The 57671-nt window shown below is 36.8% G+C and carries 53 protein-coding genes; 40 read left to right on the top strand and 13 right to left on the bottom strand.

Annotated elements, in window-relative coordinates; translation table 11 throughout:
- Positions 1-95: 95 nt before the first annotated feature.
- The 10 genes from D569_RS0116730 to D569_RS0116685 all read left to right on the top strand — a co-directional run bounded on the left by D569_RS0116730 (position 96) and on the right by D569_RS0116685 (position 11033).
- On the top strand, positions 96-551 hold the full coding sequence (locus D569_RS0116730; RefSeq protein WP_018933583.1) for an SRPBCC family protein: 456 nt from the start codon (positions 96-98) through the stop codon (positions 549-551).
- A 112-nt stretch (positions 552-663) separates the two neighbouring features.
- The gene (locus tag D569_RS0116725; RefSeq protein ID WP_018933582.1) at positions 664-2088 is read left to right on the top strand and encodes an alanine/glycine:cation symporter family protein; all 1425 of its coding nucleotides are present in this window, start codon (positions 664-666) and stop codon (positions 2086-2088) included.
- 630 nt (positions 2089-2718) lie between these two features.
- Positions 2719-3747, top strand: a complete 1029-nt coding sequence (locus D569_RS0116720; RefSeq protein WP_018933581.1) for a PhnD/SsuA/transferrin family substrate-binding protein — start codon at positions 2719-2721, stop codon at positions 3745-3747.
- Between the two features lie 77 nt (positions 3748-3824).
- Positions 3825-4589, top strand: a complete 765-nt coding sequence (phnC, locus tag D569_RS0116715) for a phosphonate ABC transporter ATP-binding protein (RefSeq protein ID WP_018933580.1) — start codon at positions 3825-3827, stop codon at positions 4587-4589.
- A 13-nt stretch (positions 4590-4602) separates the two neighbouring features.
- Complete coding sequence (phnE, locus tag D569_RS0116710; protein WP_018933579.1) at positions 4603-5388, top strand: phosphonate ABC transporter, permease protein PhnE; 786 nt, start codon at positions 4603-4605, stop codon at positions 5386-5388.
- Positions 5388-6254 (top strand): ABC transporter permease subunit, encoded by an 867-nt coding sequence (locus tag D569_RS0116705; RefSeq protein WP_018933578.1) that lies wholly within the window; start codon positions 5388-5390, stop codon positions 6252-6254. The genes phnE and D569_RS0116705 overlap by 1 nt, the downstream gene beginning before the upstream one ends.
- A gap of 371 nt (positions 6255-6625) precedes the next feature.
- Positions 6626-7759, top strand: a complete 1134-nt coding sequence (locus D569_RS0116700) for an amino acid ABC transporter substrate-binding protein (protein WP_018933577.1) — start codon at positions 6626-6628, stop codon at positions 7757-7759.
- Between the two features lie 98 nt (positions 7760-7857).
- Entirely contained in the window at positions 7858-9036 is a 1179-nt protein-coding gene (locus D569_RS0116695) for an amino acid ABC transporter permease (RefSeq protein WP_342662695.1), read from the top strand.
- Positions 9037-9042: 6 nt separating this feature from the next.
- Positions 9043-10245, top strand: a complete 1203-nt coding sequence (locus D569_RS0116690) for an amino acid ABC transporter permease (RefSeq protein ID WP_018933575.1) — start codon at positions 9043-9045, stop codon at positions 10243-10245.
- 20 nt (positions 10246-10265) lie between these two features.
- Positions 10266-11033: an amino acid ABC transporter ATP-binding protein gene (locus D569_RS0116685; RefSeq protein WP_018933574.1), complete on the top strand. Its 768-nt coding sequence runs from the start codon at positions 10266-10268 to the stop codon at positions 11031-11033.
- 77 nt (positions 11034-11110) lie between these two features.
- Here the strand turns inward: D569_RS0116685 and D569_RS0116680 are convergent, their stop codons facing one another.
- The 3 genes from D569_RS0116680 to D569_RS0116670 form a co-directional block, all read right to left on the bottom strand.
- Positions 11111-11818, bottom strand: coding sequence for a sulfotransferase family 2 domain-containing protein (locus D569_RS0116680; protein ID WP_018933573.1), 708 nt, complete (start codon positions 11816-11818; stop codon positions 11111-11113).
- Between the two features lie 359 nt (positions 11819-12177).
- Positions 12178-12780, bottom strand: a complete 603-nt coding sequence (rpsD, locus tag D569_RS0116675) for a 30S ribosomal protein S4 (protein ID WP_018933572.1) — start codon at positions 12778-12780, stop codon at positions 12178-12180.
- A gap of 400 nt (positions 12781-13180) precedes the next feature.
- Positions 13181-13660: a GAF domain-containing protein gene (locus tag D569_RS0116670; RefSeq protein ID WP_018933571.1), complete on the bottom strand. Its 480-nt coding sequence runs from the start codon at positions 13658-13660 to the stop codon at positions 13181-13183.
- Between the two features lie 242 nt (positions 13661-13902).
- Between D569_RS0116670 and ezrA the strand changes: the two genes are divergently transcribed.
- The 6 genes from ezrA to D569_RS0116640 all read left to right on the top strand — a co-directional run bounded on the left by ezrA (position 13903) and on the right by D569_RS0116640 (position 20481).
- Positions 13903-15609, top strand: coding sequence for a septation ring formation regulator EzrA (gene ezrA / locus D569_RS0116665; RefSeq protein ID WP_018933570.1), 1707 nt, complete (start codon positions 13903-13905; stop codon positions 15607-15609).
- 24 nt (positions 15610-15633) lie between these two features.
- Positions 15634-15981 (top strand): hypothetical protein, encoded by a 348-nt coding sequence (locus D569_RS0116660; RefSeq protein ID WP_018933569.1) that lies wholly within the window; start codon positions 15634-15636, stop codon positions 15979-15981.
- A 145-nt stretch (positions 15982-16126) separates the two neighbouring features.
- A complete protein-coding gene (locus tag D569_RS0116655) occupies positions 16127-17269 on the top strand; it encodes a cysteine desulfurase family protein (protein ID WP_018933568.1) in 1143 nt (380 codons plus the stop codon).
- Positions 17270-17275: 6 nt separating this feature from the next.
- Positions 17276-18478 carry a tRNA uracil 4-sulfurtransferase ThiI gene (thiI, locus tag D569_RS0116650; RefSeq protein ID WP_018933567.1) on the top strand — a complete coding sequence of 401 codons (1203 nt, stop codon included), beginning with the start codon at positions 17276-17278 and terminating at the stop codon, positions 18476-18478.
- 98 nt (positions 18479-18576) lie between these two features.
- Positions 18577-18783, top strand: coding sequence for an alpha/beta-type small acid-soluble spore protein (locus D569_RS0116645; RefSeq protein WP_018933566.1), 207 nt, complete (start codon positions 18577-18579; stop codon positions 18781-18783).
- 102 nt (positions 18784-18885) lie between these two features.
- Positions 18886-20481: an amidohydrolase gene (locus tag D569_RS0116640; RefSeq protein ID WP_026287361.1), complete on the top strand. Its 1596-nt coding sequence runs from the start codon at positions 18886-18888 to the stop codon at positions 20479-20481.
- Between the two features lie 237 nt (positions 20482-20718).
- Here D569_RS0116640 and D569_RS0116635 read toward each other — a convergent pair whose 3' ends face one another.
- On the bottom strand, positions 20719-21519 hold the full coding sequence (locus D569_RS0116635) for an NAD kinase (protein ID WP_018933564.1): 801 nt from the start codon (positions 21517-21519) through the stop codon (positions 20719-20721).
- Between the two features lie 153 nt (positions 21520-21672).
- Between D569_RS0116635 and D569_RS0116630 the strand changes: the two genes are divergently transcribed.
- The 5 genes from D569_RS0116630 (at position 21673) to D569_RS0116610 (ending at position 27112) form a co-directional block, all read left to right on the top strand.
- Complete coding sequence (locus D569_RS0116630) at positions 21673-22200, top strand: hypothetical protein (protein WP_018933563.1); 528 nt, start codon at positions 21673-21675, stop codon at positions 22198-22200.
- Positions 22200-22673, top strand: a complete 474-nt coding sequence (ytfJ, locus tag D569_RS0116625; protein ID WP_018933562.1) for a GerW family sporulation protein — start codon at positions 22200-22202, stop codon at positions 22671-22673. Before D569_RS0116630 ends, ytfJ begins: the two co-directional genes overlap by 1 nt.
- A 159-nt stretch (positions 22674-22832) precedes the next feature.
- Entirely contained in the window at positions 22833-23816 is a 984-nt protein-coding gene (locus D569_RS0116620; RefSeq protein WP_018933561.1) for a class I SAM-dependent methyltransferase, read from the top strand.
- A gap of 163 nt (positions 23817-23979) precedes the next feature.
- Positions 23980-25167, top strand: a complete 1188-nt coding sequence (locus D569_RS0116615; RefSeq protein WP_026287360.1) for an acetate kinase — start codon at positions 23980-23982, stop codon at positions 25165-25167.
- Between the two features lie 325 nt (positions 25168-25492).
- Positions 25493-27112, top strand: a complete 1620-nt coding sequence (locus tag D569_RS0116610; protein ID WP_018933559.1) for a glutathione ABC transporter substrate-binding protein — start codon at positions 25493-25495, stop codon at positions 27110-27112.
- Positions 27113-27620: 508 nt separating this feature from the next.
- Here D569_RS0116610 and D569_RS0116605 read toward each other — a convergent pair.
- From D569_RS0116605 to D569_RS0116585, 5 genes are all read right to left on the bottom strand, one after another.
- The gene (locus D569_RS0116605) at positions 27621-28625 is read right to left on the bottom strand and encodes an ABC transporter ATP-binding protein (RefSeq protein WP_033405122.1); all 1005 of its coding nucleotides are present in this window, start codon (positions 28623-28625) and stop codon (positions 27621-27623) included.
- A complete protein-coding gene (locus tag D569_RS0116600; protein WP_018933557.1) occupies positions 28588-29619 on the bottom strand; it encodes an ABC transporter ATP-binding protein in 1032 nt (343 codons plus the stop codon). Before D569_RS0116600 ends, D569_RS0116605 begins: the two co-directional genes overlap by 38 nt.
- A gap of 25 nt (positions 29620-29644) precedes the next feature.
- Positions 29645-30565: an ABC transporter permease gene (locus D569_RS0116595; protein ID WP_018933556.1), complete on the bottom strand. Its 921-nt coding sequence runs from the start codon at positions 30563-30565 to the stop codon at positions 29645-29647.
- 17 nt (positions 30566-30582) lie between these two features.
- On the bottom strand, positions 30583-31470 hold the full coding sequence (locus D569_RS0116590) for an ABC transporter permease (RefSeq protein WP_051084532.1): 888 nt from the start codon (positions 31468-31470) through the stop codon (positions 30583-30585).
- A 432-nt stretch (positions 31471-31902) separates the two neighbouring features.
- The gene (locus D569_RS0116585; protein ID WP_018933554.1) at positions 31903-32346 is read right to left on the bottom strand and encodes a universal stress protein; all 444 of its coding nucleotides are present in this window, start codon (positions 32344-32346) and stop codon (positions 31903-31905) included.
- 387 nt (positions 32347-32733) lie between these two features.
- On the opposite strand from D569_RS0116585, the gene D569_RS0116580 reads away from it, so the two are divergent.
- The 8 genes from D569_RS0116580 to D569_RS0116545 all read left to right on the top strand — a co-directional run bounded on the left by D569_RS0116580 (position 32734) and on the right by D569_RS0116545 (position 40418).
- A complete protein-coding gene (locus D569_RS0116580) occupies positions 32734-33486 on the top strand; it encodes an SDR family oxidoreductase (protein ID WP_018933553.1) in 753 nt (250 codons plus the stop codon).
- An 84-nt stretch (positions 33487-33570) separates the two neighbouring features.
- Positions 33571-34080, top strand: a complete 510-nt coding sequence (locus tag D569_RS0116575; RefSeq protein WP_018933552.1) for a DUF4178 domain-containing protein — start codon at positions 33571-33573, stop codon at positions 34078-34080.
- A gap of 22 nt (positions 34081-34102) precedes the next feature.
- Positions 34103-34771: a PspA/IM30 family protein gene (locus D569_RS0116570; protein WP_018933551.1), complete on the top strand. Its 669-nt coding sequence runs from the start codon at positions 34103-34105 to the stop codon at positions 34769-34771.
- A 112-nt stretch (positions 34772-34883) separates the two neighbouring features.
- Entirely contained in the window at positions 34884-35546 is a 663-nt protein-coding gene (locus D569_RS0116565; protein WP_245548520.1) for a DUF4247 domain-containing protein, read from the top strand.
- Between the two features lie 19 nt (positions 35547-35565).
- Positions 35566-35961 carry a DUF350 domain-containing protein gene (locus D569_RS0116560; RefSeq protein ID WP_018933549.1) on the top strand — a complete coding sequence of 132 codons (396 nt, stop codon included), beginning with the start codon at positions 35566-35568 and terminating at the stop codon, positions 35959-35961.
- Between the two features lie 76 nt (positions 35962-36037).
- Positions 36038-37588, top strand: a complete 1551-nt coding sequence (locus tag D569_RS0116555) for a polyamine aminopropyltransferase (RefSeq protein ID WP_018933548.1) — start codon at positions 36038-36040, stop codon at positions 37586-37588.
- 72 nt (positions 37589-37660) lie between these two features.
- Positions 37661-38341, top strand: coding sequence for a metal-dependent hydrolase (locus D569_RS0116550; protein WP_018933547.1), 681 nt, complete (start codon positions 37661-37663; stop codon positions 38339-38341).
- Positions 38342-39104: 763 nt separating this feature from the next.
- A complete protein-coding gene (locus D569_RS0116545) occupies positions 39105-40418 on the top strand; it encodes a DRTGG domain-containing protein (RefSeq protein ID WP_018933546.1) in 1314 nt (437 codons plus the stop codon).
- A gap of 371 nt (positions 40419-40789) precedes the next feature.
- Here the strand turns inward: D569_RS0116545 and D569_RS0116540 are convergent, their stop codons facing one another.
- The gene (locus tag D569_RS0116540; protein ID WP_018933545.1) at positions 40790-41089 is read right to left on the bottom strand and encodes a YtpI family protein; all 300 of its coding nucleotides are present in this window, start codon (positions 41087-41089) and stop codon (positions 40790-40792) included.
- Positions 41090-41208: 119 nt separating this feature from the next.
- On the opposite strand from D569_RS0116540, the gene D569_RS0116535 reads away from it, so the two are divergent.
- Positions 41209-42153 carry a DHH family phosphoesterase gene (locus tag D569_RS0116535; RefSeq protein ID WP_018933544.1) on the top strand — a complete coding sequence of 315 codons (945 nt, stop codon included), beginning with the start codon at positions 41209-41211 and terminating at the stop codon, positions 42151-42153.
- Positions 42154-42207: 54 nt separating this feature from the next.
- On the opposite strand, the gene ytrI is transcribed toward D569_RS0116535, so the two are convergent.
- Both ytrI and ytrH read right to left on the bottom strand, forming a co-directional pair.
- Positions 42208-42720, bottom strand: coding sequence for a sporulation membrane protein YtrI (gene ytrI / locus D569_RS0116530; RefSeq protein ID WP_018933543.1), 513 nt, complete (start codon positions 42718-42720; stop codon positions 42208-42210).
- On the bottom strand, positions 42720-43052 hold the full coding sequence (ytrH, locus tag D569_RS0116525) for a sporulation membrane protein YtrH (protein WP_018933542.1): 333 nt from the start codon (positions 43050-43052) through the stop codon (positions 42720-42722). The genes ytrI and ytrH overlap by 1 nt, the downstream gene beginning before the upstream one ends.
- Before the next feature lie 147 nt (positions 43053-43199).
- Between ytrH and dnaE the strand changes: the two genes are divergently transcribed.
- From dnaE to D569_RS0116490, 7 genes are all read left to right on the top strand, one after another.
- A complete protein-coding gene (dnaE, locus tag D569_RS0116520; RefSeq protein ID WP_018933541.1) occupies positions 43200-46487 on the top strand; it encodes a DNA polymerase III subunit alpha in 3288 nt (1095 codons plus the stop codon).
- Positions 46488-46575: 88 nt separating this feature from the next.
- Positions 46576-47142 carry a FadR/GntR family transcriptional regulator gene (locus tag D569_RS0116515; protein ID WP_018933540.1) on the top strand — a complete coding sequence of 189 codons (567 nt, stop codon included), beginning with the start codon at positions 46576-46578 and terminating at the stop codon, positions 47140-47142.
- Positions 47143-47200: 58 nt separating this feature from the next.
- A complete protein-coding gene (gene accD, locus D569_RS0116510; protein WP_245548522.1) occupies positions 47201-48067 on the top strand; it encodes an acetyl-CoA carboxylase, carboxyltransferase subunit beta in 867 nt (288 codons plus the stop codon).
- Positions 48045-49019: an acetyl-CoA carboxylase carboxyl transferase subunit alpha gene (gene accA / locus D569_RS0116505; protein ID WP_018933538.1), complete on the top strand. Its 975-nt coding sequence runs from the start codon at positions 48045-48047 to the stop codon at positions 49017-49019. The genes accD and accA overlap by 23 nt, the downstream gene beginning before the upstream one ends.
- 826 nt (positions 49020-49845) lie before the next feature.
- Entirely contained in the window at positions 49846-50805 is a 960-nt protein-coding gene (gene pfkA / locus D569_RS0116500; protein WP_018933537.1) for a 6-phosphofructokinase, read from the top strand.
- A 60-nt stretch (positions 50806-50865) separates the two neighbouring features.
- Positions 50866-52626, top strand: coding sequence for a pyruvate kinase (gene pyk / locus D569_RS0116495; protein WP_018933536.1), 1761 nt, complete (start codon positions 50866-50868; stop codon positions 52624-52626).
- Between the two features lie 136 nt (positions 52627-52762).
- Positions 52763-53155, top strand: a complete 393-nt coding sequence (locus D569_RS0116490; protein ID WP_018933535.1) for an FxsA family protein — start codon at positions 52763-52765, stop codon at positions 53153-53155.
- Here D569_RS0116490 and ytvI read toward each other — a convergent pair.
- The gene (gene ytvI, locus D569_RS0116485; protein WP_018933534.1) at positions 53136-54260 is read right to left on the bottom strand and encodes a sporulation integral membrane protein YtvI; all 1125 of its coding nucleotides are present in this window, start codon (positions 54258-54260) and stop codon (positions 53136-53138) included. The two genes, D569_RS0116490 and ytvI, sit on opposite strands and share 20 nt — an antisense overlap.
- A gap of 96 nt (positions 54261-54356) precedes the next feature.
- Here ytvI and D569_RS0116480 point away from each other — a divergent pair, with 96 nt between their 5' ends.
- The 3 genes from D569_RS0116480 (at position 54357) to icd (ending at position 57442) form a co-directional block, all read left to right on the top strand.
- Complete coding sequence (locus tag D569_RS0116480; RefSeq protein WP_018933533.1) at positions 54357-54827, top strand: DUF441 domain-containing protein; 471 nt, start codon at positions 54357-54359, stop codon at positions 54825-54827.
- A gap of 179 nt (positions 54828-55006) precedes the next feature.
- Entirely contained in the window at positions 55007-56122 is a 1116-nt protein-coding gene (gene citZ, locus D569_RS0116475) for a citrate synthase (protein ID WP_018933532.1), read from the top strand.
- Between the two features lie 54 nt (positions 56123-56176).
- Positions 56177-57442 (top strand): NADP-dependent isocitrate dehydrogenase, encoded by a 1266-nt coding sequence (gene icd / locus D569_RS0116470; protein ID WP_018933531.1) that lies wholly within the window; start codon positions 56177-56179, stop codon positions 57440-57442.
- Positions 57443-57671 lie beyond the last annotated feature (229 nt).

Genomic DNA, 57671 nt, shown 5'->3' with positions numbered 1-57671 from the left:
TTAGGAAGGAATATACCTTTTTTTACATAAATTAAACGTAAAAATGTGAATGATTGTTCAAAGTCCTACATATGAAATGATAAGGAGGGATTTAAATGCCGAATGGTACACATTTTGTCCAATTGGATTTACCGATTGAGAAGGTCTGGGAATTTGTCAGTGATATAAACAGGTGGGCACCGTTAGCCCCGGGGTATATCGACCACAAGATTATTGATGAGCATCAATCAACATGGCATTTTAAAGGTGACGTTGGCAAGGTCCAAAAGAAGATAGGACTCAAAGTAAATATAATAGAATGGGTGGCACCAACTAGTGTCAGGTTTAAATTGAAGGGAATAAGTGAAAACTTAGAAGGAAGCGGTTATTTTCAAGCAGAGAAAATTACTTCTGAAAGAACGAATGTTACAGGATGTTTATCTATATCTGCAGGAGGCATGATGGCACCGATGATTAATAGTGTATTAAAGTCGGTAGTTCCAAAGACAACGATTGAATTTACAGAGTCTGTTGCAAACAGGTTGATGAAAGAGCAAGCTGTTTCAAAGTAGCTACATATCCCTTGTCCATCTACTGGATAAGGGATTCACTTGTTTTTTTAGAGAAAGTGTATTATATTATGTAATTTGGGGGATAGTTTTCGTAGGAGAGGAGTGGAACATCATGGACAAACTAGAATGGATAGCTTCCAAAATAGTCGAATGGGGTAATCTGATTCTTTGGGATTATGTATTAATTTACTTACTGATAGGTGCAGGTATATTCTTTACCCTTCGATCTAAATTTGTTCAATTCCGTTTATTCGGAGATATGTTTAAAGTTATTTCAGAAGAAGCAGTTGAACAAAGTGGTAAAAAAGGAACCAATGCCTTCCAAGCATTCAGTATTACCATCGCGTCAAGAGTTGGGACAGGTAACCTAGCTGGTGTAGCGTTAGCCGTTGCAATTGGTGGACCTGGTGCTGTGTTCTGGATGTGGGTAATTGCATTAATTGGAATGGCAACTGCATTTATCGAAAGTACACTTGCTCAAGTTTATAAGGTTCCAGATAAAGATGGTTTTAGAGGCGGGCCAGCTTATTATATGGAAAAAGCTTTAGGACAGAAATGGATGGGTATTTTATTCTCGATATTGATAACCATTACATTTGGCTTTATTTTTAATGCTGTACAAGCCAATACGATTTCAGCTGCAGTAGAACAAGCGTTTAATATTGATAAAGTATGGACAGGTATTATACTCGTTGTATTAGCGGGGTTAATTATTTTTGGTGGTATTAAACGTATTGCTTCTGTTGCAGGAGTGATTGTACCTATTATGGCAGTAATATATATAGCTGTTGGCCTTTACGTGGTGTTCACCAATATTACAGCTATTCCAGATGTATTTATGCTGATCATAAAAAATGCATTTGGATTAGAAGAAGTATTTGGTGGTGGTGCCGGTGCAGCGATGATGTATGGAATCCGTCGCGGGCTCTTTTCCAATGAAGGTGGTATGGGTAGTGCGCCTAACGCAGCTGCAACAGCAGGGGTCAATCACCCGGTTAAACAAGGACTAGTACAATCGCTGGCTGTATTTTTTGACACGATTGTTATTTGTAGTTTAACAGCCTTTATTATCATTCTCTATGATAATTTTCATCAAGCATCAGAAGATGGTATTCAGTTGACACAGGTTGCCTTAAGTGCACATGTCGGTGAATGGGCATCAATTTTCTTAGCGATCACGATCTTCTTCTTTGCCTTTAGTTCTGTAATTGGTAACTATTATTATGGTGAGACGAATGTCAGCTTCTTAAATCCAAAGGGAATATGGGTTAACGTTTATCGTGTTGTCGTTTTAGGGATGGTCATGTTCGGTTCACTTGCCTCAATCCAGATTGTTTGGGATATGGCAGACCTGTTTATGGCTATGATGGCTGTAGTCAACTTAATTGCAATTTTATTATTGAGTAAAATTGCAATGGATGTACTGCAAGACTATGTGAAACAGAGAAAACAAGGAACAGATCCTACATTCCACTATAAGAATATTAAAGGTTTAAAAAACATTTCTTGGTGGGGAGCACAGGAGAAGAATAAATAATATTAATAAAACATTATTTTAGCCTGTTAAGCAGTTCGACTTTCGAGTACAACGGATTCAATTGTACTCCTAAATCGACTGCTTTTTTACTTGTAAGGAAAGCATATCATCCGCGTTATCAACGCATTTGTAAGCAGAGTAGCCATTTTGAAATAGCTTGTATAGGAAACCATCACTGCGGCTGTCCACTTCCCTTTCCACGGGATTTTCGCCTAAGCTAACTTTGGTAAGCAAAGAGCACTTACCGAAGTGGATCTTAGTAGAAAATTATCCCGTAGGAGTGGAAGTGGACGGCCTCCGCTATGAAACTGTTCTACAACGTTTGTGACTGCTCACTTCTCGAGCTTTCTTAACCTGTGGCAAGCCGAAGCGGTTGTTACGCCTATTATTCATGTCAAAATAACTACTTTGGACAGGACCGGGTGAGGTTTGCCGGTTTTTCTTATTGTTTGTAGTTGAATATAACTTGTAAATACTTTGTTTAGATAATGTGAACATTCTTAATTATATGTGAAAAGATAGTAAATTTGTCCAAAAATACCATGGTTTATGATTTAATGTGACTAGCTTCAGGTAGAAGACTTCTCAGTTAAATGAAAAAACTACTTATGAATCATGGAGGGAAATGTGATGCAAAAGAAATGGTTACTTGGTGTTGTGTTCCTTGTAGTTACCGTCATGTTAGTAGCTTGTTCAGAAAGTGCAGAAGGGGAAGAAACAGGTTCGGATGATGTCATTGATATTGTCTGGTATCCAAATGAGTCTGGAAATGATTTGAAAACAGCACGTGATGCAATTGGTGATGAAATTGCTGAAGCAACTGGTAAAGAAGTAGAACATCATTTAACGACTGATTATGCAATTGCGATTGAAACAATTGTTAATAATAATGCAGATGTAGCGTTTATGGGGGCGCAAGGGTATATCGAAGCAAGTGATCAAAATGATGCTATCCAGCCAATTGTTGTATCTACTGGTCCGTCCGGTACTTTAGATGACGCCATGTATCACAGCTGGTTGGCAGTCAAAGTCGAAGATCAAGATGACTTCAAAGTGGATGGAGAGTTTTCACTAGATACAATTGAAGATACAAGATTTTCTTTTGTTTCCAACAGTTCAACATCTGGATTTGTGGTACCTTCTTCAACGATAATAGGACATTTCGCTGATAAAGATTTAACAGAAGAAGATTTAATGGAAGGCGGGCCGCTTTTCTCACAAGTATTGTTTGGTGGTTCTCATCAAGGTTCAGCTGTGAACTTATTAAATGATAGTGCGGATGTTGCAGCGTTTTGTGATTCTTGTGTAAATAACTATGTGGAAGTTGCAGAAGGTGAAGAAAACACAGTCGGTAGTGTATATCGAGTAAAAGATGATGCCGAAGAACCATTTAATACGGTGACTGGTAGTGATTTTATGTTAATGAGTGTGACACCAGTATTAAATGCCCCGTTCGTTGCCAATATGGATGTATTGGGACAAGAAGACTATGATCTCATTCAAGAAGTGTTTGCCTCTGATGAAATGGCAAATAATGAAGATATCTTTGTACCAAAAGACTCTGATGCATCTGGCTTATTCTCTAAATCAGATCAAGAAAGATTTGTGCCGGTAGAGGATGAGTGGTTCAATCCAATTCGTGAGCTTTCTCAAAATTAATAAAAAGCCCAAGGGGGGTATGCATGAGTAATGCATACTCCGTATTTTCTAAATAAAACGATAAAGGAGTTTGTTCCATGTCATTACTTAAAGTGGAAGGACTAAGTAAGTTTTATGATGGGGAAACCAAGGTGTTAAAGGATGTTGACTTTGAAGTGGAAGCTGGGGAGTTCTTATCGGTTATTGGTCCTTCAGGTGCTGGAAAGTCTACCTTGCTTCGCTGTATAAATCGCTTGGTGGAAATAAATGAGGGGAAAGTCATTTTTAACGGATTAGATGTGGGCGCAATGAAGAAGAAGGAATTACGACAGTTGCGCACGAATATCGGAATGATTTTTCAGCATTATAATCTCGTGCCACGCTTAACAGTGATCGAAAACGTACTGCACGGTCGGTTTGGCTATAAATCAACGATCCAAGGTGTACTTGGAAGATTTACTGAACAAGAAAAGGAACAGGCTTTTTATCTACTAGAGAAGCTTGGGATTTCAGAGCACGCATACAAACGCTGTGATCAATTAAGTGGTGGTCAGCAACAGCGTGTCGGAATATGTCGTGCACTTATTCAGGAGCCGAAACTGATTCTTTGTGATGAGCCGATTGCCTCTTTAGATCCAAATTCCTCCAAAGTTATTATGGATTATTTGAAATCGATTAGTACGGAAATGGGAATTACTTGTATTGTTAACCTCCATCAAGTGGAAGTAGCAAAGGAATATGCCAGTCGAATTATTGGCTTAAAAAAAGGTGAAATTGTGTTTGATGGTCCTAGCAAACTTCTTTACGGTGAGCAGATTGAGAATATTTATGGAATTGAATCAAGAGAATTAATAACGGTTTAAGGGAGTAGGTAACATGGACGCAAAGCAAATGCGCAAGAATAAATGGCAAACAACGATCTTTTTAATTCTCATCATTTTGATCACCTATTTATCTTCTTTCATAACGAATTTTAATTTAATCGAAAGCATTGCAACTATACCAGCTGCGTTTAGTTGGATATTCTCTAATCTATTGATTACCGAGGAGTCTTTGCAAAAGCTGCCTCAAATTTTGGAAAAACTAGGGGAAACCATTTTTATGTCGATTGCAGCTACAACTTTGGCGGCAGTAGTATCACTCTTTCTAGCAATAATGGGATCAAAAACTACGAAAGTGAATCAAACATTTAGTGTTATCGCTAGGTTTATCGCCTCGTTTTCAAGAAATATTCCGGTTGTAGCATGGTCACTAATCTTGTTGATCTCGTTCGGGCAAAATTCTGTTACCGGATTTTTGGCTTTATTTGTTGCAACAGTGGGTTTCTTGACTAGAGCATTTATTGAATCGGTAGATGAAGCCAATCAAAGTTCTGTTGAAGCACTAACTGCGACAGGGGCCACTTATTTCCATATGATTAGTAAGGCTGTCATCCCACAAAGTCTTCCGCAGATGCTTAGCTGGATTTTATTTATGATTGAGACTAATATTCGTAGTGCTACGTTGGTTGGGATCTTGACAGGTACCGGTATTGGATACATGTTTGACCTTTATTATAAAAATATGAATTATAACCTAGTTGCACTCATTACATTTACCATTATTATCGCCGTTATTGCCATTGAATTAGTATCTAATAAAATACGGAGGGTGATCTTATAATGGAGATGGTGAAAGAACTTGATCCAGCTCTTATTAAGCGTAAGAGAAACGGTCAAATTAATATTAAATCTGGGAATAAAATTGATTCAGTCGTAAAATGGACGATATGGGTGCTAACGGCGTTAACGATATTAGCTTTTTTCTTCTTTGATTATACAGGACTCCAGTTAGAACGTGCGGTTACAGAGACACTCCACAATATTCGAGTGATGTTTTTCGAACCAGGATTAAGCCATTTTAGCTGGGGCGAAGCGTTTTATCAAGTAGGAGTAACTCTTGGCTTAGGTGTATTAGCAACGATTTTTGGTGCGATAATTGCTTTCTTTCTTTCCTTAATGGCAGCAGAGAATCTCTCTAAACCATGGCTATCCAACACTGTTCGGGTTGTAGTAGCGTTTATTCGTGCAGTACCAACAGTACTATGGGTATTAATATTTGCTATTGCTGCTGGTCTTGGAAGTGAAGCAGCAGTACTTGGGATGTTGTTTCACTCCGTAGCTTACCTGGTTAAAGCATTTTCTGAATCATTTGAGGAAGTGAATCCGGGGATAATCGAAGCATTACGAGCAACAGGATCTAGTTGGTGGCATATTGTCATCAATGGTGTCCTACCATCCACTTTCACTTATTTATTGTCTTGGACGTTTTTACGGTTTGAGATAAACTTTTCTGTAGCAGTGGCAATGGGCGCGGCTGCTGGAGCAGGTGGTATCGGATTTGAATTATTCATGGCTTCTGGTTTCTATTTTGATTTGCGAGAAGTTGGTTTTATTACATATGCAATATTAATTATTGCTATTATCTTAGAGGTTATTTCAACTCGGTTGAAAGAGCGTTATTTTCCTTCCTCGGTTAAAACGAGATAATGTTCATGTAATTGACGGTCAATTTATTAGTATAATGAGTAAAAAGGTATATTTTATTATTTTGAGCCAATTTGATTTTTTTCAATTGGCTCTTTTTGTTTGTCTGTCTACTTAGATACAGCTCATGAAGGTAACGTGGTTGTTTGTGAGTAAATATAACAAAATAACCAATATAGTCTTGTTTTATTAAAATAACGTAATATAACCTGACAGGTTAATGTAAGAAGAAGGTGGATATAAGTAAAATGAAATAAATATTAAGTGGTTTTATTGTTAGATTACGAATCATTTAGTTGTGGTCAATAGCTAATTGTTTCATTTCGAGTTCTATTCTTTAACATAGAGCTAAAAATAAATAAGGGGGATTTACCTTGCTAAAGAAGAGAATGTCATTAAAGCTGTTTTTTGCTTGTGTCATTTTAGGTCTAGTACTATTTATTGTCGGCTGCACACCAGAGGATGCTAGTTCAGAAGAAGAGACAGAAACAACAAATGAATCAAATACAGAAGAAACAGATACAAGTTCTGATGATCATGAATCAGAAAATTCATCTCGCTCTACTTTAACTGCTGTAGAAGATAGAGGTCACTTAATCTTAGGTGGAAACAATCAGCTTCCGGGGTTTGGTTATCTCAATGAAACTGGAGAAATCGAAGGGTTTGATATTGATTTTGGAAAAGCAATAGCAGCAGCTATTTTTGATGATCCCGAAGCGATAGAAGTAAGACCTTTATCAGCAGATGAACGCTTTACTGCACTACAAACTGGAGAGGTGGACGTATTAATTCGTAATACAACATGGACTACTACAAGGGATACGGATTTAGGTACCCATTTTGGACCGACCACCTTTTATGATGGTCAAGGAATGATGGTACGAGCGGATAGTGGAATTACTAGTCTAGAAGATTTAGCAGGAGCTCGTATTGGAGTGGAAACTGGTACAACAACTGAATTAAACCTAGCTGACCAATTTCGGAAATTGAACATTGACTATGAGCAAGTAACTTTTGATGATAATGATGCTTTAGTTGCCGCATATGAAGAAGGAAGCGTGGATGCATGGACAACAGATAAGTCTGGTCTTGTGTCACGATTAGAAACACTAAGTGATCCTGAAGCACACACGATTCTTGATGAAGCACTATCTAAGGAACCATTGGGGCCTACGGTTAGACAAGGTGATGATCAATGGTTCAATATCGTCAAGTGGATAACCTTCGCAACAATTGAAGCAGAAGAACTGGGGATTAATTCTGAAAATGTAGATGAATTCATGGATAGTGACGACCCTGTGATTCGTCGATTACTAGGGCTTGAAGGTGACTTAGGATCTATGTTAGGTCTATCAGAAGATTTTGGCTATCGTGTTATTAAGCATGTCGGTAACTATGGAGAAATTTATGACCGTCACCTAGGTCCAGATACAATTTTCAATCTAGAGAGAGGTTTAAATGAGAATTGGACAAATGGTGGTCTTTTGTATTCACCTCCATTCCGCTAATTTCAGAGGTGTTAATTCTATGAAAGACCTGCTATTACCGAGCAGGTCTTTCATCAATATCCCCCGTGAATAAATGTACGATATCAGAGGTGATTGAAATGATGAAAAATTCGGATGCGAATATGTCGACGCCTTTTTGGCGAGATAATCGAGTTATACCTATTCTGATTCAACTATTGTTTGTTGCAGTGTTGATTGGTGTTTTGTATTATCTGATTAATAACGCCATAAATGGTTTGCAAGCACTAGGTATTAACCTTGGCTTTGATTTTTTGCAGAACATGGCTTCATTTAATATTGGTGAATCTATAATAGGGTACCAATCGACAGATACGTATATGAAAGCTATATTAGTAGGGATTTTAAATACAATAAAAGTATCAGTCATTGGCATTGTTTTTGCCACTATCATAGGTGTTATTGTTGGTATAAGTCGTTTATCAAGTCATTGGCTTGTCCAAAAATTAGCAACTGTCTATATTGAAATATTTAGGAATACACCTTTACTCGTCCAAATATTAATTTGGTACTTTGCTGTTTTTTTAGCATTACCAGATGTGAAAGAAAGTGTTAAAATTGGATCAATTTTCTTAAGCAACCGTGGAGCAGCAATTCCGTGGTTTCATACTACAACTGGTAGTACAACATGGTTCATTTTATTTTTATCTGGTGTTTTACTAGCGGTTATTGTATGGAGGTACAGACTTCATATTCAAATGAAATCAGGGAAAAAACAGTATCCGCTGTTATGGGCTTTTCTTGGATTAGTTTTTCCTTTAGTATTGGCATGGCTTCTTACACAACAAGCACCAGTTACTATAGAGTCACCAGTCTTAGGGAATTTCAACTTTGAAGGTGGTTATATAATCTCGGAAAATTTTCTAGCCATTTTTCTAGCCTTAACAATTTATACAGCTACTTATATTGCAGAAATCGTTCGCGGTGGTATTTTGTCTGTCTCGAAAGGTCAAATGGAAGCATCCAGTGCACTGGGGCTTAAATATTCTACTTCGATGAGATTTGTCGTGTTTCCACAAGCTATTCGTATTATTATCCCTCCTGTGACAAGTCAATACTTAAATCTGACGAAAAATTCCAGTTTGGCGATTGCAGCCGGTTATCCTGATTTGGTTTATGTTGCAGAAACCATTAATAATCAAACAGGTAGAGCGATTCAATCGATTGTCATTATGATTACCGTTTATTTAATTTTGAGTATTATTACTTCAATTTTTATGAATGTATTTAATAATAAAGTGCAGATTGTTGAGAGGTGATTGTTAGTGGATTTAAATACAGAGGTAAAAACTGAGCTAGCTCCTACGTCACCTCCTGGAGTAAAACTGGGGCTAGGAACTTGGTTAAGAAAAAAATTATTTAATAACTGGTATAACAGTATTTTGACACTAGTTTCAATACTTGTTATTTACTTTATGACAAAAGGTATAGTCACTTGGCTATTAACGGAAGCTGATTGGGCAGTAGTGACAGATAATTTTAAATTATTCATGGTGGGTCAATACCCTTTAGAATATCTTTGGCGTGTTTGGTTAAGTTTAGTGTTTGTCTCCTTGTTATTTGGATTATCGGCAGGAGTATGGAAAGGTACTATCTTACATTTGTCTAGTGTGTTAGTGATCGTTATGGTTATTCATACTTTGGTACCTTTTACCTCAACTAATACAAAATTATGGTTAGTTGGTTGTATCGTTTGTGTAATAGGAGGATACTTAGCAGGTCCAAAATTGCCAAAACAAAAACCATTCGTTCTGTTGGGGTGGTTCATATCCTTTCCAGTTATTCTATTTATTATAAACGGTTATGGAATTTTACCTAAAGTGTCTACCAATGTCTGGGGAGGGCTATTGTTAACTTTAATCCTATCTATCGTTGCCATTGTTGGATCAATCCCGATTGGAATCCTTTTAGCTTTAGGAAGGACTAGTAAACTACCGATTATCAAGTACTTTTGTGTGATATATATTGAAACAATCAGAGGTGTTCCCTTAATTACGATATTCTTTATGTCCATCTTCATGTTTCCATTATTTTTGCCGCAAGGTTTAACCATTAATAATGTGGTAAGTGCGATGATAGGTGCCACCTTATTCACAGCAGCGTACATGGCTGAAAATGTTCGGGGAGGTTTGCAATCTATCCCCAATGGACAACGAGAAGCAGGGAGAGCATTAGGTTTAAATCCAGTCCAATTAATGTATTTCATTATTATGCCGCAAGCATTACGTGCGGTAATACCTGCTATTGTTGGTCAAAGTATCTCCATGTTTAAAGATACTTCTTTAGTAACAATAGTCGGTTTAATGGATCTATTAGGTATCGCTCAGTCAGTAAAATCAAATCCAGACTACTTGGGAAGTATCATGGAAGTTTATTTATATGTAGCTGTGATTTATTGGATGATTGCTTATTCGATGTCATATGGAAGTCAAAGGTTAGAAAAAAATCTGGGTGTAGGAAAACGGTAAAGAAGAAAGGAGTAGGTTAGATGGAACAGTTATCTGTTCAAACTTCAGAAAAACAAAAGGAATATCTAATTTCATGCGCTAATGTAAATAAATGGTTCGGAAAACTACATGTGTTAAAAGATGTTACTTTAGATGTAAAAAAAGGGGAGGTTTTAGTAATTCTAGGACCTTCAGGTTCAGGAAAATCTACGTTTATAAGAACAATCAATGGTTTAGAAGAAATTCAACAAGGAGAGATAACTATTGATGGGATTAACTTATCACATGATGTAAAAGATATTGAAAAGATTAGAAAAGAAACAGGTATGGTATTTCAACAATTCAATCTATTTCCTCATATGACCGTTATGAAAAATATAACACTTGCTCCGATATGGGTGCGAAAAAAACCTAAGGCAGAAGCAGAAAAACTAGCTTTAGAACTTTTGAAGCGTGTAGGAATCCCAGAACAAGCTGATAAATATCCAGGTCAATTATCAGGTGGCCAACAACAACGGGTAGCAATAGCCAGAGCGCTAGCGATGCAACCAGAAATTATGTTGTTTGATGAGCCAACTTCGGCACTGGATCCTGAAATGATTAAAGAAGTTCTCGATGTAATGAAAGAACTGGCGAAATCAGGGATGACAATGCTTTGTGTTACACACGAAATGGGATTTGCTCGTGAAGTGGCTGATCGAATTGTTTTATTTGATCAAGGAGAGATTGTAGAAACAGGTACACCAGAAGAGTTGTTTGATAATCCCAAAAATGAGCGGACAAAGTTATTTCTTTCACAAATATTGTAATTAAAAATATTATTATATTTCGAATGCAGTATTTCCCATAGAGTGTGGTAAGTCTATGGGAGATTTTTTATCTTCATTCAAGCTTCAAATTGTTTGATCCAGTTGGTTAATTCTTCTTTATCAAGTTGATTTAACTTTTTTATGAAATGCTGCTTTGCCCATTCATATAGTTTTTTATCATGATGATTGACTTGTTCAATGGACTGAATGATGTTTGGAGCAATGGTATCCATCTCCGGTCTGCTGTTTGTTTTATTTTTCCTGTTAATAGATGCAATGTCCCAACCATAAATTTGATGCATGAAAAACAATGATTCAAGATACATGTCAGTAAATCCTACTAATTCAAAGTGTTTGGTGATATGATGTTTTGCTCTTTCTAAATCATTGGAGTCACCGCCGGATAAATATCGTGTCGCGAGGTTAACCGTTCTATAACGAATATTACGAATATCGCTTTTGTTATAAGGTTGGTTTTCTATTTTTTCATTTTGCATATATTCGACAAAATCTTGCAGGGGCATATCATTTACTTGTTGGTATAACGGGTCTCGTTCATAACTTCTTATATAATAATAAGTAGAAATAACACGGTCAGCTGGGTCTCTTAGAAACGTGAAAAAACGAACTGGTTTTGGATAATCCTTAAAATATCGATTGTGCCATACATGGATAGTATCTTGTTGTCTTTCGAATAAGTCCCATAAAGTCTTCCCACCTGTTTTCGGTATATGCAAAAAAACTGGGTTCTCAGGGTTCGTAGCTTCTTTATCAAAAATAATCACGCTCTTCAGCCTTTCTGTATCATTCTTATCTATAATTATTACTGTATTATAAGCAGGTGACAAAATTATGTGTAGGTTATTAATAGGAACTTAAAGGCATATTTTTTAATGAGTGGAGAAAATTTGGAAATGGATATTTGGTGTCATAACAGTGACGTCTTAAATAAGGTGTTTTTTATTTTATCTTGTCCTTTTTACAAGAGGAAATATTTAAGTTTATGAGTTTCTAGTACTTGACGGAGTAAAGTATGTAAATATAAGGTCATCATTTATAATGCTAAAAACAAACAAAAACCCTAGAAAACTTGATGATCAAGTTTTCTAGGGTTTTTAAAATTGCTAAAAAATATACTCTGAAATTAACGAGAGTAGAACTCAACAATAAGCGCTTCGTTAATTTCTGCAGGTAACTCAGAACGCTCTGGGTAGCGAGTGTAACTACCTTCTAATTTGTCTGCGTCGAATGATACATATTCAGGTGTGAAAGTGTTAGCCTCAATAGCATCAGCGATAATATCTAGCTTTTGAGATTTTTCACGAACACCGATTACCTGACCAGGTTTTACTTGGTAAGAAGGAATGTCAACGCGACCTCCATCTACTGTAATGTGACCGTGGTTAACTAATTGACGTGCTTGACGACGAGTTCTAGCAAGTCCTAGACGGTAAACAAGGTTATCAAGACGAGATTCAAGAAGAATCATGAAGTTTTCACCATGGATACCTTGCATTTTACCAGCACGATCAAATAAACTACGGAATTGACGTTCATTGATTCCGTACATGAAACGTAGCTTTTGTTTTTCTTGTAATTGTAAACCATATTCAGATAGTTTACGACGTTGATTAGGTCCGTGTTGACCTGGTGCGTAAGGACGTTTGTCTAACTCCTTACCAGTACCTGTTAATGAGATACCAAGACGACGAGACTTTTTCCATACAGAACCTGTATAGCGAGCCATTGTACATCTTCTCCTTTATATATGAATTTTGCATAAAATAAGACAGTGTGTCCCTATCTCGACAGCCATTTTGTTTTCATGCATCCTCGCCCTAGTAGCAGAGAGTTACTCGATGCACCTCGCTTTAGCTTTTAGCTAGAATCTATTGAGATGTCTAGCTCGGGGTGCCCAGAAACTAGTGTCTTTCCCTCAGCTTCGTACGATAAGTCATCATCAACTTCTTCGTCGTTGTGATTCCTTTATCTCCTACGCTTCAGTCTAAGTCATACGTTTCTGAACGGGCACATTCGCTTTTCCAGTGAGGAACAAAATGGTCAGCCAGCGGTTCACATAGGCTACCTTTTTTACACAAAGTCCATTATATGATGCTAGGGGAGTAATGTCAATAGCAATATGTTTTCTAAATATATTTCTCTAAAGTTTGAACGAATTGTTCTAAATATTTCTGGTCTGTTTCATCAAAGCGATTTTTATTAGGACTATCGATGTCTAATACACCGAAAATTTCACCCTCTTTGATAATGGGTACAACGATTTCTGATTGGCTTGCTGCATCACAAGCAATATGACCAGGGAATTGGTGTACATCTGCTACCAGTTGGGTTTTCTTTTCCGCAACAGCGGTTCCACATACTCCTTTGCCACTTTTAATTCGTACACATGCAGGCAACCCTTGGAATGGCCCCAACACTAACTCGTCGTCTTTCCAAATATAAAATCCTACCCAGTTCACATCTTCTAAAAATTGGTTTAATAATGCAGATGCATTAGATAAATTTGCAATTACATCTGGTTCATCATGTAAAAGGGCATCTAATTGCTTAATAACGATTGGATAATCTTTCTGTTTAGCACCGTTATAACTTTGTGTTTCAAACATATGTCCCCACTCCTCAATATGAATTTTATTTATCATACAACACATTAACTTACGTGACAAATCATCAAACTTACTTATAGGAAAAAACAGATTTCGATAAAAATATTCAAAAATAGTAAAATTTTTAGCAAAAAGGTGTAGAAACATGGTATCATAACAAGTAACAATAAAGTCGTCTAAAAATATAAGGAAATTTAACTATACATATACAAGCTATCGGTTGTTTTGAAGGAGGATTACTTATGTTGGAATTCGTGATCGGTGGAATTCTTATTATTATTGTATTACTTATTATTGGACTAATCTTTAGGAAAAAGGTCTATGATAATGTCGATCGCCTGGAAGCATGGAAGATGGATATTATGAATCGAAATGTTACGGCAGAATTGGCCAAAGTAAAACAGTTAAATTTATCAGGTGAAACACAAGAAAAATTTGAGAGCTGGAAAGAAAACTGGGACTTCATTCTGACAAGAGAACTGCCAGATATGGAGGAATATTTGTTAGATGCAGAAGAGGCTGCCGACAGATTTCGAATTAATGCATCGAAGAAAAATCTGCAACATGTTGAAAAAGCCTTGCAAAATATTGAAAAGAATATTGAAGACATGTATACGGAACTTGATCATTTGCTTAATTCAGAGAAATATGTTCGACAAGAAATTAAAGATTTAGATCCGAGAATTAAAGAACTGAAGAAATACCTCTTACATAATCGTACGCAATTTGGTAGAGCAGAAATTGTTTTTGAATCAGAATTAACGAAGTTGGAGAAACGCTTAACAGAGTATTCCATGTTAACAGATGAAGGAAATTATATGGAAGCACAAGATTTAATTGAAGCATTAAAAGATGAAATAGAAAATATAGAAGAAAGAATCAGTGCTTTTCCAGGTATCTATCGCCAATGCAAACAGCAAATTCCAGAGCAGATGAAAGACTTACTTAGAGGTATGGCTGAAATGGAAGAAGAAGGTTATCGGGTACAGCAATTTGGTTTTGAAAAAGAATTAAAGCAATATGAAAACATGTTAAAAAGTGCGATAAAAGAATTAGATAACGGTGAGACAAATAAAATTGAAGAATCATTAGAACAAATGGAAGAACGTCTGAACGAAATGTTTCAGTTATTGGAAAAAGAAGCAAAGTCAAAATCAATTGTAGAAAGTCAATTTCCGAATGCGAAACAACATTTAATCGATATTCAAGAGCAGGTGGAAAGCACTTCTAATGAAATTAAAGAATTACAACAAACATACTATCTAGAAGAGGCCGATCTTGAGTTGTTCCTCAGCATTGAAAAATGGCTTGCTAAAACAGAAAATCAGTTTGAACAAATTGAAAAAGAATATGAAGATCGTCGAGCAAATCATTTAGAAATTAAAGATAAACTGGATACTTTCTCAGAGGAGCTAGATAAGTTAGATAAAGCACAAGCAGATTTTCAATTGCAAATTAAAGATTTAAGAAAAGATGAAATGGAAGCAAAAGAACAAATTGCTAATTTAAAGCAACAATTAATTCATACCGATAAGAAGTTACAGAAAAGTAATATGCCAGGAATTCCTTCATTTATTATCAATGCATTAGAAGAATCAACGGAAAAATGTGAAGTGGTTTTAAAACAGTTACAAAAACATCCGTTAGATATGGGGAAAGTACAACATAGCATTGCGGAAGCAACCAAATCCGTTAATAATTTTGTCGAGCAAACTAATTTATTACTGGATCAGGCGCGTTTAGTGGAATTAGCTATTCAATATGGAAATCGATATCGAAGTAGTCATCCATTATTAGCTTCCCATTTATCGGAAGCAGAACAATTATTTAGAGATTATAAATACGAAAATGCATTAGAAACAGCGGTAAAGGCATTGGAGGAAGTCGATCCCAATGCCATGGCAAAAATTGAAGAGATGGACAAAGCATTTCAACGAAAGGCTAATTAGGTATAGCAAAGGTGGGAAGACATCATGAAATGGTTAGTAATGGCACTATCTACCGTGACAGTTACCATCTGGGGAATTGTTCTATTCTTTTATTTAGATCTAGGGCAGACAGCTTATGTATACGCTGATCAACATGAAGTAGTGCAACACAAACATGATTACAAACAGACCAATTTTATATTTAGATCAAAGAAAATGCCCGACAATACTGACATTGGAGCACAAGATCAAGAGTCAAGCAAGTCAGATACTGAATCTGAACAATCACAACAAGCTCCAAAATCTTTAGCAAACATGAATTTGGAATTGAATGATGACAATACAGTTTCCATTGATGAGATAATGTCGAAGTTAGATATTAAGGTTGAATAGTAAAGTCGAGAAGATATTCCTGTATTGATATAGGGATATCTTTTCTATTGTCAGTAGCAAACTTTTGTCAGGGATAACTTATTTGCACGATCGGTAAAATATGATAAGATATCTCAATGTTAATCGAAAAAAGAGGGGTTCAAGGATGATTTATTTAGATAATAGTGCTACAACAAAACCAAATCCACAAGTATTAGACAGTTTTACGAAAGCATCTACCGGGTTCTTTGGGAATGCATCATCCATTCATGGGATTGGGATGGATGCGGAACGTTTATTACGTAAGTCTCGAGAACAAGCAGCATCATTATTAGAAGTTAATCCTAATGAAATTATCTTTACATCGGGAGGTACAGAAGGTAATAACTTAGCAATTAAAGGAATTGCGCTGGAACATCAAAATAGAGGAAAGCATATTATTACCTCTGCTATTGAACACCCGTCTGTTATCGAAACTTGCCAAGGTTTAGAAGCTTTAGGTTTTGAAGTGACCTATTTAGATGTGGATGAGTCAGGTTTAGTGGATATAGACAACTTAAAGAAAGAAATGCGCGAAGACACAATATTAGTCTCTATCATGCATGTAAATAATGAAATAGGAACGATTCAGCCAATTAAAGAAATCGGAGAAGTCGTACAAAGCTATCCGAAAGCATTTTTTCATGTTGATCATGTGCAAGGGTATGGAAAAGTCCCATTAAACATTCAAGCAAGTCATGTGGATTTATGTACGATATCTGGTCATAAAATTCATGGGTTGAAAGGAACTGGAGTTCTTTATGTAAAACAAACGGTTAAGTTGTTTTCATTAGCTCATGGTGGAGGTCAGGAAAGAAGAATACGCTCAGGTACAGAGAATGTTGCTGGGATTGTTTCATTAGTAAAGGCGATGCGTCTAGCTAAAGAAAAGCAGTCAGAACTTCATAAGAAATTAACTAATTTAAAGCATACATTAATGGAACAACTGCAAACGTTAAATAGAGTTGTCATCAATACACCAAAATTCGCAAGTGCACCTCATATAGTAAATTTCTCTGTTCGTGGATTAAAACCGGAAGTAGTTATACATGCATTAGAGGATTTTGAAATCTTTATTTCGACTAAGTCTGCTTGCTCATCGAAGAGTGCGGATGAAAGTGCTGTACTTATTGCCTGTGGTAAAGACCGTGATATTGCAATTTCCGGTTTGCGTGTTAGTATGTCTTATGAGACAACCAAAGAAGAGGTTGATTATTTCTTTCAAAAATTAACCGAAGTTATAAAAAAATTAAGTGAAGTAATGGGGTAGATATCAATGCAATATGATCATATAGTAATTAGATATGGGGAACTCACATTAAAAGGTCGAAATCGAAAACTGTTTACAACGCAATTAGCTAAAAATGTCCGACAGGCATTGCGCAATTTCCCAGCTATTAAAGTAGACAAAAAGCGTGATCGCATGTATATCGTGTTAAATGGTGAGGACCCGGAAGCAATCATGGACAGATGCCAAAAAATATTCGGTATTCAAAATATGAGTGTGGCACTTAAGGTAGAAAATGAGGAAACAGCTATTAAAGAGCAAGCACTTAAACTTTTAACGGAAACCGAGAATGTAAGAACCTTTAAAGTATCAACCAAGCGTTCCAATAAAGAGTTTCCAATTGGATCACAAGAATTTAATCAAGTGCTTGGTGGATATTTATTGTCCAATATAGATGGCATTACAGTCGATGTTCATCAGCCGGACTTGGAAATTACTGTTGATATTCGTTCCGAAGCAACTTATTTAACATCGCAAAAGGTTCCAGGTGCTGCTGGACTTCCAGTAGGCTCTTCCGGAAAATCATTACTGCTTTTATCTGGAGGTATTGATAGCCCTGTTGCTGGTTATTTAACGATGAAACGTGGAGTTCAGTTGGAAGCTATCCATTTCCATTCACCACCATACACAAGTGAAAGAGCGAAAGAAAAAGTGTTAGATTTAGCGGAAAAACTGTCTTTTTATGGTCATTCGATCAAAGTGCATATTGTACCTTTTACAGCATTACAGCAAAAAATACATCGCGAGATTCCGCATGGTTATTCCATGACGGTGATGCGGAGAATGATGATGCGTATCAGTGAAGCTGTTGCCGAACAAGAAGGTATCTTATCACTTGTAACTGGTGAAAGTCTTGGACAGGTTGCCAGTCAAACTATGGAAAGCATGCACGCGATTAATGCTGTAACCAATTATCCTGTTATTCGACCTTTAGTCGCAATGGACAAAGACGAGATCATCAGAATTTCAGAAGAGATAGATATGTATGATATCTCTATTCGTCCTTTTGAGGATTGTTGTACAGTATTTGTACCTAAACAGCCAAAAACGAAGCCAAAATTGGAAAAAGTAGAGCAGTTTGAAGCTAATATAGAGTTTGAGCCAGATATTCAAGAAATCTTGTCAGCGATTGAAACCGTTGAGATTGAAGCAAAAGATAATCAAGAAGAAGAACTGGGAGACTTACTCTAACGGTTGGATGAATTAACAACAACTACCAGTCAATATTTTGCATGATTTCACCTCTAAAAGTTCATGATAGTAATGTAGTCAAGAGGAGGTGAAAGCAAATGGCGAACAACAACAGTTCAAACAATCTAGTAGTTCCTGGAGTAAGCCAAGCTCTAGATCAAATGAAAGTTGAAATTGCACAAGAGTTTGGTGTAAACTTAGGTGCTGACACTACTTCACGTGCCAATGGTTCAGTTGGTGGAGAGATCACAAAACGTCTTGTACAAATGGCTGAACAACAAATGGGTGGTCAAGCAAATCAATAATAAAATGGAGGATAGTGCAAAGTGCACTATCCTTTTCTTATGGATGACTTTTTGCTATCGTTATATCATAATCAACAGAAGAATATTAGGCTAGGTGATAGAATGGGTACACTCTTTTATGGCGGTACAATTTACACAATGGAAGATGAAACATCGATAGTAGAAGCTGTTTATGTAGAAGATGGAGCAATCATGGGCGTCGGAAAAGAATCAGAGGTAAGAAATACATGGAGGAACAGTATAGACGACGAATACAATCTGAGTGGAGCAACCATGTACCCTGGTTTTGTCGACAGTCATTTACATATAATTGGTCATGGTGAAAAATTGTTACATTTAGACTTATCATCTATGAAATCTGCAAATGAAGTATTGCAAGCTTTAGAAAGAAAAGCACAAGAATTAGAACCAGAGGAATGGTTAATTGCAGATGGATGGAACGAAAATCAATGGGAAGAAGTCAGAATTATTGATAAAACAGAATTAGATGATATTTCAAGTGAACATCCTATCATTTTATCCCGAGTATGCCGTCATGCTCTTATTGTTAATTCTAAAGTGTTGGACTTAGCTGGGATAACGAGGGAAATGGAAGACCCACAAGGCGGGAAAATTGTCCGAGATCAATCTGGAGAGCCAACCGGATATTTATTAGATCAAGCCCAGGAATTAGTGAAGGAAATAATGCCACTAATATCAGAATCTAAGTTACAGGAAAACGTTAAAGTTGCAATTGAAGATCTTCTTCGACTAGGTTTAGTTGGCGGGCATAGTGAAGACCTTTCTTATTATGGTGGGTTTGAACGTACATTGAATGCGTATTACAAGGTTTTACCTGAAAAGTATAAATTTAGAGCACACCTATTAGTTCATCATCTTGTTTTTGATGAAATGTTAGCGCAAGGTTTACAGTATGGTGATGGAGGAGAATTTACTACTCTTGGCGCAATGAAGATATTTTCGGATGGCGCACTAGGGGGAAGAACGGCTTGGTTGAGTGAACCATACCACGATGACCCAGGTAATGTGGGAATCCCAATTCATAAGCGACATAATTTAGAGATTTTGTTTCAAAAAGCGCGAAAAACAGAGCATCCTGTGGCTGTTCATGCAATAGGTGATCAGGCGGTTGAGGAGATAGTAGCTTGTATCGAAAAGTATCCATTACATAATGGTTTAAAAGATCGGATCATCCATGCTCAAATTATGAATGACAAGTTATTGGACAGATTAAAGAAAATTCCGGTTGTGTTGGATATTCAGCCTTCCTTTGTTGCATCGGATTTCCCGTGGGTCAAGGAGAGGCTAGGTGATAGAAGAACGAATGATGCCTATCCATGGAAAACCTATTTAAATAATGGAATTGCTTGTGCTGGAGGATCAGACGCACCAATTGAAGAGGTAAACCCGTTATTAGGGATTCAAGCGGCTGTAACAAGAAGATCTAACATTGATGGACAAGTGTATGGTAGTCACCAAAAGCTTTCTGTTTTTGAAGCTATTTCTTTATATACCAAAGGCAGTGCCTATGTCATTAATCATGCCCATGACCGAGGTATGATCAAGCCAGGCTTTGTAGCGGATTTTACCATATTGGAAAAAGACTTGTTCAAACACGATCCTGATCGATTCCACGAAATAGAAGTAAAAGCAACCATCGTAGACGGAGAAATGATGTACGAAAAACCAGAGGCGTAACACCTCTGGTTTTTGTGTAAAAAGTAGTGTGGACATTTGTTCCGTTATTTGTAATAAAAGTGGCGATTTTAGGCTGCAAGTGGACATCTATTCCGCTATTCATCGAAAATAACGCTATTCTATACGAAAAAAGAACAAATAACGGATTAAATGTCCGCCAACACCGAAAAAAGGGTGATATTACGCCAAATAACGCACTAAATGTCCGCTCAACATGACAGTAGGATAACGTTCAACTTACAGGAAGGTTCGTTGAACGCGGTCCCAGAATGAGTTGTTTTTCAGCTTGACTGTTTTAATCCGTTTATCACTTAGCTGAATCGTTAATGTTTGAATGTTCCTTATCGAGTAAGCCTCATTATCAAGCCCTACAATCGGGTAATCATTACCATCCTGAATGACCTCTAGACTTAAAATTCGATCTTGATTTAAAACAAATGAAGAACCTAATGTACGGTAGCGGTTATTGTTTAAAGAAGCAAGCTCCGTTACTTGCAGGCAAGGAATTTTTGGATCAATTACAGCACCTGAAGTTGACTTGTTATAACCCGTACTTCCGGTAGGTGTGGCCACGATTAATCCATCTCCACGAAAGCGTTCAAAATGGTTATCATCAATAAATACATCCATTGCAATCGTTTTAATAATCGCAGAACGAATAGCGGCTTCATTTAAACAATGGAATGTTGACTGCCCATTGATCGTAACATCAATTATTGGAAAGCGACGAACCTCAATACTGTCATTTTTCATCGATTCCACCATCTCATCGTATTGGTCAATATTAAAATCACAGTACAAGCCAGATTCATCTGCTTGGGTAATGCCTACATATAAGCAATCTTGACGAAAGTTTGTATGACGAACAGCTTGCAGAAATTCACCATCCCCACCAACACTGATGATAATATTAGCTTCTTTAGACTCTTCTACGATTTGAAATCCTTGATTTTCGACATATTCAAATAACGGCTCCAATTTTTGGATAAGTTCCTCATTTTTCTTGTAGTAAAAATATAATTTACTTCTGTTGTCCATTTTCCTTCCTCCTAACAAGCATATGTATCTATTCTCATCTTATCATGGTTTCCAAAGCTATCCTATTGATAACTTGGATTATTTTGTGTTGATTGTTACGACTTTATGATTAATCTACTATTTACTCGTAAATAATAATGAAGAGGTGAGAATATGCTGATTGTCTTATTATTGATTATAATTGTACTTTTCATTATTATTCTGTTCATTTTTCTTAGGTCACGAGTATATATATCATTGGATTGGCAATGGGATGAAGAGGATAAAAATGCCCAATTTAAAATTAGTATATTACGTTTCACATTTTATCAAGAGACAATCGATTTCACCCAGTTCGATTTAACATCTTTAGAAACAGATAAAAGCGTGGATATGAAGGAGATGTATCATCTTGTAAAAAGTTTGTTGAAAAAATCAGAAATGGAAGCTTTACATACCGAAACGATTGTTGCTACATATGATCCCTCGATAACAGCATACCTTTACGTGTCTATCACTACGTTAGCTGAATGGATTAAAGCTCATTATAGTAGTAAACGAGACGTTGAAATTAATATAGCAGCAGATTTTGAACAAGAAACTTTTCAATCAGCAGGTGAGTGCATGATATCGGTAAAATTGAGTAAGACTATCAAAGAAATGAAGAAAATGAAAAAAATACGAAAAGGAGCCAGACAATAATGGAAGATAATAATCAAAATGTTCACCCGTTAGAAGGATTTATGAATTTAACGATGGCCAATTTAAAACAATTAATCGAAGTGGATACAGCAATTGGTAAACCAATAGAAGTTCCAGATGGCAGCTTGATCATTCCTTTATCAAAAGTCAAATTTGGTTTTGCAGCTGGTGGTAGTGAGTTTGTACCTGGGGGAGGACAAGATCAGCAAGGTCAAGAAAAAGGTCAAGAAAGCGGGCAAGATGATACCCAATCAGAATCGATCATCCCGTTTGGTGGTGGAAGTGGTGGAGGTGTATCCATTATCCCTTCAGCATTTGTCATTGCTAATAAGGAAGGTGTCCGGCTGTTGCCACTAAATGAATCGACAACAGCGTATGAGAAAGTGTTAGAGAAAAGCCCGCAAGTAATTGACCAGGTTTTAGATATGTTAAAACAAAGAAGAGATGAAAAGCAGCAAGGTAATGATATATAATGCTTCTCAGTAGACAATTTGATTTCACTGCCTTCATAATATAGTGAGACTTCCAACAGTGGGATTTGAACCCACTGTTGGTTAGCGAATCTTATCAACAATTAGCACCGTGATAAGGTAGGCAGTGAATCATTTTGTATATTGTGGAGGGAGTAAAAGATGTCATTTGATATAGAAAAAGTTTTTTCAGATTTGGATCAACTAACATCTACTATAGAAGAAACAGAAAATGAACCTTATTTAGAAAGTTTAATTTTTGCGTTACGTGCTATTCAAACAGAAGAAGCCTTAGATTTACCAGATAAAAAGACAGCAGATAGTTTAGCATCACTGAAAGAATCTTTTTACAGTGAAGACACAACTAGTGAATCGATTCGTAAAGTCATTCAATTGGCCTTAATTAAAGGAATGAAGGGATCAACTCAACATCAACATGTTGTCACACCTGACAGTGTAGCTATGTTTATGGGTTACTTTATCCAAAAATTAATGCCTGAAACAAAACAATTACGACTATTTGATCCAGCAAGTGGTGCGGCGAATTTATTAACTGCTGTGATTAATCAGGTAGAAGCAGATGTAACAGGGTATGGAAGTGAAATTGATCCGACATTGATTCAATTAGCAGTAGAAAGTGCGAATCTGCAGGAAGTTGAGATTGAATACTTTCACCAAGATAGCTTAACACCTTTATTGCTAGAGCCAGTTGATGCAATTGTAGCTGACTTACCTGTCGGATATTATCCAAACGATGAACAAGCCGCTAAATTTGAATTGAATGCTGATGAAGGACATGCTTATGCACATCACCTATTCATTGAACAGAGTATGATGTACACAAAAGAAGCAGGGTACTTATTATTCGTCATTCCTAATTTTCTTTTTACTAGTGATCAAAGTGATAAATTACAAAAGTATTTGCACAATCATGCCCATATATTAGCACTGCTGCAATTACCATTATCAATGTTTTCTTCCGAGCAACATGCTAAGAGTATCTTAGTACTACAGAAGCACGGTAAGGATACAAAACCACCAAAGCAAACTTTAATGGCTCAATTGCCGTCCTTTAGAGATGTCAATAAGACACATAACATCCTTCAAAAAATCGATGATTGGTTCAAATCAGAAAAGCGAGAATAGTCAGAAAATAAAAATTTCATGAAGCAAACGTTACCATTTGATATTCCGGTTGCAAACTTATTCTGACGGTGTTTAAATGGATATGGGAATGTTTGAACATATGTCAAAACATTGATTTTATTAGTCAGGATAAGTAAATGAAAGAATGAAAGGATTGAAAATGTTGCGTAAAATTTTAGCTGTAAACGCCGGAAGTTCTTCACTAAAGTTTCAACTAATTGAAATGCCGGAAGAAAAAGTGTTGTCAAAAGGACTAGTAGAACGAATTGGTATTGCTGATTCCGTTTTTTCTATTGAATTTGATGATAAAGAAGATGAAGAAACAAGAGATATTCCTGATCATGCTGTAGCTGTCAAGCTATTACTTGATAAATTAACATCATTTGGTGTAATTAAAAGTTTGGATGAAATCGATGGTATCGGTCATCGTGTCGTACACGGTGGCGAGAAATTTAATGATTCGGTAGTGATTACTGATGAAGTAATTAAGGAAATTGAAGAGGTATCTGAGTTAGCACCATTGCATAACCCAGCGAACTTAACTGGTATTCGTGCTTTCCGTGAAGTGTTGCCTAATGTGCCTTCTGTAGCAGTATTTGATACAGCATTTCACCAGACAATGCCTGAGCAATCTTATTTATATAGTTTACCATATGAATATTATCAAAAATATGGCATCCGTAAATACGGATTTCATGGTACGTCACATAAATACGTTTCTGAACGTGCTTCAGAGTTAATGGGTGTACCTTTGGAACAATTACGTCTGTTATCTTGTCACTTAGGAAATGGTGCAAGTATCGCAGCAATTGAAAAAGGTAAGTCAATTGATACTTCTATGGGCTTTACACCTTTAGCTGGTGTTACAATGGGGACAAGATCTGGAAATATTGATCCAGCCTTAATTCCGTATATCATGGAGAAAACTGGACAATCTGCTTCAGAAGTAATGAATGTTTTAAATAAGAAAAGTGGTATGCTAGCTTTATCCGGATTTTCTAGTGATTTACGAGATATTCAGGAGAAGGCAGAAAATGGTGATAATCGTGCCGAATTAGCTCTTCAAGTATTTGCAGAGAGAATTCATAAATACATTGGTTCCTATGCTGCAAGAATGCATGGTGTGGATGCGATCATCTTTACCGCTGGTGTAGGTGAAAACAGTATAACCATTCGTGAACGTGTATTAAAAGGATTAGAGTTTATGGGTGTATATTGGGATCCAAGCCTAAACAACATTCGTGGTAAAGAAACATTTGTAAACTATCCACATTCCCCTGTAAAAGTAATTGTTATTCCTACAAACGAGGAAGTAATGATTGCTAGAGATGCAGTGAGATTAACACAATAAATTTATTCTGGAATAGATCTTTTTCCTACTAAAATAGGGAGAAGATCTTTTTTATTTGTATATAAAAATATCGAAAGTCTATGCAAACGATCAGATGGCCCTCCATTCAGGAGTAAGCTAGCTTCCTTGTTAATGATGATTAAACTTACTATTATAAGTTAATGTTAAATATATTAATATCTGAAAGTCATATATCTCGAATTTAAAAAGTCGGAGAAGATATTTGACAAAATTGCTTGAAAGTTTGGGAAATTTCAGTTATATTATAACTTGATTATATATTACATAATCTTTACAAAAACTTAAAAGAGGGGGGTTTAGATTAATGAAATCTAAACATTTAGTTTTAATGTTATCTCTTCTGTTTGTACTATCGATTGCACTAGTTGCTTGTGCAGGTGACGGTGAACCGGAGGAAACAACAGATGAAAACGATTCAGCAGAAGAAGGCAGCGAGAACGAAGAAGCAGCAGGTTCCGGGGAATTAGTAATAACGGTACCATCTGATGTAGTTTCACTATCAGCTCAAGGACAAAATGACGTACCTTCAAGTAATGTACGTGAAAATATTTATGAAACACTAACTACGCTGAACGATGATCAAGAAATTGAACCAGGTTTAGCGACTGATTGGGAACAAGTTGATGATTTAACATGGGAATTCCATCTTCAAGAAGGTGTCACTTTTCATGATGGTGCAGAATTCAACGCTGAAGCAGTTAAAAAGAGTTTTGATCGTTTAGCTGATGAGGAAATTGCTTCTCCATATGTATTCTTAATAGAGCAAGTGGAAAGTGTTGAAGTAGTAGATGATTATACAGTTAGATTTAATTTAGAGTATCCTTATGCTCCGTTATTAGCTAATCTAGCGCATAGTGGTACTGCGATTATGAGTCCTACTATTATTGACGAAGATTATGCACAACTAGAAGATGGTGGCGATGTTGACGAGTATATCAACCAAAACCCTAGTGGTACAGGACCATTTAAATTAGAAGATTGGTCTGCAGGTGAGAGCGTAACGTTAACTCCATATGAGGATTATTGGGGAGACAATGCTAAATTAGATTCTGTTCAATTTAAAGTAGTAGCAGAACAAAGCTCAAGAGTAGCAGAGTTAGAAACAGGTGTGACTCATGTAGCAGATCAAATTGGACCGAATAATATGTCACGAGTTGATGGTCTACCAGATGCGAGTGTTTTACAATCTCCAAGCGTTTCTGTATCTTATATCGGATTTAATACAGAAAAAGAACCATTCGATGATGTCCGAGTACGTCAAGCACTTTCTATGGCAATTAATAAAGACGAAATCATTAATGGTGTAATGAATGGTGTCGGTATCCCTGCAATTGGTGCATTAGCACCACCTGTATTTGGTTTCGATGATTCGATTGAAGGTTTACCATATGACGTAGACCAAGCGAAAGAATTATTAGCTGAAGCAGGGTACGAAGATGGGTTTGAAACAACGATTTGGACAAATGATAATGAGCAGCGTGTTGATACAGCTGTAGCACTTCAAGCACAATTAGGCGAGATTGGTGTCGATATTGAGATTCGAGAGTTAGAATGGGGGGCATACTTAGAAGGTACTGCTAATGGAGAGCATGATATGTTTATTCTAGGTTGGTCTACGGTAACAGCTGACGCTGATTATGGCCTATATCCATTATTCCATAGCTCTCAACATGGTGAGCCAGGAAACCGTTCTTTCATATCAGATGATGAAGTAGATGAATTATTAGATGCAGGACGCCGTGAAACAGATCCTGAAGCACGACAAGAAATTTATAGCGAAGTACAAGAAAAGCTTGTTGATCTTGCTCCAATGATGTATACACATCACCAAGAATACTTATTAGGGGTAAGTGATTCAGTTAAAGACTTTAGCATCAATGCACAAGGTATTTACCAAATTAAAGATGCATATATCGAAGAATAAATATAAAAAAGGAAGCCGACAATGGCTTCCTTTTTTTAATGTTTTTCATCAATTATCTTACGTTGTGGTAAATAAACAGTAACAAAAGCACAATACGCAACAATAATGAGTTTTAATCATCTCAATAGAGAGGTAAAGCAGCTTAAAAAACAAATAAAAACTACAAACTTGTAGAAAGCAGTATAAGGTCTAGTATTTCTCATATAGTCTGTTATAACATCACCGAAGCTATAAGAATTGCTGCACCCTCCTCATAGCGGAGACTAATTACGTAGACACCTGCGGGAATAGCGCTAGCCGAAAATCCACTTTGCAAAGTGTTTTTCTTTGCAAAGTTAGTTAAGTCCGTGCCCGCAGAAAGTAATTAGTCGGAGCGTTGGCAATCACACATAAAATATGTCCAAATAACTACTTCGTTAAACACGGTCATTGCACTGATTATATACTTTCTTACCTTTTAAAAAAGATCTCTGACAACTTTTATAGTTATCAAAGATCTTTTTTCGGATTATTGTTCTGCTGCAATTTTTTCTATATGATGACATGCAGCGCGATGGCCTTCCTTCATATTATCCAAATTACGTAATGCAGGAGCTTCCTGTCTACAAATATCTGTAGCGAAAGGACATCTTGTATGGAACCTGCATCCTTGTGGTGGATTAATAGGAGAAGGAACATCTCCTTTTAGGATAATTCTTTCTTTCTTTACTTCTGGATCTGGTGTTGGGATCGAAGAAAGTAATGCTTTTGTATAAGGATGCTGTGGATTTTCGAATAATGATTTTTTATCAGCGATTTCCACGATTTTTCCTAGATACATCACAATGATTCGGTCGGAAATATGACGAACAACACCTAAATCGTGTGCAATAAATAAGAATGTCAAATTGAATTCTTTTTGAAGCTTCTTAAGCAAGTTAAGAACTTGCGCCTGTACGGATACGTCAAGAGCAGAAACAGCTTCATCACAAATGATTAACTTTGGATCAACGGATAGTGCACGTGCGATACCAATTCGTTGTCTCTGTCCACCTGAGAACTCATGTGGATAACGATCGATCTGGTCCGCATTTAGCCCAACTGTTTCAAGTAATTCGATCGCTCGCTCTCTACGCTTTGCTTTTGGCACTGCCTTCTGTATTGCCATAGCTTCCATCAAGATTTGTGCTACAGTTTGTCTCGGGTTAAGGGAAGCATAAGGGTCCTGAAAGATTACTTGTAAATCTTTTCGTTTCTTTCTCATTTCCCGCTTGTTTAGTGCTAGCAAGTCAACGCCATCAAATTCAATAGAACCGTCAGTAGGTTCGTCTAAGCGTAAAATAGCGCGTCCTGTTGTCGATTTGCCACATCCAGATTCTCCTACAACACTTAATGTTTCACCTTCATAAATATCAAAAGTAACATCGTCAACAGCTTTTACATGGTTTACGGTTCTTCCTAAAAATCCCCCTTTAATAGGGAAATGTTGTTTTAAATTATTCACTTTCAGCAGTTCTTTTTGACTCACGTACATTCACCTCCGGATCTCCGTCCCAACGGTCTGTGTAAATCCAACAACGTACTTCGCCACCGTCTGCCTGAGTATCTAATGTTGGAAGTTCCTGTGTACACAACTCTGTTGCGAACGGGCAACGAGGTGCAAACCGACATCCCTCAGGCATATCTTTAGGACTTGGTACATTCCCTTTAATAGGCTCTAGTTCATCTACGTCTGTATCATGGCGAGGAATAGAATTGAGTAAGCCTACCGTATATGGGTGTTTAGGAGATTTAAATATTGATTTCACATCTTGGTATTCTACTACTTTTCCACCATACATAACGGCAACATAATCACATGTTTCTGCTACTACACCCATATCATGAGTGATCATGATAACAGACATACCTAATTCTGATTGAAGATCCTTGATTAATTCAAGAATCTGAGCTTGAATAGTTACATCTAACGCGGTAGTAGGCTCATCCGCTATAAGCAATTCTGGATTACAAGCGAGTGCCATGGCAATCATAACACGTTGCCTCATCCCACCTGACAATTCATGTGGATATTGTTTCACACGTTGTTCTGGCGACGGAATACCAACTAAAGTAAGCAATTCAATAGCTTTTTTTGTACCACGCTGTTTGTCAAGACCTTGATGGACTTTTAGTGTTTCACGAATTTGCTGTCCGATCGTATAAACAGGGTTTAAGGACGTCATTGGTTCCTGAAATATCATGGAGATTTCATTTCCGCGAATGTCACGAATTTCTTTTTCACTTAATTTGGTAAGGTCTCTTCCTTTAAAATTAATCTCTCCGCCCATAATTTTACCTGGCTTATCTAGTAATTGCAGAATAGACATCGCTGTAATACTTTTACCAGATCCTGACTCACCAACAATCCCGATTGTTTTTCCTTTCGGTAATTTGAATGAAACGCCGTCGACAGCTTTCACTTCAAATCCATCCACTAGAAAGGAAGTTCTTAAATCATTTATGTCTAAAATAGTTTCTTGATTCACATCGCTCACCTCTTTCTGTAAGGATTTAATCCATATTAATTCGTTTGTTTAAGAATTTATAAGAAATATCAACGATTAAGTTAACAAAAACAAAGACAACAGCAATAATGAGCACGGAAGCCTGAACAACAGGGAAATCTCTTGCCAGGATTCGGTCGACCATTAATTTACCCATGCCATTAATAGCAAAAACGGTCTCTGTTAAAACAGCACCTGCTAGTAAACTACCAAACTGTAAACCAATTACGGTTACAACAGGAATAAGCGCATTTTTTAAAGCATGTCTGTAAATGACTACTCTTTCTTTTAAACCTTTCGCTCTTGCTGTTCGGATATAGTCCTGTGAGATCACATCGAGCATACTGGACCTTGTCATCCTAGCGATAACGGCAGCTCCCATTGTCCCTAAAGTAATAACTGGTAAGATTATTTGTTGTGGTGATCCCCAACCTGTTGGCGGTAACCATCCTAGTTGAAGGGAGAACCATTGCATAAGCATTAAACCGAACCAGAAATTTGGCATAGATAGCCCGAATAAAGCGACGAGCATTATCCCTACATCCGCAATGGAATATTGTCTCACAGCTGAGATAATACCAGCTATTAAACCTAAGAATATACTAAATATCGTACTATATACGGCTAGTTCAAGCGTAACCCAAAACTTGGGCGCAAGTTCTTGACTTACTGGTAAACTTGTTCTCCAAGAAGTTCCGAAATCTAACATAACGGCATCTTTTAGAAAATGAAAATATTGAACAGGAATAGGATCATTAAGGCCTAACCGGTTTTCTATTTGCTCAATGGTCTCTTTTGGCGCACTTTCTCCAGCAATAATTTGTGCTGGATTCCCCGGAGTAAGGTGCATAAGTGAGAAAACAATGATGGTTACACCTAATAGAACAGGGATTAACTGAATGAGACGTCTTACAATAAATTGAAACATTGGCGCACCTTCTTCCTTTATTTTTTATTCATTTTAGGGTCTAAAGCATCTCGTAAACCATCACCAAACACATTAAATGCCAATACTATTAACATGATTACCAAGCCTGGGAATAAAGCGATGTGTCCTGCATCCCACATGAAATCTCGGCCATCACTTAGTAATGCACCTAATTCAGGAGATGGCGGTTGTTCTCCCATTCCTAGGAAGGAAAGACCACTTGCGGTAATAACAGCATTAGCGATAAACAAGCTTGCTTGAACAATAATAGGTGAAAGGATATTTGGAAAAATGTGTTTTGAAATAATTCTTAAATCTGAAGCTCCAAGAGCTTTCATTGCATCAATATATTCTAAGTTTTTAGTTGCAAGTGTTGAACCTCTTACAATCCGTGCAAATGTCGGAATGGCGAAAATAGCAATAGCGTAAATAACATTAGAACGACTTGGTTCTAGAATACTGATTAAAGCTAATGCTAATAAGATACCAGGGAATGCAAGTAAGATGTCCATAAAACGCATGATTACTGCATCAATTTTGCCACCATAGTATCCAGAAACTATACCAATAATAACTCCTGCAATACTACCTAAAATCGTAGCGGTAAAGCCGATAAACATCGTTATCCAAAGACCATGAATTACACGAGTGAAAATATCTCTTCCGTGATGATCGGTACCAAACCAATGATCAGCAGAAGGCTCTTCTAGTTTAATAGCATAGTCTGGTTTCGCTGGATCCAGTGTAGTGAGAAATGGACCTACAATAGCGATTATGATTAGGATAATAATTAAATATCCACCAATTAAGGCACTCTTATTCTTTACTAGTTTTTTATAGAAATCTTTTAAAGATCTTTTCCACGGCCGATCTTTTTTGGTAGCTTTTATATTAGTTTGCTTCATTTGTTCGGTGTTCAACTAATTTACCTCCTTTTGTCACAGTCTATCCCTACTATTATAATGTAAAGCTTGTTTATTTTAAGTGGTTTGTCAATGAAACTAACAAGATCCCCCTTACATTTCGCAATCGATTACAATGACCTGTGTTTTCTTATAAAAAAAGGAAGTTAGAATTTGTCAAAAAAGGTCGTTTTATATCAATTGCAAAATAATACGATAATAACTATACCACATAACTAGTAATATATTAATGAATTTATAAAAATAAAAATATTCAAATAATTCTAATTATTACAAAACATTCATATTTATTGCTTATACCATTATGGATTCAGTTCAAGTGATATGTAAGCTACCAAAAATCATTCTTTACATGAGAAAATAGAGAGCTTGATTTGCTCTCTATCAGTAGTCAGTCTATCGAGGTTATAATAATTAACTTCTCACCACTAACACATCACATGATGCATATCTGGTAATACTTTCTGAAACACTTCCTATTAAAAATCTTTCTACTGCATTCATTCCAGTTGCACCACAAATAATCAAATCAGCTTCAAACTTCTTAGCTAGATCTTTCGGGATTTTAATTTTCGGTGAACCAATTTCTACATGTGTTGTAATATTGGTTATCCCTTTCTTATTTGCCTTATCTTTATATTCATCAAGTAGCGTTTGTGCATAATTTTCTGAACGTGCCGCAAGTGTTTGATCATACACTTCAGGTGCGACAGTGGTAATAGTTCTTGTATCTATCACATGAGCTAAAAACATCTTCGCATCATTTCTTAAAACGATATCCACGGCTTTCTTAAATGCTAATTCTGAAGCATCTGAACCATCCACTGCTACTAAAATACGATCATATTCAAAAGACATCCCTATCTCTCCCTTCACGTCTATAGTCTTATTATATCATGTATCCGTTTTCATGTGAAAGATCGAATAAATTTTTCTTAGACCAGAAAGTATATATTTGCGCAGATGTTTAGCTCCGAACGCCCAGAAACTAGGCGACTTCACGAATCATCCTACGATAAGTCATCATTCGGCTCGCTTTTCTCAGTGATTCCTTTATCTCAGCTGATTCTGATGTCACTACGTTTCTATCGGGCGCTCTGCACTTTTCTTATTATTCATATACCACGATTAACCATTGATAAAACTTTATCCCTTAAATAGAAATTGTCTACACTTTAATAGAAAAAAATAAAACAATCATGTAACATATAAGTAAGAGAGAAGTAAGTTTAAGGAGGAAATAACATGGGACACGCCTTTATTACGGCTGGAACAAAAGGCCTAGGGTTAAAAGTAACAGAGGCATTTATCAATAAAGGACATGCTGTTTCTATTACATACTTCAGGGATCATCAGCGTGCAAAAGAAATGTTAGAAAAATTCCCAGATGCATCGATTGAAATTATTCAAGCTGATGTCTGTAAGAAAGATGATCTAACACAGGCTGTAAAAAAAGCCGTGGAAAGGTTTGGAACCATTGATTATTTAATAAATAATGCAGGACCATTTATATTTGAAAGAAAAAAATTAATCGACCATACAGAAGAGGAATGGAATCAAATGATTCGCGGCAATTTAGATGCTGTCTTTCATCTGTTACAATTAACAATACCAGCAATGCGAAAGCAGCATTTTGGCAGAGTGGTCAATTATGGCTTTCAGAGTGCTAATACTGCAGCAGGCTGGGTAAATCGATCTGCTTTTTCGGCTGCGAAGGTGGGGTTAGTATCATTAACCAAGTCTATTGCATATGAAGAAGCCGAAAATGGTATTACTTCGAATATGGTATGCCCAGGTGACATTGTTGGAGAGATGAAGGAAGCATCGATAATGGAAAGTAGAAAGTCTGAAGATCCCAACACACCAATTGGGCGTTCTGGAACAGGTGAAGATATTGCCCGAACGGTGATGTTTTTCTGTGAAGACGATGCAGATATGGTAACAGGTACTGTTGTGGATGTGACAGGCGGATTAGATGTTATTCATCAACATCGATAATTTTTTCAAAAAAACTGAAACCTTTTTTAACATGGATCGTATCTAATTATAACAACCCATTAAAGGAAGAAAAGAGGTGTACCATTGGGTTTCTTTTCCAAATTATTTAATAAAAAAGAAAAGAAAGCAACTGTCAGAAAAAGAGATCTGCTTTCAATAGAAGTGGGGGATATTGTTGAATATGATTTAGCTGATTACGAAGTAGTTGGAAAAATAATCTACAGACAAAACAATTATAAGTGGTACAGTTACCAGCTTTTAGGGGAAGGTAGGACAATTTGGTTATCTGCCGAGATGGATGATGAATTGGAACTAGGTATTTATGAAAAAATTCAGCTTCCTGAAGCAGACAATTTCCCTAACCAGCTAGTATTTAATAACAACACCTACTCTCTAGATGAAAGTGGTCAGGCAGATGTGACTGGTGAGGGACGAAGCAGTTCGCTTACAGGTCAACGTATACGTTATGCTGAGTATTGTGATGCAGCTGAAAAATCTTTTATTAGTGTGGAAGAATGGAATAGTGATGTAGAAGCAAGCATTGGTTATCCAATAGAAAATTATGAAGTTAAAATTATTGCAGGTTCACATTAATCATTATTAGGAGGAATTTAATATGTTTCAATTTTTTAAACGTGTAAAAACAGTAGTAAGCTCAGAGTTGAATTCAATGTTAGACAAAGCAGAAGATCCGGTGAAAATGTTAGACCAGTTCATGCGTGATATGGAGTCTGATATCCGCGAGGTAGAATCAGCAGTAGCTAAGCAAATTGCCAATGAAAAAATGTTAAAAAGAAAGACAGATGATGCACAATCACTAGTAGAAAAGCGACAAGCACAAGCAGAAAAAGCTATTGAAGCTGGCAACGAAGACCTTGCTCGTCGTGCTTTAGAAGATAAGAACGAACAAGAAGCCCAGGCTAATACGCTTCGTGAATCTTGGGAGCGTGCTAAACGTGATGCAGATCAGCTACGTGAAAAATTAGATGAAATGAAAAAAGAATATCAACAAATGCAATTGAAGAAAGATTCTCTAAAAGCAAGAGCAGAATCAGCAAAAACTCGTACGAAAATGAACCGTACTATGTCATCTATTGGGAATGATGCTTCGAAACAAGGATTTGAACGTATGGAGGAAAAAGTGATGCAGTTTGAAGCAGAAGCTGACACAAGTGAAGACTTATCTTCCGCAAGCAAGTCACTAGATGATGAATTTGAAGATTTAGAAAAAAGCGATGTCGATGACGAACTAGCAGCTCTTAAAAAGAAATTAGGAAAAGAGTAACAAGCATAAGCGGGGGGTTTCAGCAGTTAGTTAACCTTTATATGGTACTAACGTCTGGAACACCCTCTTTCTCATGGATACATATAGGATGAAAGCAGGAGGTGATTTTGGCGTGAATAAAAAGATAGGCTTAAGTGTTACCTTGCTATTTTTTATTTTACTCGCAGGTTGTAATTCAAATTCGTTCAGTAATTTATCTGCATTTGATGAATCCGATGCTATCTTAGAAGAAGATCTACAGGTTTCCGAAACAAAAGATGAAATAATTAACCAGTTGAAATCGACCGATAACTCAGATATGGAAGCACTTGTATCCAACAATTTCCCGTTTGTTGATTCTGTTGTGGGGGACGACACAACTGCAAATGTCTATGGAACACTGCTGTTTGAAGTAGAGGAGCTAGCCGATCTATTGGCTGAGATTAAACAACCGCAAGAGGTCAGTGACTATATCGATGGTCAACAAATCCTTGCTTACTCTGACTTGTTTATTATTATCAAAGATAGTGAAGAGCTAGATAATGCAACATTTATCGAAGTCGCAAGTGAGCAATTTGTTCGTAAAAATTATTCACCAAACTTCTTAACTACATATTTTACTATCCGCATGCTCGACAGTTTCTTTGGTAATAACTGGGTGTCTAATAGACGGAGTTACTGCAGTTCCAATGACTGTTATGGCGGCTACTCTACATCACGCAGTTATAATAAGGGTACAACGACTAACAGAGGTTTAGGTTCTTTTCGTGGAGGCGGACCTAGTTCAGGAAAATAATAAAAAAGGAGAGTTGAATATGGAACCTTTTATTTCAACATTTATTTATTTTATCGCTGCAATTATTATTGTGATTATCGGACTAGTCATTTTTGAATGGTTGACAACTAAATATAAGGATTGGGAGCAGGTAAGGGATGGTAATCAAGCTATTGCACTATCCATCGCTGGAAAAATAATTGGAATTTGTATCATCTTAGCTTTTGCCATTTATCATAGTATTGATGTAGTCGAAACGTTAATATGGGGAGCGTATGGAGTTGTATTGCAACTAATAGCTTACCTTATATTTGAAGGGATCACACGTAAATTTTCCGTTGAGGACCAACTGAAGGCCAATAATGTTGCAGTCGGAATTATATCGTTTGCTGTTTCTGTCGGTTTGGCATTTGTTATTGGATCATCTATCACATAATACAGAAAGCCTGACCATCAATACGTAAAAGGTCAGGCTTTTTCAATCGTGACTATATAGGAAGTGTGGAGTAGGTATGGAAGAGATAAAAGTAAAGCAAAGTCATTTTATTTATTGGGCATCAGGTATCGTATCGATCTGTGGTATTATATTCGAAGTATTATTCGGAGCTCTAGGGTCATATATTTTAGGTGATGGTGTAAAGCAATATACATTAACCATTTCGTTATTCCTAACCGGCATGGGAATTGGTGCAAGTTTAAGTGAGAAAGTAACGAAACATTTAATTTTATCTTTTATTTACATAGAATTTCTTGTTGCTTTGATTGGTGGTTTTTCCAGCTTTCTCATGTTTGCAGCAACCGCCTTTTTTTCTGATGGAACAGATGCATTATTTCTATATTCCATTACGTTAATCATTGGAGCATTAACCGGTGTTGAGTTACCGATTTTAATCAGGAAGGCCAATGAAATAGGGGTTACATTACAGCGAAGTACGGCAAGAGTGTTATTTTCTGATTATGCTGGTGGTCTGATTGGTGGTTTATTATTTGTCTTCTTATTACGACCACAATTAGGAATGGTAAAAACCGCTTTTTTAGTCGGGGTGATCAACCTTTCTGTAGCATTAGTTGTCCTTTATTTATTTCGTAAGGAGTTAATCAAAAAAACATTGCATGGAATAGTTGGGGGAATCATCGCTCTTCTGTTACTAGCTGGTTTGACTTTTGGCGAATCACTAGTTTTATCTTTTGAGCAAAAAATATATAACGATCCGATTGTCCATCTCGAAGAAAGTCAATATCAGAAAATTATCATGACCAAACAGGACGAAGATATTCGGTTATATCTGGATGGTGCCTTGCAGTTGAGTTCGATTGATGAACATCGCTACCATGAAGTATTAGTCCATCCGGTAATGGCATATACCGAAAGTCATGAAGAAGTGTTAGTGCTTGGTGGTGGTGATGGATTAGCTGTAAGGGAATTGTTAAAATATCCAGATATCCATAACATAACATTAGTTGATTTAGATCCAGCAGTTGTAGAATTAGCCAATTCAAATCCGCATCTTCTGGCGTTAAATGATCATTCCTTACAAAATGAACATGTTAATGTGAGCAATCAGGATGCATTTGAATTTTTAGAACAAAGTGACGATTGGTATGACGCCATATTCATAGATTTGCCAGATCCTAATAATGAAAGTCTCAATAAATTATATACGAAAGAATTCTATTCATTGGTTCGCAACCATTTACAGCCTGGTGGAGCGATTATGGTACAAGCAACAAGCCCAGTATTTGCTCGTGAAGTCTATTGGACGATTTCGAATACAATTGCTTCCACTGGTTTAGAAGTGGAAAATTTCCATGTAGATGTACCGAGTTTTGGTAATTGGGGATTCGTAATGGCAAGTAGGGAGCAGATAAATGTTGATTCGTTAACCATTGATGTCGAGACGGATTTTATAACAGATGAGATGCTACAAACCTTCACCATTTTTGGCAAGGATGAAGACGAGAACATATTGGAAAAGAACGGTGAACAGAAAGAATTAGAGGTCAATACCCTAATTAACCCGAGACTAATAGAAATCTATGAAAATTCTTGGCAATATTATTAATTCATGTTTAAATAAACCGTGAATGGGAAAAACGGAAATAGAATAATATTGTGAAAAGGAGTGCATATTTGCATGAAAGTATCTTTCCACGGACAATCATGTGTCAAAATTCAAACATCCGAACATACGATTTTAATCGACCCATTTATCTCAGGTAACGGAACGAGTGATTTGGATCCAGATGAGCAAGAACCAGATGTTATTCTGTTAACGCATGGACATAATGATCATGTTGGTGATACGGTCAGTATTGGAGAGCGCACCAACTGTCTTATAGTGGCACCAAACGAATTAGCTGTTTACTTCGGTTCGAGAGGATTGAATACACACCCAATGCATATTGGTGGTGCACATACATTTGATTTCGGCAAAGTGAAATATACCCCTGCCTTCCATGGTTCCATGTTTGAGGATGAGGAAGGAAACAAAATTTATGGTGGTATGCCTGGAGGTATATTATTCTTTGCTGAGGGAAAAACGATTTATCATGCAGGTGATACAGGATTATTTTCTGATTTGAAATTGATAGGAGATATGAACGATATTGACTTAGCATTTTTGCCAATTGGTGATAACTTTACAATGGGACCAGAGGATGCTTTAATTGCAGCTGATTGGGTACAAGCAAAGCAAGTTGTACCAATGCACTACAACACGTTCCCGTTAATCGAACAAGATGGAGAAGCATTCTGCAACCAAGTACAAACAGGAAAAGGCGTTCACCTGAAACCAGGAGAACATGTAGAATTATAAGAAAAAGGTCAAAGCGATATTGCTTTGACCTTTTTCTTGAGGGCCTGGATGACTAATGAGCCACAACGATAAAATGAGGTTGCTGAGCGGACATTTATTTCGTTATTTCTTGAAAAATACTTTGTTTTGAAGGTAAAGCGGACATCCGTTCTGTTATTTTAGGTAAAAGCGTTAAATAGGAGCATAATTTCGTTGAATAAAGGAATAGATGTCCGTTACAAGTCGTGAATCTCCTTTTTTTGCTATTTAACGGAACAAATGTCCGCAAGAAATTCATAGACTTACTTAAGTTGATAAGTCCGTTTTCGTTCTTTACCACTTACTACTTTTTGAATCTGGGAATCAACCATTTTGTGCAATAGGCGTCTTGCATGGCGATCACTTATATGAAGGTGTTGTGCTATATCTTGAGGTGTAATGGGGCGTAATACCCGTTGAGCATATCGGATAATTTCTGATTCGACCCAGGTTAAAGAAGAAGGGGTTTCAATTGAAATGAATTTGCCTATGAAAGAAAGGATAAGCTGTTGACATTTTCTAGGTTCGTCTTTGATGGATAAATAAGCAATAGGTAGGAACATCCAACCCATATTTTTTTATTAATACAGATAATTAATAAGAGATAAAACAGTATAACTTGATTATTTAATAACCATAAGAAATGCATAATATTTCAAGAAAAAATTGAATATTACAATGAACAACTGTATAATTATAATAAGAGAAAATATACTAGTACAGATGAAAGAATGGTGAAAAGCGATTGGCTACAAAACATGAACAAATTCTATCCTTTATTGAATCTTTAAAAGTAGGAAATAAAATATCAGTAAGACAAATTGCCAAAGAGCTTAATGTAAGTGAAGGAACAGCTTATCGTGCCATAAAAGAAGCAGAGAACAAGGGGCTGGTTAGTACCATTGAGCGCGTTGGAACTATTCGAATCGAACGCAAACAAAAAGAAAACTTTGAAAATCTAACCTTTGCCGAAATTGTAAGTATTGTAGATGGTCAAGTACTCGGAGGAAGAGACGGTTTATACAAAACATTAAACAAGTTTGTTATCGGTGCGATGAAGCTTGATGCAATGATGCGCTATACCGAAAAGGATTCGCTTTTGATCGTTGGTAATCGTACAGAAGCCCATCAATTAGCGTTAAAAGAAGGTGCGGCTGTACTTATTACTGGTGGATTTGATACAGATGATACAACCAAGCAATTAGCAGATCAGAAACAGTTACCTATTATATCAACTAGTTATGATACATTCACAGTAGCTGCGATGATTAATCGTGCTATTTATGATCAGCTAATCAAAAAAGAAATAGTGTTAGTTGGCGATATTTATACGAAGGTAGAAGATACATATTTTTTAAAAACGAAAGACCAAGTTGCCAAATGGTATGAATGGGAAGAAAAAACAACACATAGTCGCTATCCTGTAGTGGATGAAAAAAATAAAGTGGTAGGAATTGTTACATCAAAAGATGTGATTGGACGTAAGATGGATATGTTAATCGAAAAGGTAATGACCAAAAATCCGTTAACCGTGATGAAAGAAACTTCCTTGGCATATGCGGCACATATGATGGTCTGGGAAGGAATAGAAATCATGCCTGTTGTCGATCATCATCATCAATTGGAGGGACTTATTTCTCGTCAAGATGTGTTGAAAGCACTTCAGCACATTCAAAAACAGCCGCAAGTCGGTGAAACTATTGATGACATCGTTTCAAATTATTTTGATCATTCACCTTCAGATCCACAACATGCTACTTATCATGCCGAGATCACTCCACAAATGACGAACCAACTAGGAACGTTATCTTATGGCGTATTTGTTTCCTTTGTCATTGAAGCGGCGCGAAGATTGTTGCGGTATCAGAAGAAAGGTGACTTGGTTGTGGAGAATATTACAGTATATTTCATAAAACCTATTCAATTAGAAACAACGGTTACCTTTCAGCCCAAAATTATCGATGTTGGCAGAAAGTCGGCAAAAGTTGATATCGAGGTATATCATGAGAAAAAAGTAGTTGGAAAAGCGATGCTGATGGCACAATTAATTGATCGTTAAATCAGTAGTAGAGCTTAGCCCAAACATTGGATAAAACCTGTGAACTTACGAAAATTTTCAGTGACATCACGAGAGAGCTATGCGGTAGGCGGACATTTAGTACGTTATTTGACTGAATAATCCCATTTTTTCGATGCAAGCGGACATTTAATCCCTTATTTGATGACTGTTGACAAAAAAAGCATTGTTTTTTAAAGAATAGCGGAATAGATGTCCGCTCCCGCGAAGCCAAGTACCTTGCCGGAGCGTATTGCACCTCTAATACAAACCTCAGAATGATTTAAAAGCAAATCCGCAAAAGAGAGTTATCCCGGTGCCACTACTGATCATCGTCTCAATTTGTGGATGGTGCGTTAAGGTTATTAGAAAAGTTATTGATGTGTTTGTGCTCTTTTTTGAAATTCTCCCTTATAATGAGACAAACGTTTAATACCACCATATCCTTGAACAATTCCAAAGAAAAGAAATACAAGTGTTATAAATAAAGCAAGCTGTGTTTGATAAAATAAGTATTGATTGACACCAAAAACGCTGATAAAAACACCCAACGCTATACGAGCTTTAGCATTTTTAATCTCTTGCATCAGCGGATCACGATCCCGTATTATCATTACTTTATAATAAATATACATCATAAACGATAAGATAATCATGATGGGGAAAATAACCATAGTAAAACCTCCAATAACATAACGAGCTATATGCTAGATAAAAATACCTTTCTATTGTATCGTGACTATAATAGAATTGCTAGTGAAAAAATAATAGGTACTAAAAAAGGAGTATATATATGTCAGTAATGTCGCAAATATTAGAGAAATTAAAACAGTACGATACGATTATCATTCACCGCCATGTTCGTCCTGATCCTGATGCATACGGGTCTCAAAGTGGACTTGCGGAAATTATTAAAGCAAGCTTTCCAGCTAAAAATGTATATGTAGTTGGTGAAGAGGAAGCCTCTTTATCATTCTTAGCAACAATGGATGATGTTGATGACAATGTTTATTCAAATGCCCTTGTTATTGTGTGTGACACAGCAAATCAGGAAAGAATTTCTGATCAGCGTTTCGAGCAAGCCAAGGAAGTGGTGAAAATCGATCACCATCCAGTAGTGGATGCTTATGGAGAACTGCAATGGATAGATGTAGATGCGAGTTCCACAAGTGAAATGATTTACCATTTTTATAGAGAACACCGAGGCAACGGGTTAAAAATGTCTGATAGAGCTGCCTTTCTTTTGTATAGTGGAATAGTTGGTGATACTGGTCGCTTTTTATTTCCGAGTACGACCGAAAGGACTTTCCAATATGCCTCAGAATTAGTTGCATATAATTTTGACCGCACTGAGATGTATGAAGAAATGTACAAAACAAACTTAAACATTGCCAAATTGAAAGGCTACATTCTTCAAAATATAGCTGTATCAGAAGCTGGTGTAAGCTATGTCAAATTAACAAAGGATATTTTAAATGAGTTTGAAGTAGAGGCATCGGAGACTAGCTCTGTGGTAGGGGTGTTAGGAGATATTGAGGGAATCAAAGTATGGGTAATATTTGTCGAAGAAGACGATGTTATTCGTGTTCGAATCCGCTCCAAAGGTCCTGTTATTAATCAAGTAGCAGCAAATTATGAAGGTGGCGGACATCCGCTTGCATCGGGCGCTAAAATTCATCAGTGGGAGAAAGTAGACGATGTTTTGGCTGATTTAGAAGAAGTATGTAAAGAGCAATAACCTTAAGAGGTCATCTCTCAAGGTCAGCAAGTGTTGTATGACCTTGAGAAATGATTAGGATTCTGCCATCCTAAGTTCAATCGATAAATATACTGTCTCCGTTACAATAATTCTGCGAACTTCTGCTTGAAACCTGAAATCATCTATATTAATGGTTTTGTTTTCAATGGTCGAAAGAAGTAAATCTATGGAATTGATAATCTCCTCAACGCTTTTTCCGATGGCATGAGATGCCTCTGTTCGAACAGCATCTTCTAATTGTTGAATCATAATTCGATCAGAGTCTATATTCAATTCTTCCAGATTTAAAAATTCAATATTAATTTCTCCAACTTGCAAACCTTGTTTTGTTTGTTGATCAAGTGCTTCATGATTTTTTCTTAAATTTTCATAGCTTTGTCTAAGGTCCTGAAGTTCTCCGCGCAATGCCAGATTTTCTTCAATCCACTTTTCTTGTAATTCGCCAAACATGTAAATAAAGATTAAATAGCCGATAATCGTACCAATCGCAACACCGGCCAGAAATCGTTGCCATGATGGACGTTTGTGATACGGTGGAATGTGCATTATTGTATCTCCTCTTGAATAATCCATTCGATAATTAATAGTGCAGTATGTGCACCGCCCATTGCAGTAATAATTAGTAAAATTTGCTTGACTAAATCAATAGTAGATCCTTCGTAGATACCTCTTTCAAAATTATAGATGGCATCAAAAGTACCCCCAATTGCTGCAACAATAGCCCAAATACGTAAATTTTTAGCGATCCGGTTTATATGTGTGAATGGGGCATCGCCAGCTACAAATGCACCTATACTTCCAATGATTGAACCACCAATCATCACACCAAAAGCGATAAAATAACATTGAATCATCGTTGCCATGAAGCGTTCTTCCATTCACACCCCTCCCGGGAATTAATTTAATCCTCAATTAAAATATATGGCAAACTTGTCTACTATATGTTTACTAACTTACAAGTTACACAAGGTCTGATATAATAAAGGAACAAAACATTTGATCGCATTGCAATAGGAGGTGATAATATGTCGCATTTATCTGCACTGCAACTGAAAAGTGGCTACTCTTTAATGAATAGTACGATCCAAATCGAGCCGTTAGTCAAACAGGCGAAAAGTTATGGCTATCAGCACCTGGCGTTGACGGACGAAGGAATTATGCATGGAGCGATACCTTTTTATCAAGCATGTAAGAAGGCAGGCATTAATCCAATTATCGGGCTTTCTTATCGCATTGAACTTCACGAATTTTCAGTCGCCGTCATTGCTTTAGCTAAAAATGCAACAGGCTACAAGCATTTGCTACAAATAAGTACAGCACTGCAGCACGGTGAAAAAATAACGTTCGATATGATGAAGAACTACGATGAATCACTTTTTACCATTCTACCTGCCGAACAATGGCCTGTAGAACAAATAGAAGCAAATCTCCAACAAATTAGTTCGCATAGTGGTTGGAACAATATGTATCTCGGTGTATCCGAACAATTGGTCGATCAGCGCAACATCCTTGAACAACTGCATATTAAAAAGGTCGCTTTGTCAGATGTAAGGTATTTGAATAAGCAAGAAGTGGTTGCTTATAGTTGTTTACGAGCTATGGATCAAGGTGTGAAATGGGACAAGGAAATGTTAGAGGGTGTGGAAGGTACTTATTTAAAAGCTGCTGATGAACTGAACATAGCTTATCGAGCATGGCCAGAGTTACTGACCGAAGCTAACAAGTTAGCAGCACAGTGTCAAATTGAACTTCGTTTAGAACAAAGGTTATTACCTAAATATCCTGTCCCAGGTGGTATCCATGCAGATCAATATTTAGAGGAATTATGTGAAAAACAAATACCTGATAAATATTCCCATGTAACGGACGAGATTAAAGATCGCCTCCACTATGAAATCGATGTTATTCAATCGATGGGCTTTAGTGATTATTTTCTCATTGTTTGGGACTTTGTAAATTATGCCAAAGAAAATCAAATTATGGTTGGACCAGGTCGTGGCTCGGCTGCCGGTTCGCTTGTCGCTTATCTTTTAGGTATTACAAATGTTGACCCAATTCAATATGATTTATTATTTGAACGATTTTTAAATCCGGATCGTGTGACAATGCCTGATATTGATATAGACTTTTCCGATGAGAAGAGAGATCAAGTGATTCGTTATGTTGTAGAGAAATATGGTAGTGATCATGTAGCACAAATCATCACTTTCGGAACATTTGCTGCACGATCTTTATTAAGAGAGCTTTTTAAAGTTTTAGACATACCTGATAATGATCAGGCTTATATTTTAAAATCATTGCCAAAGGATAGTAATAGTAGTATTGCGGCATTATTAAAGCAAACAACGGAATTAACGGAGTATGTCAAACAATCGGAGCAGTTGAAACGTTTATTTAAAATTGCTAATCAGCTTGAAGGTCTCCCTCGACATGTATCAACACACGCTGCCGGCGTTATTATCAGTGATCAAGAGATGACACAACACGTCGCAACAATGCCATCTCAAAGTAATGTTGAGCTTACGCAATATCCTATGAATGATCTGGAGAAAATTGGTTTGTTAAAAATTGACTTTCTCGGATTACGTAACTTGACATTGATTGAGAAAATTTTAATACAAATTGAATATCATCATAAGCAGGTTATTTCTTTACAAGACATCCCTTTTGATGATGAAAATACCTATAGACTTTTACAAAAAGGTGAAACAAATGGTATTTTTCAACTGGAATCGCAAGGGATGCAAAAAGTTTTACGAGAATTACGCCCGAATAATTTTGAAGATATCGTAGCAGTAAATGCCCTGTATCGACCAGGTCCAATGGAGTTTATCCCAACCTATATTGAGCGTAAACACAAAAAGAAGGAAATACCTCACCTTCATCCTGATTTAGCCTCGATATTGGAAAAAACATATGGTGTGCTCGTTTATCAGGAACAGATTATGCAAATTGTTCATAAAATGGCTGGTTTTACATATGGTGAAGCAGATATTCTGAGAAGGGCAGTCAGTAAGAAAGATAAAACCCTTTTAATGGAGAACAAACAAAAATTCATCAATGGAAGTTTGAAAAATGGGTACCATAACCAGACGGCAGAAGAAGTTTTTGATTGGATCGTCCGATTCTCTAATTATGGATTTAACCGAAGTCATGCTGTTGCCTATAGTGTTATTGCCTATCAATTAGCATACCTAAAAGCAAATTACCCTGTTGCCTTCTTTATTGAAATGTTGAGTATGCATATGGGAAACACTGAAAAAATCCAAATTTATTTACGAGAAGCGAAAAACAGAAATATTGCGGTTCTACCGCCATCGATTAATCATAGTATCGGTAAATTCAAAGCAGAAAATGGTAGTATCAGAATTGGTTTAAATATGATTAAAGGAATAGGATTTCAAGCTGTACAAACGATATTGGATGCTCGAAAAAATCAACGTTTTAAAAATTTATTTGATTTTTGCTTGCGTGTACCATTGCAAAAAATCAACCGGACGATTATTGAATCACTCATATTAGCTGGAGCATTTGATGAATTGCATGACAATCGTGCAACCCTGTTAGCTAGTCTTGATGAGGCAATGGAACAAGGCGAATTATTTAGAGAATTTGATGATCAAATTCATTTCTTTGAGGGCGATTTAGCGTTAGATGTTTCTTATACCGAGACAGATCCCTATCCAATTATGAAGCAATTGATGATGGAGAAAGAAGTGATAGGGTTCTTTGTATCCACTCATCCATTAGCTCAGGTACGTGATAAAATTCGTAAGTACGGATATGTTTCGATCCAACAAGCAAACCAGCTAAAGCAGAAAAAGATAAAAATGGCTGCAGTAGTCCAGTCGCTAAAAGTTATCCGAACTAAAAAAGGAGAAACAATGGCTTTTGCAACGATCTCGGATGAATCAGGTGAAATGGATACAGTCATATTTCCTAATATATTCCGACAAGTAAATCATTGGCTTGAAGAAGATAGTTTCGTGTTTGTGGAAGGAAAATTAGAAGAACGAAATGAAAAAAAACAATTAATTGTCAATGATATTCAACCATATCAACTGGAAGAGAAACAACTAACCACAGACAGTGTATACATTAAAGTGCGAGATGAGAAAGAAGAATCATTAGCGAGATTGGAAGAGTTAGCAACGAAGTTTCCCGGGTCTTCAACTGTTTACCTTTATCAAGAGAATCAACGACAAATGTTTAAGTTATCGAGTCACTATAGTCTAGATAGCGCGTGGAATGTTGTCAAAGAGTTAAAACAATATTTTGGAGAAGATAATGTAGTGATAAGGCATTCTTCCTAAAAGGGTGCCTCTTTACATCATTTATTGATCTGATATAATGTAATAGTTAATTGGTCTGACCAGTAAAGACTTTAACAGGGGGAAAGTGATGTCAGAGCGCAGTAAAGTATATCAGCAAGTGCTAAGTGAAATTCAACGTCTTATCAAAGAAGATGGGTATTTACCTGGAGATAAACTGCCATCTGAAAGGCAGTTATCTGTGCAATTAGATGCAGCTAGATCCTCTGTTAGAGAAGCGTTAAGAGCTATTGAATTATTGGGGATTATCGAAACAAGGCAAGGGGAAGGTACGTATTTAAGGGATTATCAAACGTACCATGCCGTAGAATTATTAGCTTCATTTGTCTTACAAGATTCTCGAATACAAGAAGAGTTACAACAAGCGAAAAAAGTATTAGAAAACTATGTACTATCCATTGATTCTCTTTCCGATCAACAATTAACACAGCTGAGAGAGATTTTAGCTGATTCATCCTTGTCGAAAGAGGAAAAGCATCATCGTTTCTTTCTGGTCTTTTTTAAAGCAAATGACAATCAGCTTTTGTTAAGAATATGGCGACTTATGCAAGACTTTTCAGAGAATATTGAGCAAGATGTTTACCCCGATCAATATTATTGTGATATGTTAAAAAAATACAAAAAAACAATTGAATAAGCAATTTTAGATTTGAATACATTGTAGTGTAATGAAGAAGGAGGAATCTTCCTTGTTGATGTTTGGAAAAAAGAAAAAATATGCTTCCATTCCTGGTGAGAATGCAAAGAAAGATGTACCAGAAGGTTTGATGCAAAAATGCAGTGGATGCAAAAAAATATTTTATCAAAAAGAGCTTATAAAAAATTTAAATGTCTGCCCGGAGTGTGGACATCATCATCAAATTTCTGCATATGACCGTATTAACAGTTTATTTGATGAAGGTAGTTTTGAGGAATGGGATAAAGACTTATTATCGCAAAATCCACTACAATTTCCTCAATATGAAGAAAAATTAGAAAAAGATCGTATAAAAACTGGATTAAATGAAGCTGTAGTAACTGGTGAAGGTAAAATACACGAGAGCAGAACTGCAATCGCAATTATGGATTCACGTTTTCGAATGGGAAGTATGGGATCTGTTGTAGGCGAAAAAATTGCAAGAGCGATAGAGCGAGCTCGTAAAGAAAAAATGCCGATTATCATTTTCACTGCCTCAGGTGGCGCTCGTATGCAGGAAGGTATATTAAGTTTGATGCAGATGGCGAAGACGTCCATTTCCATTCAACGCTTGCATAGTGAAAATGGTTTATTTATATCTGTGATGACAAATCCTACTACAGGTGGGGTATCTGCTAGTTTTGCTTCGATTGGAGATTACAATTTCGCTGAGCCAGGTGCACTAATCGGTTTTGCTGGTAGACGAATTATTGAACAAACTATTCGTGAAAAGCTACCAAAAGATTTTCAAACAGCTGAATTTCAGTTGAAACATGGACAAGTCGATAAAGTAATTTCACGCTCGGAGATGCGAGATACATTAGGAACGATACTGGATATCCATGGATATGGAGGTGAAACAGTTGAAACAAGTGCTGGAGTTTGAGAAACCTGTTATTGAATTACGGGAAAAAATAGAAGAATTAAAAGCTATGACAAAAGACAGTGATATAGATTTATCTGATGAAATAAGTAAAATGGAAGAACGTCTAGCTAAATTAGAAAATGAAATTTACGGGAAGTTAAAACCTTGGGATCGTGTACAAATCGCACGTCACGCAGAACGACCTACTTCATTAGACTATATTGAGCAATTATTTACTAATTTTATTGAATTTCATGGAGATCGTTTTTTCGGTGATGACGAAGCGATTGTTGCAGGAATCGCCAAATACAAAGGAAAGCCTGTTACAATTATTGGACAACAACGTGGTAAAAATACGAAAGATAATATTAAACGTAATTTTGGAAGTCCTCACCCTGAAGGGTACCGAAAAGCATTGCGCCACATGAAACAAGCAGAGAAGTTCAACAGACCGATTATTACTTTTATTGATACCAAAGGTGCTTATCCAGGTAAAGCTGCAGAAGAACGTGGTCAAAGTGAAGCAATAGCTAGAAACTTGATGGAGATGGCAGGTATTAAAGTCCCAATTATCTGTGTGGTAATTGGTGAAGGTGGAAGTGGTGGAGCTTTAGGTATTGGTGTAGGAGACCGAATTCACATGCTAGAAAATTCCACTTACTCCGTTATCTCTCCAGAAGGTGCAGCTGCTTTGCTTTGGAAAGATTCGGGACAAGCAGAAAAAGCTGCAAAATCGTTAAAAATAACTGCTTCTGATTTAAAAGCATTAGGTGTTATTGATGAGGTGATACCAGAACCACTTGGTGGAGCACACCGTGACAAGATCACCCAAGCATTAAGCATCAGCAAAGTATTAGATGATTCGTTACGAGAGTTAGAAGAGGAAAGTGAAACTTCTCTACTCGAAAAGCGATGGGAAAAGTACAAACAAATCGGTGAAGTCCAATCATCCATAGAAAAAGTAGAAGTCTAAATTCAAATAAACCTCTCCAACTTCAGGAGAGGTTTTTCTAATTGCGTTTGTGAAAATAGTGCGGAAAATATATATGAAGTAAAGTGACAACGATTTGCTCTCTTCCAATCTTCCTTAGGAGAGCGCAGACAATCCGCCTGGCAGAATACTTCCTTGGGAGCAAGTACAACATCTACTCAATGCATAATTACTTTCGTATTGTTTTCTATGCCATCATTCAAACCCTGCGGAAGGGATTATCCCCGGAAGAGCTGTCCTGTTCCGAGGAAAAAGTCTTCTCTTCCGAGAGATAATCGCCTATATCCAGGGAAGAGAAGGAGATATCCCCGGAAGCGCCGTGCTGTTCCAAGGAAAAAGTCTTCTCTTCCGAGGATAATCGCCTATATCCAGGGAAGAGAAGGAGATATCCCCGGAAGCGCCGTCCTATTCCGAGGAAAAGTCTTCTCTTCCGAGGATAAACGATCATATTAAGGTAAGGGAAGTGAGGAGCAGGAGTAGCGGTTATGATCACGATGAATGTCAAAATTACTTCATAGGTGACTGTAAAATACGTTTCGAACAAACAGTATTTTCATTACTTCGCAGTATATATTATATCTAATACTATTTAATATAAAGATAAATAGAGTTTTTGAATTTGATAAACGATAAAAAAACAAAAAAACTTTCAATGTGGAGAGAAATAAGCTAAAATTATAATGTTTAGGGGTGAGTTTCGTTTTTATTTCATGTATAATCTTAGGTGGAATTCCTATATAGTTTAAAAGACATAAAAGATGGGGAGAAATGTTGTAGGGCAATTTATTTTGTTAATGAGGTGATTGATTTGAAAAAAATTGGTGTATTAACAAGTGGTGGAGATGCACCGGGAATGAATGCAGCAGTTCGTGCCGTTGTTCGTAAAGCAATCTATCATGAATTAGAAGTTTATGGCGTTTATAACGGATATGAAGGTCTTATGGAAGGTAATATTAAGAAAATGGAACTAGGTTCTGTTGGGGATATTATCCAACGAGGTGGAACGATTCTATACTCCGCTCGTTCCGAAGAATTTAAGACAGATGCGGGTCAACAAAAAGCAATCGAGCAAATGCGAAAAATTGGAATAGAAGGACTCATTGTTATTGGTGGAGATGGGTCATTTCGTGGTGCAGAAAAATTGACTCAAAAAGGTTTTCCGTGTATTGGTGTTCCTGGTACTATTGATAATGATATTCCAGGTACTGATTATACGATTGGATTTGATACAGCTTTAAATACCATCGTTAATGCGGTGGATAAAATTCGAGACACAGCTACCTCACACGAGCGTACATATGTAATTGAAGTAATGGGAAGAGATGCTGGTGACTTAGCTTTATGGGCTGGTCTTGCAAATGGTGCGGAAACTGTCATCATTCCAGAACAAGAAGAAAGCTTCGAAAGTGTTGTAGGTAAGTTGAAGCGAGGACAGGAACGAGGTAAAAAACATAGTATTATCATTCTTGCTGAAGGTGTCGGCAGTGGTGTTGAATATGGAAAGCGTATTGAAGAAGAAACTAACATGGATACGCGTGTAACAGTACTTGGCCATATTCAACGCGGTGGTTCACCTTCAGGATATGACCGTGTATTAGCAAGTCGTTTAGGTGCAAAAGCTGTGGACTTATTGCTTGATGGAATCGGCGGTCGCATGGTGGGTATTGAAAATAATATTGTAGTTGATCATGATATATCAGATGTTTTAGCTAAAAAACATGCTGTTAACATGAATATGTATAAATTAGCTAATCAACTGTCTATTTAATTAAATAAATATCGAAACACATAGTCATAATAGGGTTTAGAGATTGAAGGAGGAAGCAAAATGAGAAGAACTAAGATCGTTTGTACGATTGGACCAGCATCAGAATCAGAAGAAAAATTAGAACAATTGATTGAGGCAGGGATGAATGTTGCCCGTCTAAATTTCTCCCATGGAGATTTTGATGAGCATGGAGCAAGAATTAAAAACATTCGTAATGCTGCGAAAAAATTAGGGAAAACAGTTGCCATTTTATTAGATACGAAGGGTCCTGAAATTCGTACAGGTACTTTAAAAGATGGAAAAGCTGATATTGTTAAAGGTAATACCGTGTATGTTTCAATGGATGATATTGAAGGAAACGATGAACGAATTTCAGTAACTTATCCGCAACTAATTCATGATGTCGGAGTAGGGTCTAAATTACTATTAGATGATGGTTTAATAGCTCTTGAGGTTACAGAAATTCTTAAAGATAGAAACGAATTAAAAACAGTAGCGTTAAACTCTGGATTACTAAAAAATAAAAAAGGTGTTAACGTTCCAAATGTAAGTGTAAATCTACCAGGTATCACAGAAAAAGATGCAGCAGATATTAAATTTGGGATTGAGCAAGGCGTTGATTTTATAGCTGCTTCCTTTGTTCGACGTGCATCAGATGTGTTGGAAATTAGAGGATTATTGGAAGAACAGGATGCAACACATATCCAAATTATTCCTAAAATAGAGAACCAAGAAGGTGTCGATAACTTAGATGCCATTCTCCAAGTAAGTGACGGATTAATGGTTGCACGTGGTGACTTAGGTGTTGAAATTCCGCCAGAGGAAGTTCCACTTGTTCAAAAAGAAATGATCTATAAATGTAACAATGCTGGTAAACCAGTTATTACAGCAACTCAAATGCTTGATTCTATGCAACGAAATCCAAGACCAACAAGAGCAGAAGCATCAGACGTTGCCAATGCGATTCTAGATGGAACAGACGCCATTATGCTTTCAGGTGAGACTGCTGCTGGTGACTACCCAATTGAAGCGGTAGAAACAATGAGTAATATTGCGAAGAAAGCAGAAACAGCGATAGATCATAAAGCGATGCTTGACCTTCGTTCCAAAGCGTCAGACGTTACCATTACTGATGCAATTAGTCAATCTGTTAATCATTCAGCAATGAATCTAAATGTTGATGCCATTTTAACACCAACAGTTAGTGGCTTTACAGCTCGTATGATTTCGAAATATCGTCCAGAATCACCTATTATTGCTGTTACTTTTGATGAGCAAGTAAGCAGAAGATTAGCGTTAGTATGGGGTGTTGAAACCATTGTTGGTACACTAGCACATACTACAGACGACGTGTTGGAAGAAGCAATAGAACAAGGGTTAAAAACTAACCATTTCAAACGCGGTGACCGTGTCATCATTACTGCCGGTGTTCCAGTTGGGGAAAGTGGTACAACTAACTTGCTAAAAATCCATGTAATTGGAGATGTTTTGGCTAAAGGTCAAGGTGTTGGTAAAGGTAGTACTTACGGACGAGCCGTAATTTGTAAAGATGCAGAAGAAGCTAAGTTAAAAGTAAAGCAAGATGATATCATTGTCACTTATGGTACAGACAAAGACATGATGCCATCTATCGAGAAAGCCGGGGGAATTATTACAGAAGAAGGTGGCTTGACTTCTCATGCAGCAGTTGTCGGTCTTAGCTTAGGTATTCCGGTGATCGTAGGTGTAGAAAGAGCAATTGAATTGATTAATGATGGACAAGATATCACGATTGACGCACAAAAAGGTGATATTTACGCTGGTCATGCTAGTGTATTATAAGGTGGAGAAATAGAGAAGAAGGTTACCTTCTTCTCTATTTTTACACTTTCAGATTTTAAGATAGTACAAGAAAACGAGGGTTTCGTCACTATATAGCGACAAACTAAGTTTTCTTAATCGAAAAAAGGGTGATACTATGTTTCGTTGGTTACTTTTATTTATTTTGGTAGTTCCGGCATTGGAAATTGGTATTTTTGTTTGGGCAGGTGGCTATATTGGTCCATGGTGGCTCATTCTATTGATTATATTAACCGGAGTGATTGGTGCTTGGTTAGCTAAACAACAAGGTTTAGAAACATTAAGAAAGGCAAGAGAGTCTATGAGTATGGGATATGCACCACAGGACTCCATTTTTGACGGGATTTGTATTTTAATTGGTGGTGTCGTCCTGTTAACTCCAGGGTTTATAACAGATGCTATCGGTTTTTGTCTGTTAATTCCTTTCACGAGAAGACCGTTTAAAAATATGTTCCAAAACATCGCACGTAAATGGATGGATAGTGGGAGATTCACGATTTATCGACGCTAATCCGATTATGCTTAATGTATTGCCAAAGGATTTGGAACAGGTTGGCTTCACTACATGCTTTTCCAACAAATAGGATAGCTGGTCCTAGCCATATTCCTTTAACGCCAAATAGTTGAAAACCTAAGTAGATGGTCGTAATCGTCAAGATTGGATGAATCCCCAAAGCATTGGAAACGATTTTTGGCTCTAGTATTTGCCTTTGTAGAATGACGAACAAATAAAGTGAAAATAAGCAGATAGCCAAAGTCGTTTCTCCTGTCATAAATAAATATAAACTCCATGGTACAAAAATAATCCCCGTTCCTAATATCGGTAATAGATCTACTAATGCCATCAGAATAGCTATTGTAAAAGCATGTTTAATTTGAAATAAGCTTAACCCTATCAGGATAATAGTGAAAGTAATGGAAATTAGTATTAATTGTGCTTTTAAATAGCGAATGATCTTTGACTTTATTTGTTTAGAAACAGTTTGTGTAATTTCGATGAATGATAAAGGGACTTTTTTCGCAACATATTGATAGAACTTGTCCCAATCTTTACATATAAAAAAAGTACATAAGAAAGAAAAAATTAAGATCATGACAGATCCAGGTAAACTGGATACTTGGTTTCCAAGCCAATTCAAGATGATCTCTAATAAATAGGCGATTTGATCGGCAATACTTATACTTATTTCGGCTAATTGTTCTTCAATAATGGTATGTTGTTCTTCAGGCAGACTATGGATATATTGATTTGCCTTTTGAATGAGCGGTTGAACCCATTGATTAAAATGATTCATAGACTGTTCCAGTAAAAATCGGAGATTATCTGGAATCCATTTTGCTAAATAAATAATTCCTTGTAATAATTCCACACCAATAAAAAATAGTGCCATAATCGTACTAACGATAGCGATTACTATTCCCAATAGACAGCTGAGTACATAAGGGATTTTGAGATGAACATGCATTAATTGAATAACTGGATACAAAAGAATGGCAAATATACAAGCCAAAAAGAACGGAAATAGAAATTGGATAATTAGATAAGCGGTTAATAACAACGCAGAAAGAATAGCAATCAGGTAAAAGATCCTTAGTAACATTTGCCTGTTCATCATATTGGAAGTCTCCTTTGAAATCAGAGGTTATTTTTTTAAAAATTTAGCACTTTGTGATAAGATAAGCATTGGTTAGAATGCAGTGGAGGACATGTTATGTTAAGTAGTTCAACGATTTTTTTACTCATATTATTTTTGCTAGGGTACATTGCAAAAAATCAGGCTATTATGGTAGCTGTATATATACTTTTTGGCATGAAATTATTAAAAATTGATGACAAGCTTTTTCCATACATACAAGATAAAGGAATTGGCTGGGGTGTCATCATCATAACAGTTGCTGTGTTAATCCCGATTGCAACAGGTGAGATTGGGTTTAAAGATTTATTGCAAAGTGTAAAGTCGTATCATGCCTGGGTGGCCCTTATTGCTGGTATTTTTGTAGCAGTCGTTGCCAAACATGGACTTTCATTGTTAGCAAATGATCCCGAGATCACAACTGCATTAGTAATTGGTACTATCATTGCCGTTGTAGCGTTTCAAGGTGTTGCAGTAGGTCCATTAATCGGCGCAGGCATTGCATATGTTATTATCAGAATGCTTGACGCACTTCCATTTCTTAAGTAAGGAAAGGTAATACAAGCTATGAGAGAAAACAAGATTATATGATAAATTTTAATCGTTTTCATTTACTATCTTTTTTTGTTTGTTTATAATAGGCATGGGGATGTTCAAAAGCACCATTATTTTTATCGCTTGAACGATAGAAATAAAAGCAATTTGGATAAGAAAAGGAGAGGGATGTTATGTCAACAACGAAAGGACTTGAAGGGGTAGTAGCAGCAGAATCAAAGGTAAGTTCCATTATTGATGACCAGCTCACATATGTCGGTTATACGATTGATGACTTGGCAGAAAATGCTAGCTTTGAAGAAGTTGTCTTTTTATTATGGAATAAAAGGCTTCCAAACAAAGAAGAGTTAGCTGAGCTGGAAAAAGACTTAATTGAAAATATGACATTACCAGATGGAGTAGTAGAACATTTTAAGTCTTATGATATACATAATGTTCATCCAATGGCAGCTTTAAGAACAGCTGTTTCATTGCTTGGATTATACGATCCGGAAGCTGATGAGATGACAGATGAGGCAAACAAGCGTAAAGCTGTGCGATTGCAAGCACAAGTTGCTTCTGTCGTAACCGCTTTTTCTCGCATTCGCGATGGAAAGGGTATCATTCAACCAAAGCAAGGCTTAAGCTATGCAGCAAACTTCCTATATATGCTGAATGGGGAAGAGCCTAGTGATCTAGAAACAGAAGCAATTAACAAAGCATTAGTGCTTCATGCAGATCATGAATTAAATGCATCTACTTTTACTTCGCGTGTATGTGTCGCGACATTATCAGATATTTATTCAGGTATTACTGCTGCAATTAGTGCGCTTAAAGGTCCGCTTCACGGTGGTGCTAATGAGCGTGTAATGGAGATGCTACTTGAAATCGGTGAAGTCGATAATGCGATTCCATATGTAAAAGAAAAAATGGCGAATAAAGAAAAGATCATGGGTATGGGCCACCGTGTCTATAAGACGGGCGACCCACGTGCAAAACATTTGAAAAAAATGTCCAAAGAACTAACAGCACGGCAAGGAATGGAAAAATGGTATGAAATGTCTGAAAAGATAGAAGAATATATTAAATCTGAAAAAGGCTTACCTGCCAATGTTGATTTCTATTCCGCTTCGGTGTACCATAGTTTAGGGATTAAACATGATCTTTACACACCAATCTTTGCGATGAGTCGTTTTTCAGGTTGGATTGCACATATTTTAGAACAATATGAAAACAACCGTTTAATCAGACCACGTGCAGAATATGTAGGTCCACAAAAACAAGTATACGTGGATATCAATCAGCGTTAACCATTTTCTTTTGAAAATGATATAAATATTATGAATCTAGGAGGAATATGAATTATGGGTGAAAAAATTACTGTAGAAAATGGTGTTGTGCAAACACCTAATAAACCAGTCATTCCTTTTATCGAAGGGGACGGAACTGGTCCAGATATTTGGGCTGCAGCTAGCAGAGTTTTAGAAGCTGCTGTTGAAAAAGCTTATAACGGTGAAAAGGGTATCGAATGGAAAGAAGTTCTTGCTGGTGAAAAAGCATATAACCAAACTGGTGAGTGGTTGCCAGAAGAAACACTTGATGTAATTCGTGACTATAAAATTGCGATTAAAGGACCTCTTACTACGCCAATCGGTGGAGGTATCCGTTCCTTAAACGTAGCATTACGTCAAAAATTAGATCTATTTACTTGCTTGCGTCCAGTTCGCTGGTTTGAAGGTGTACCATCTCCTGTTAAGCGTCCTGAAGATACAGATATGGTAATCTTCCGTGAAAACACAGAGGACATCTATGCTGGTATTGAGTGGCAAGAAGGATCTGACGAAGTGAAAAAAGTAATCGACTTCCTTCAAAATGAAATGGGTGTTGAAAACATTCGTTTCCCTGAAACTTCTGGTCTAGGTGTAAAACCAGTATCTAAAGAAGGAACTAGTCGTCTTGTACGTGCTGCAATTGAGTATGCAATTAATGAAGGACGTAAGAGTGTTACGCTAGTACATAAAGGTAACATTATGAAATTTACAGAAGGTTCTTTCAAAAACTGGGGTTATGAATTAGCTGAAAAAGAATACGGTGACAAAGTATTCACATGGGCTGAATATGACAAAATCGTTGAAGAACAAGGTCGTGACGCAGCTGATAAAGCACAAGCTGACGCGGAAGCAGCTGGCCGTATTATTGTAAAAGATGCGATTGCCGATATTTTCTTACAGCAAATTCTTACTCGTCCAAAAGAATTTGATGTAGTTGCTACAATGAACTTAAACGGTGATTATGTATCTGATGCACTTGCTGCACAAGTTGGTGGTATCGGTATTGCTCCAGGTGCAAACATCAACTATGAATCAGGTCATGCTATTTTTGAAGCTACACACGGTACTGCTCCTAAATATGCTGGTCTTGATAAAGTAAACCCATCTTCTGTTATTCTTTCTGGTGTATTAATGCTTGAACACCTAGGATGGAGAGAAGCTGGTGAATTAATCCTTAAATCTATGGACAAAACAATCGGTTCTAAAGTAGTAACATATGATTTTGCACGTCTAATGGATGGCGCAACAGAAGTGAAAACATCAGAATTTGCTGATGAATTAATTAAAAATATGGACTAAGAAAAAAGCACCGGATAACCGGTGCTTTTTCTATGTTAAAAGGTAAGGAAGTATATATTCTGCGGTATTAACGCATTTGTAAGCATAGTAGCCATTTGGAAATAGCATGTACAGGAAACCATCGCTGCGGCTGTCCACTTCCCTTTCCACGGGATTTTCGCCTAAGCTAACTTTGGTAAGCAAAGAGCGCTTACCAAAGTGGATCTTAGTCGAAAATCATCCCGTAGGA

The sequence above is a fragment of the Gracilibacillus lacisalsi DSM 19029 genome, assembly GCF_000377765.1.
GTDB lineage: Bacteria > Bacillota > Bacilli > Bacillales > Amphibacillaceae > Gracilibacillus > Gracilibacillus lacisalsi.
Note: the sequence above shows the minus strand (reverse complement) of the source record. Positions and strands in the feature narration are given on the sequence as shown.

Coding starts and splice junctions, on each gene's coding strand:
- D569_RS0116730 (WP_018933583.1), top strand. CDS start 96: ATGCCGAATGGTACACATTTTGTCCAATTGGATTTACCGATTGAGAAG.
- D569_RS0116725 (WP_018933582.1), top strand. CDS start 664: ATGGACAAACTAGAATGGATAGCTTCCAAAATAGTCGAATGGGGTAAT.
- D569_RS0116720 (WP_018933581.1), top strand. CDS start 2,719: ATGCAAAAGAAATGGTTACTTGGTGTTGTGTTCCTTGTAGTTACCGTC.
- phnC (WP_018933580.1), top strand. CDS start 3,825: ATGTCATTACTTAAAGTGGAAGGACTAAGTAAGTTTTATGATGGGGAA.
- phnE (WP_018933579.1), top strand. CDS start 4,603: ATGGACGCAAAGCAAATGCGCAAGAATAAATGGCAAACAACGATCTTT.
- D569_RS0116705 (WP_018933578.1), top strand. CDS start 5,388: ATGGAGATGGTGAAAGAACTTGATCCAGCTCTTATTAAGCGTAAGAGA.
- D569_RS0116695 (WP_342662695.1), top strand. CDS start 7,858: ATGATGAAAAATTCGGATGCGAATATGTCGACGCCTTTTTGGCGAGAT.
- D569_RS0116685 (WP_018933574.1), top strand. CDS start 10,266: ATGGAACAGTTATCTGTTCAAACTTCAGAAAAACAAAAGGAATATCTA.
- rpsD (WP_018933572.1), bottom strand. CDS start 12,780: ATGGCTCGCTATACAGGTTCTGTATGGAAAAAGTCTCGTCGTCTTGGT.
- D569_RS0116670 (WP_018933571.1), bottom strand. CDS start 13,660: ATGTTTGAAACACAAAGTTATAACGGTGCTAAACAGAAAGATTATCCA.
- ezrA (WP_018933570.1), top strand. CDS start 13,903: ATGTTGGAATTCGTGATCGGTGGAATTCTTATTATTATTGTATTACTT.
- D569_RS0116660 (WP_018933569.1), top strand. CDS start 15,634: ATGAAATGGTTAGTAATGGCACTATCTACCGTGACAGTTACCATCTGG.
- D569_RS0116655 (WP_018933568.1), top strand. CDS start 16,127: ATGATTTATTTAGATAATAGTGCTACAACAAAACCAAATCCACAAGTA.
- thiI (WP_018933567.1), top strand. CDS start 17,276: ATGCAATATGATCATATAGTAATTAGATATGGGGAACTCACATTAAAA.
- D569_RS0116645 (WP_018933566.1), top strand. CDS start 18,577: ATGGCGAACAACAACAGTTCAAACAATCTAGTAGTTCCTGGAGTAAGC.
- D569_RS0116640 (WP_026287361.1), top strand. CDS start 18,886: ATGGGTACACTCTTTTATGGCGGTACAATTTACACAATGGAAGATGAA.
- D569_RS0116635 (WP_018933564.1), bottom strand. CDS start 21,519: ATGGACAACAGAAGTAAATTATATTTTTACTACAAGAAAAATGAGGAA.
- D569_RS0116630 (WP_018933563.1), top strand. CDS start 21,673: ATGCTGATTGTCTTATTATTGATTATAATTGTACTTTTCATTATTATT.
- ytfJ (WP_018933562.1), top strand. CDS start 22,200: ATGGAAGATAATAATCAAAATGTTCACCCGTTAGAAGGATTTATGAAT.
- D569_RS0116620 (WP_018933561.1), top strand. CDS start 22,833: ATGTCATTTGATATAGAAAAAGTTTTTTCAGATTTGGATCAACTAACA.
- D569_RS0116610 (WP_018933559.1), top strand. CDS start 25,493: ATGAAATCTAAACATTTAGTTTTAATGTTATCTCTTCTGTTTGTACTA.
- D569_RS0116605 (WP_033405122.1), bottom strand. CDS start 28,625: ATGTACGTGAGTCAAAAAGAACTGCTGAAAGTGAATAATTTAAAACAA.
- D569_RS0116595 (WP_018933556.1), bottom strand. CDS start 30,565: ATGTTTCAATTTATTGTAAGACGTCTCATTCAGTTAATCCCTGTTCTA.
- D569_RS0116590 (WP_051084532.1), bottom strand. CDS start 31,470: ATGAAGCAAACTAATATAAAAGCTACCAAAAAAGATCGGCCGTGGAAA.
- D569_RS0116585 (WP_018933554.1), bottom strand. CDS start 32,346: ATGTCTTTTGAATATGATCGTATTTTAGTAGCAGTGGATGGTTCAGAT.
- D569_RS0116580 (WP_018933553.1), top strand. CDS start 32,734: ATGGGACACGCCTTTATTACGGCTGGAACAAAAGGCCTAGGGTTAAAA.
- D569_RS0116570 (WP_018933551.1), top strand. CDS start 34,103: ATGTTTCAATTTTTTAAACGTGTAAAAACAGTAGTAAGCTCAGAGTTG.
- D569_RS0116560 (WP_018933549.1), top strand. CDS start 35,566: ATGGAACCTTTTATTTCAACATTTATTTATTTTATCGCTGCAATTATT.
- D569_RS0116555 (WP_018933548.1), top strand. CDS start 36,038: ATGGAAGAGATAAAAGTAAAGCAAAGTCATTTTATTTATTGGGCATCA.
- D569_RS0116550 (WP_018933547.1), top strand. CDS start 37,661: ATGAAAGTATCTTTCCACGGACAATCATGTGTCAAAATTCAAACATCC.
- D569_RS0116540 (WP_018933545.1), bottom strand. CDS start 41,089: ATGGTTATTTTCCCCATCATGATTATCTTATCGTTTATGATGTATATT.
- D569_RS0116535 (WP_018933544.1), top strand. CDS start 41,209: ATGTCAGTAATGTCGCAAATATTAGAGAAATTAAAACAGTACGATACG.
- ytrI (WP_018933543.1), bottom strand. CDS start 42,720: ATGCACATTCCACCGTATCACAAACGTCCATCATGGCAACGATTTCTG.
- ytrH (WP_018933542.1), bottom strand. CDS start 43,052: ATGGAAGAACGCTTCATGGCAACGATGATTCAATGTTATTTTATCGCT.
- dnaE (WP_018933541.1), top strand. CDS start 43,200: ATGTCGCATTTATCTGCACTGCAACTGAAAAGTGGCTACTCTTTAATG.
- D569_RS0116515 (WP_018933540.1), top strand. CDS start 46,576: ATGTCAGAGCGCAGTAAAGTATATCAGCAAGTGCTAAGTGAAATTCAA.
- accD (WP_245548522.1), top strand. CDS start 47,201: ATGTTTGGAAAAAAGAAAAAATATGCTTCCATTCCTGGTGAGAATGCA.
- pyk (WP_018933536.1), top strand. CDS start 50,866: ATGAGAAGAACTAAGATCGTTTGTACGATTGGACCAGCATCAGAATCA.
- D569_RS0116490 (WP_018933535.1), top strand. CDS start 52,763: ATGTTTCGTTGGTTACTTTTATTTATTTTGGTAGTTCCGGCATTGGAA.
- ytvI (WP_018933534.1), bottom strand. CDS start 54,260: ATGATGAACAGGCAAATGTTACTAAGGATCTTTTACCTGATTGCTATT.
- D569_RS0116480 (WP_018933533.1), top strand. CDS start 54,357: ATGTTAAGTAGTTCAACGATTTTTTTACTCATATTATTTTTGCTAGGG.
- citZ (WP_018933532.1), top strand. CDS start 55,007: ATGTCAACAACGAAAGGACTTGAAGGGGTAGTAGCAGCAGAATCAAAG.
- icd (WP_018933531.1), top strand. CDS start 56,177: ATGGGTGAAAAAATTACTGTAGAAAATGGTGTTGTGCAAACACCTAAT.